This is a genomic window from Acinetobacter sp. KH_038, from assembly GCF_057839405.1.
Genome location: NZ_CM174489.1, coordinates 864934 through 922604 on the forward strand (window position 1 = coordinate 864934; position 57671 = coordinate 922604).

At 44.2% G+C, this 57671-nt stretch carries 52 protein-coding genes and 2 tRNA genes (1 of these 54 running past the window's edge); 34 read left to right on the top strand and 20 right to left on the bottom strand.

Features of this window, described 5'->3' with window-relative positions; all coding sequences use genetic code 11:
• The first annotated feature begins 424 nt into the window (after nucleotides 1-424).
• A complete protein-coding gene (gene ttcA, locus AC3IT7_RS04015; RefSeq protein ID WP_489249475.1) occupies nucleotides 425-1351 on the top strand; it encodes a tRNA 2-thiocytidine(32) synthetase TtcA in 927 nt (308 codons plus the stop codon).
• Nucleotides 1352-1558: 207 nt separating this feature from the next.
• Entirely contained in the window at nucleotides 1559-1945 is a 387-nt protein-coding gene (locus AC3IT7_RS04020; RefSeq protein ID WP_004280536.1) for an SCP2 sterol-binding domain-containing protein, read from the top strand.
• Nucleotides 1946-2044: 99 nt separating this feature from the next.
• On the opposite strand, the gene AC3IT7_RS04025 is transcribed toward AC3IT7_RS04020, so the two are convergent.
• Nucleotides 2045-3160 (bottom strand): MltF family protein, encoded by a 1116-nt coding sequence (locus AC3IT7_RS04025; RefSeq protein ID WP_489249476.1) that lies wholly within the window; start codon nucleotides 3158-3160, stop codon nucleotides 2045-2047.
• Nucleotides 3161-3522: 362 nt separating this feature from the next.
• Between AC3IT7_RS04025 and greB the strand changes: the two genes are divergently transcribed.
• The 5 genes from greB to epmA all read left to right on the top strand — a co-directional run bounded on the left by greB (nucleotide 3523) and on the right by epmA (nucleotide 7047).
• Nucleotides 3523-4017, top strand: coding sequence for a transcription elongation factor GreB (gene greB, locus AC3IT7_RS04030; protein ID WP_489249477.1), 495 nt, complete (start codon nucleotides 3523-3525; stop codon nucleotides 4015-4017).
• 88 nt (nucleotides 4018-4105) lie between these two features.
• Nucleotides 4106-4196 (top strand) — tRNA-Ser (locus AC3IT7_RS04035).
• A gap of 551 nt (nucleotides 4197-4747) precedes the next feature.
• A tRNA-Ser gene (locus tag AC3IT7_RS04040) sits at nucleotides 4748-4838 on the top strand.
• A gap of 170 nt (nucleotides 4839-5008) precedes the next feature.
• Nucleotides 5009-6076: a 4-phosphoerythronate dehydrogenase gene (locus tag AC3IT7_RS04045; RefSeq protein ID WP_475654728.1), complete on the top strand. Its 1068-nt coding sequence runs from the start codon at nucleotides 5009-5011 to the stop codon at nucleotides 6074-6076.
• Nucleotides 6073-7047 carry an EF-P lysine aminoacylase EpmA gene (gene epmA, locus AC3IT7_RS04050; protein ID WP_489249478.1) on the top strand — a complete coding sequence of 325 codons (975 nt, stop codon included), beginning with the start codon at nucleotides 6073-6075 and terminating at the stop codon, nucleotides 7045-7047. Before AC3IT7_RS04045 ends, epmA begins: the two co-directional genes overlap by 4 nt.
• Before the next feature lie 102 nt (nucleotides 7048-7149).
• On the opposite strand, the gene AC3IT7_RS04055 is transcribed toward epmA, so the two are convergent.
• From AC3IT7_RS04055 to ahcY, 6 genes are all read right to left on the bottom strand, one after another.
• On the bottom strand, nucleotides 7150-8385 hold the full coding sequence (locus AC3IT7_RS04055) for a multifunctional CCA addition/repair protein (protein WP_489249479.1): 1236 nt from the start codon (nucleotides 8383-8385) through the stop codon (nucleotides 7150-7152).
• 94 nt (nucleotides 8386-8479) lie between these two features.
• Nucleotides 8480-10759 carry an NADP-dependent malic enzyme gene (locus AC3IT7_RS04060; protein ID WP_475654731.1) on the bottom strand — a complete coding sequence of 760 codons (2280 nt, stop codon included), beginning with the start codon at nucleotides 10757-10759 and terminating at the stop codon, nucleotides 8480-8482.
• Nucleotides 10760-10898: 139 nt separating this feature from the next.
• On the bottom strand, nucleotides 10899-13775 hold the full coding sequence (locus tag AC3IT7_RS04065; RefSeq protein WP_489249480.1) for a putative bifunctional diguanylate cyclase/phosphodiesterase: 2877 nt from the start codon (nucleotides 13773-13775) through the stop codon (nucleotides 10899-10901).
• Between the two features lie 177 nt (nucleotides 13776-13952).
• The gene (locus tag AC3IT7_RS04070; protein ID WP_489249481.1) at nucleotides 13953-14663 is read right to left on the bottom strand and encodes a 16S rRNA (uracil(1498)-N(3))-methyltransferase; all 711 of its coding nucleotides are present in this window, start codon (nucleotides 14661-14663) and stop codon (nucleotides 13953-13955) included.
• Between the two features lie 39 nt (nucleotides 14664-14702).
• Nucleotides 14703-15539: a methylenetetrahydrofolate reductase [NAD(P)H] gene (metF, locus tag AC3IT7_RS04075; RefSeq protein ID WP_489249482.1), complete on the bottom strand. Its 837-nt coding sequence runs from the start codon at nucleotides 15537-15539 to the stop codon at nucleotides 14703-14705.
• Between the two features lie 193 nt (nucleotides 15540-15732).
• Nucleotides 15733-17115, bottom strand: coding sequence for an adenosylhomocysteinase (ahcY, locus tag AC3IT7_RS04080; RefSeq protein WP_489249483.1), 1383 nt, complete (start codon nucleotides 17113-17115; stop codon nucleotides 15733-15735).
• Nucleotides 17116-17344: 229 nt separating this feature from the next.
• Here ahcY and AC3IT7_RS04085 point away from each other — a divergent pair, with 229 nt between their 5' ends.
• Nucleotides 17345-17923 carry a hypothetical protein gene (locus tag AC3IT7_RS04085; protein ID WP_489249484.1) on the top strand — a complete coding sequence of 193 codons (579 nt, stop codon included), beginning with the start codon at nucleotides 17345-17347 and terminating at the stop codon, nucleotides 17921-17923.
• Between the two features lie 36 nt (nucleotides 17924-17959).
• Here the strand turns inward: AC3IT7_RS04085 and AC3IT7_RS04090 are convergent, their stop codons facing one another.
• The 6 genes from AC3IT7_RS04090 to radA form a co-directional block, all read right to left on the bottom strand.
• A complete protein-coding gene (locus tag AC3IT7_RS04090) occupies nucleotides 17960-18478 on the bottom strand; it encodes a tetratricopeptide repeat protein (RefSeq protein WP_443612603.1) in 519 nt (172 codons plus the stop codon).
• Between the two features lie 98 nt (nucleotides 18479-18576).
• Nucleotides 18577-18915, bottom strand: coding sequence for a DUF3325 domain-containing protein (locus tag AC3IT7_RS04095; RefSeq protein WP_489249485.1), 339 nt, complete (start codon nucleotides 18913-18915; stop codon nucleotides 18577-18579).
• Entirely contained in the window at nucleotides 18912-20633 is a 1722-nt protein-coding gene (locus AC3IT7_RS04100; RefSeq protein ID WP_489249486.1) for a PepSY-associated TM helix domain-containing protein, read from the bottom strand. Before AC3IT7_RS04100 ends, AC3IT7_RS04095 begins: the two co-directional genes overlap by 4 nt.
• 1 nt (nucleotide 20634) lies before the next feature.
• Entirely contained in the window at nucleotides 20635-20991 is a 357-nt protein-coding gene (locus tag AC3IT7_RS04105) for a hypothetical protein (RefSeq protein ID WP_489249487.1), read from the bottom strand.
• Between the two features lie 226 nt (nucleotides 20992-21217).
• Nucleotides 21218-22222, bottom strand: a complete 1005-nt coding sequence (locus AC3IT7_RS04110) for a Tim44 domain-containing protein (RefSeq protein WP_489249488.1) — start codon at nucleotides 22220-22222, stop codon at nucleotides 21218-21220.
• 118 nt (nucleotides 22223-22340) lie between these two features.
• Nucleotides 22341-23732, bottom strand: coding sequence for a DNA repair protein RadA (gene radA, locus AC3IT7_RS04115; protein WP_489249489.1), 1392 nt, complete (start codon nucleotides 23730-23732; stop codon nucleotides 22341-22343).
• Between the two features lie 173 nt (nucleotides 23733-23905).
• Between radA and AC3IT7_RS04120 the strand changes: the two genes are divergently transcribed.
• Nucleotides 23906-24310: a hypothetical protein gene (locus AC3IT7_RS04120; protein ID WP_489249490.1), complete on the top strand. Its 405-nt coding sequence runs from the start codon at nucleotides 23906-23908 to the stop codon at nucleotides 24308-24310.
• A gap of 95 nt (nucleotides 24311-24405) precedes the next feature.
• Here the strand turns inward: AC3IT7_RS04120 and AC3IT7_RS04125 are convergent, their stop codons facing one another.
• Entirely contained in the window at nucleotides 24406-25752 is a 1347-nt protein-coding gene (locus AC3IT7_RS04125) for an alanine/glycine:cation symporter family protein (protein ID WP_489249491.1), read from the bottom strand.
• A 320-nt stretch (nucleotides 25753-26072) separates the two neighbouring features.
• On the opposite strand from AC3IT7_RS04125, the gene AC3IT7_RS04130 reads away from it, so the two are divergent.
• The 7 genes from AC3IT7_RS04130 to AC3IT7_RS04160 all read left to right on the top strand — a co-directional run bounded on the left by AC3IT7_RS04130 (nucleotide 26073) and on the right by AC3IT7_RS04160 (nucleotide 32204).
• Entirely contained in the window at nucleotides 26073-27476 is a 1404-nt protein-coding gene (locus AC3IT7_RS04130; protein ID WP_489249492.1) for an amino acid permease, read from the top strand.
• Nucleotides 27477-27609: 133 nt separating this feature from the next.
• A complete protein-coding gene (gene lptM / locus AC3IT7_RS04135; RefSeq protein WP_489249493.1) occupies nucleotides 27610-27843 on the top strand; it encodes an LPS translocon maturation chaperone LptM in 234 nt (77 codons plus the stop codon).
• 24 nt (nucleotides 27844-27867) lie between these two features.
• A complete protein-coding gene (gene lysA / locus AC3IT7_RS04140; protein ID WP_489249494.1) occupies nucleotides 27868-29112 on the top strand; it encodes a diaminopimelate decarboxylase in 1245 nt (414 codons plus the stop codon).
• 13 nt (nucleotides 29113-29125) lie between these two features.
• Nucleotides 29126-29977: a diaminopimelate epimerase gene (dapF, locus tag AC3IT7_RS04145; RefSeq protein WP_489249495.1), complete on the top strand. Its 852-nt coding sequence runs from the start codon at nucleotides 29126-29128 to the stop codon at nucleotides 29975-29977.
• Nucleotides 29978-30048: 71 nt separating this feature from the next.
• A complete protein-coding gene (locus tag AC3IT7_RS04150; protein WP_489249496.1) occupies nucleotides 30049-30654 on the top strand; it encodes an alpha/beta fold hydrolase in 606 nt (201 codons plus the stop codon).
• Nucleotides 30655-31593, top strand: a complete 939-nt coding sequence (gene xerA, locus AC3IT7_RS04155; RefSeq protein WP_489249497.1) for a site-specific tyrosine recombinase/integron integrase — start codon at nucleotides 30655-30657, stop codon at nucleotides 31591-31593. It abuts the gene before it with no gap.
• Between the two features lie 227 nt (nucleotides 31594-31820).
• Entirely contained in the window at nucleotides 31821-32204 is a 384-nt protein-coding gene (locus AC3IT7_RS04160) for a hypothetical protein (RefSeq protein WP_489249498.1), read from the top strand.
• 192 nt (nucleotides 32205-32396) lie between these two features.
• On the opposite strand, the gene AC3IT7_RS04165 is transcribed toward AC3IT7_RS04160, so the two are convergent.
• A complete protein-coding gene (locus AC3IT7_RS04165; RefSeq protein WP_475653770.1) occupies nucleotides 32397-32891 on the bottom strand; it encodes an Lrp/AsnC family transcriptional regulator in 495 nt (164 codons plus the stop codon).
• Nucleotides 32892-33003: 112 nt separating this feature from the next.
• On the opposite strand from AC3IT7_RS04165, the gene AC3IT7_RS04170 reads away from it, so the two are divergent.
• The 8 genes from AC3IT7_RS04170 (at nucleotide 33004) to serC (ending at nucleotide 42359) form a co-directional block, all read left to right on the top strand.
• Complete coding sequence (locus tag AC3IT7_RS04170) at nucleotides 33004-33609, top strand: LysE family translocator (protein WP_489249499.1); 606 nt, start codon at nucleotides 33004-33006, stop codon at nucleotides 33607-33609.
• 522 nt (nucleotides 33610-34131) lie between these two features.
• Nucleotides 34132-34884 carry an electron transfer flavoprotein subunit beta/FixA family protein gene (locus AC3IT7_RS04175; protein ID WP_475653772.1) on the top strand — a complete coding sequence of 251 codons (753 nt, stop codon included), beginning with the start codon at nucleotides 34132-34134 and terminating at the stop codon, nucleotides 34882-34884.
• Between the two features lie 18 nt (nucleotides 34885-34902).
• A complete protein-coding gene (locus AC3IT7_RS04180; RefSeq protein WP_489249500.1) occupies nucleotides 34903-35835 on the top strand; it encodes an FAD-binding protein in 933 nt (310 codons plus the stop codon).
• A 141-nt stretch (nucleotides 35836-35976) separates the two neighbouring features.
• Complete coding sequence (locus AC3IT7_RS04185) at nucleotides 35977-36369, top strand: hypothetical protein (RefSeq protein ID WP_475653774.1); 393 nt, start codon at nucleotides 35977-35979, stop codon at nucleotides 36367-36369.
• Between the two features lie 282 nt (nucleotides 36370-36651).
• Nucleotides 36652-37311: a hypothetical protein gene (locus AC3IT7_RS04190; protein WP_475653775.1), complete on the top strand. Its 660-nt coding sequence runs from the start codon at nucleotides 36652-36654 to the stop codon at nucleotides 37309-37311.
• 321 nt (nucleotides 37312-37632) lie between these two features.
• Entirely contained in the window at nucleotides 37633-40614 is a 2982-nt protein-coding gene (gene gyrA, locus AC3IT7_RS04195; protein ID WP_489249501.1) for a DNA gyrase subunit A, read from the top strand.
• 68 nt (nucleotides 40615-40682) lie between these two features.
• Nucleotides 40683-41105 carry a DUF3887 domain-containing protein gene (locus AC3IT7_RS04200; RefSeq protein ID WP_489249502.1) on the top strand — a complete coding sequence of 141 codons (423 nt, stop codon included), beginning with the start codon at nucleotides 40683-40685 and terminating at the stop codon, nucleotides 41103-41105.
• Nucleotides 41106-41279: 174 nt separating this feature from the next.
• On the top strand, nucleotides 41280-42359 hold the full coding sequence (gene serC / locus AC3IT7_RS04205; protein WP_489249503.1) for a 3-phosphoserine/phosphohydroxythreonine transaminase: 1080 nt from the start codon (nucleotides 41280-41282) through the stop codon (nucleotides 42357-42359).
• Nucleotides 42360-42930: 571 nt separating this feature from the next.
• On the opposite strand, the gene AC3IT7_RS04210 is transcribed toward serC, so the two are convergent.
• Complete coding sequence (locus AC3IT7_RS04210) at nucleotides 42931-43863, bottom strand: hypothetical protein (protein WP_489249504.1); 933 nt, start codon at nucleotides 43861-43863, stop codon at nucleotides 42931-42933.
• A 249-nt stretch (nucleotides 43864-44112) separates the two neighbouring features.
• On the opposite strand from AC3IT7_RS04210, the gene AC3IT7_RS04215 reads away from it, so the two are divergent.
• Together AC3IT7_RS04215 and AC3IT7_RS04220 are read left to right on the top strand one after the other, a co-directional pair.
• On the top strand, nucleotides 44113-44598 hold the full coding sequence (locus tag AC3IT7_RS04215; RefSeq protein ID WP_314136648.1) for a YaiI/YqxD family protein: 486 nt from the start codon (nucleotides 44113-44115) through the stop codon (nucleotides 44596-44598).
• A gap of 21 nt (nucleotides 44599-44619) precedes the next feature.
• A complete protein-coding gene (locus AC3IT7_RS04220; RefSeq protein ID WP_489249505.1) occupies nucleotides 44620-45534 on the top strand; it encodes a DMT family transporter in 915 nt (304 codons plus the stop codon).
• A 9-nt stretch (nucleotides 45535-45543) separates the two neighbouring features.
• Here the strand turns inward: AC3IT7_RS04220 and AC3IT7_RS04225 are convergent, their stop codons facing one another.
• Nucleotides 45544-46107: a PilZ domain-containing protein gene (locus tag AC3IT7_RS04225; RefSeq protein WP_005252467.1), complete on the bottom strand. Its 564-nt coding sequence runs from the start codon at nucleotides 46105-46107 to the stop codon at nucleotides 45544-45546.
• Between the two features lie 26 nt (nucleotides 46108-46133).
• Between AC3IT7_RS04225 and AC3IT7_RS04230 the strand changes: the two genes are divergently transcribed.
• From AC3IT7_RS04230 to AC3IT7_RS04240, 3 genes are all read left to right on the top strand, one after another.
• Nucleotides 46134-47369: a lipoprotein-releasing ABC transporter permease subunit gene (locus tag AC3IT7_RS04230; RefSeq protein WP_005097633.1), complete on the top strand. Its 1236-nt coding sequence runs from the start codon at nucleotides 46134-46136 to the stop codon at nucleotides 47367-47369.
• The gene (lolD, locus tag AC3IT7_RS04235; protein WP_489249506.1) at nucleotides 47362-48045 is read left to right on the top strand and encodes a lipoprotein-releasing ABC transporter ATP-binding protein LolD; all 684 of its coding nucleotides are present in this window, start codon (nucleotides 47362-47364) and stop codon (nucleotides 48043-48045) included. The genes AC3IT7_RS04230 and lolD overlap by 8 nt, the downstream gene beginning before the upstream one ends.
• 86 nt (nucleotides 48046-48131) lie before the next feature.
• Nucleotides 48132-50597 carry a DNA internalization-related competence protein ComEC/Rec2 gene (locus tag AC3IT7_RS04240; RefSeq protein ID WP_489249507.1) on the top strand — a complete coding sequence of 822 codons (2466 nt, stop codon included), beginning with the start codon at nucleotides 48132-48134 and terminating at the stop codon, nucleotides 50595-50597.
• Here the strand turns inward: AC3IT7_RS04240 and AC3IT7_RS04245 are convergent.
• A complete protein-coding gene (locus AC3IT7_RS04245) occupies nucleotides 50586-51560 on the bottom strand; it encodes a lysophospholipid acyltransferase family protein (RefSeq protein WP_489249508.1) in 975 nt (324 codons plus the stop codon). The genes AC3IT7_RS04240 and AC3IT7_RS04245 overlap by 12 nt on opposite strands.
• 125 nt (nucleotides 51561-51685) lie before the next feature.
• Here AC3IT7_RS04245 and sppA point away from each other — a divergent pair, with 125 nt between their 5' ends.
• Both sppA and AC3IT7_RS04255 read left to right on the top strand, forming a co-directional pair.
• A complete protein-coding gene (sppA, locus tag AC3IT7_RS04250; RefSeq protein WP_475653785.1) occupies nucleotides 51686-52708 on the top strand; it encodes a signal peptide peptidase SppA in 1023 nt (340 codons plus the stop codon).
• Nucleotides 52705-53508 carry an alpha/beta fold hydrolase gene (locus AC3IT7_RS04255; protein WP_489249509.1) on the top strand — a complete coding sequence of 268 codons (804 nt, stop codon included), beginning with the start codon at nucleotides 52705-52707 and terminating at the stop codon, nucleotides 53506-53508. The genes sppA and AC3IT7_RS04255 overlap by 4 nt, the downstream gene beginning before the upstream one ends.
• A gap of 62 nt (nucleotides 53509-53570) precedes the next feature.
• Here AC3IT7_RS04255 and purN read toward each other — a convergent pair whose 3' ends face one another.
• Together purN and purM are read right to left on the bottom strand one after the other, a co-directional pair.
• Nucleotides 53571-54200: a phosphoribosylglycinamide formyltransferase gene (gene purN, locus AC3IT7_RS04260; protein ID WP_489249510.1), complete on the bottom strand. Its 630-nt coding sequence runs from the start codon at nucleotides 54198-54200 to the stop codon at nucleotides 53571-53573.
• Between the two features lie 6 nt (nucleotides 54201-54206).
• Nucleotides 54207-55277 carry a phosphoribosylformylglycinamidine cyclo-ligase gene (gene purM / locus AC3IT7_RS04265; protein WP_475653788.1) on the bottom strand — a complete coding sequence of 357 codons (1071 nt, stop codon included), beginning with the start codon at nucleotides 55275-55277 and terminating at the stop codon, nucleotides 54207-54209.
• A 134-nt stretch (nucleotides 55278-55411) separates the two neighbouring features.
• Here purM and cxpE point away from each other — a divergent pair, with 134 nt between their 5' ends.
• The 3 genes from cxpE to rbtA all read left to right on the top strand — a co-directional run.
• Nucleotides 55412-56632 (top strand): chloramphenicol efflux transporter CxpE, encoded by a 1221-nt coding sequence (cxpE, locus tag AC3IT7_RS04270; RefSeq protein WP_475653789.1) that lies wholly within the window; start codon nucleotides 55412-55414, stop codon nucleotides 56630-56632.
• A gap of 14 nt (nucleotides 56633-56646) precedes the next feature.
• Nucleotides 56647-57351, top strand: coding sequence for a DnaA regulatory inactivator Hda (gene hda / locus AC3IT7_RS04275; protein WP_005103862.1), 705 nt, complete (start codon nucleotides 56647-56649; stop codon nucleotides 57349-57351).
• A gap of 120 nt (nucleotides 57352-57471) precedes the next feature.
• Nucleotides 57472-57671, top strand: the beginning of a protein-coding gene (rbtA, locus tag AC3IT7_RS04280; protein ID WP_489249511.1) for a rhombotarget A. Its footprint extends 1600 nt past the window's final position; only the first 200 of its 1800 coding nucleotides appear in the window; the start codon lies at nucleotides 57472-57474; the stop codon falls past the right edge of the window.

The following is a 57671-nucleotide window of genomic DNA, read 5'->3' on the forward strand; positions in this document are numbered from 1 at the left end:
TGCGCTGCATTTATAAACGAGTTTGTAAATGCAAGTCATTTTTTATATTTTAGAGATCGGAAAAAAAATTTGATTTAATTTAAAACCTTAGGGTTGACAGGTTTAACTAGTTGATTTTTATATAAAATTAAATTGGTTAAAAAATGATCAATCTGAAGAAAAGCCTTATCTTTTGAGCCGGAGAAGTTGTCAAGTGCGTTTCAATCCACAAAGTTATCCACAGCTTTTGTGGACAACTGTGGAAAAGTCCAAAAGATAAGCATCTTGCTTATTATTTGAACTGAATCGTTCAATATATCAATCTAAATAAAACATGAAAATGAAAGCAATGTGACATTTGCATGAAAATAAATTCTTTTGATGCGATAGCGGTCCGAATCGGCTAAAATTGCGCGGTATTTTTATTTATGGGTTAATCTCGTCTATGTACTCGCCAGTTGAGTCCGAACAAGGATTTAATTTCAAACCTGAACTGCCAACAAGCTCAGCCTACTACCGTTTGTTGAAGAAGCTTCGCCGCCAGGTCGGACATGCTATTCGTGACTTCAAGATGATTGAAGAAGGCGATAAGGTCATGGTGTGTATTTCAGGTGGTAAAGACAGTTACACCCTGTTAGATATCATGTTGCAGTTCAAGCGTATTGCACCGATCAACTTCGATGTGGTGGCTGTCAATCTGGATCAGAAGCAGCCCGGCTTCCCGGAAGATGTATTACCGCGTTATTTAGAAGAAAATAACATTCCGTATTACATTCTGGAAAAAGACACCTACAGCATCACCAAAAAGTTGACTCCTGAAGGCAAGACCTACTGTGCCGTCTGCTCACGTCTGCGTCGTGGTTCTTTATATGGTTTTGCCCAGGAAATTGGGGCGACCAAAGTTGCTTTAGGCCATCATCGTGATGATATCCTGGCGACCTTCTTCCTGAACCTGTTCCATGGCGGCAGCTTAAAGGCAATGCCACCGAAACTGTTGTCTTCTGACAAAAAGAATATTCTGATTCGTCCACTGGCATATGTGGAAGAAAAAGACATCATCAAATATGCGGAAATGCGTCAATTTCCAATTATTCCATGTAATTTATGCGGCTCTCAGGCAAATCTGCAACGTGCGATTATTAATGACATGTTACGTGATTGGGATAAGGCACATCCAAAACGTCTGCACAGCATTTTTGGCGCATTACAGAATGTTTCACCATCTCAGCTGGTCGATCGTGAATTATTTGACTTTGAAGTGCTGGATAGCCAGCGTGAATTTGATTTCAAAGACAGCTGTTCGACTGAAGAAGCCGTGGAAGGCGAGAACCGCCGCATCAACATGGTCAATCTGGGCTTTGCTGCAGAATAATTTCAGCATGCAGACATCAGCCTTCGGGTTGATGTCTGGCACTATGAAAAACAGATAAAAATAGAACTACAAAAATTGAACGGCGCGTACAAAATTCGTTAGCCTTTGCGCTAATGATCATGATATAACAAAGCACGAGCCTAATAGCTTCAACATGATGTCGTCTGGATAGTCGACACAAATGAACAAATAATTTGAGGAAAGATCATGCCTGCTTTTTTAACTGATGATTGGTTTTCAACTGTAGAAACTCTTACTGCGCAAGCTGGCGATTTGAATTTGCCACCAGCTTTGGCGAACCTGGCGATTAATTTGGTTGTAGCGGACACTACAGGTAATACTGAGCTATCTTTAGATGGTGGAGCAATTAAGAAAGGTTTGTCTTCAAATGCCAAAACCACTTTGAATATGGACGGCGAAACTTTACGTAAAGTTTTCCTGGAGTTTGATATGGCTGCAGCGATGCAGGCGTTTATGACTGGCAAAATCAAAGTACAGGGCGATATGTCTCAATTGATGGCACTTCAGACTGCCAAACCGAGTCAGGAACAAAAAGATCTATTCAAAAAAGTGCTTGAAAACACCACGGCCTGATTCTGCTGAACCTCAGCTGAAATAAGCACAAAAAAAAAAGCTTACCAGAAGGTAAGCTTTTTTTATAGGCGGATAGTATAGAACCCGTCTGATCAGACGCTAGATATTCACCAGTTGTGGTGTGGTTTTGATATGTTCCAGATAAGCACGAATCCGGGTTACATATTGCAATGCCTGACGGTAGCGACCGTTATTGGCTTTGTTCTGTTCCAGATAGGCATAGAGGTTTACCCAGTTGTTCGAATTCTTGCCTTGCGCCTCAATACGTTTTTGCAGCTGATTGACTGCACCCGGGCCCATATTATAAGCCACCAGTGCAAACCAGTTCCGGTCTGGATAAGGAATATGATCGTAGCGATCCAGCATTTGATCATAATACTTGGCACCGCCCTGAATGCTCTGGGTCGGGTCAGTCCGGTTATTAACACCCATGGCTTTGGCGGTGCTGTTGGTCAGCATCATCAGGCCGCGAACACCGGTCGGAGAAACTGAATTCGGTTTCAGATAAGACTCCTGATAGCCAATTGCGGCCAACAGATGCCAGTCCAGATCATACTGCTGCGCTGTCTGTTTAAAGCTCGCCTCATAAATCGGTAAACGGTTACTCAAATCACGTTGAATGGTCGTCCACGATTCCTCTTTCACCACATTCTGGTTATAAAATGAAGCCAGCTGCTTGATGGCGCCACTTTGTTTGCCTTGACAGACAAAAGCACTGGCTGTCTGGCTCAAAGGATCTGTAGCAGATTTAAACACCAGATTTAAATCGGTATTCAGGCCATTATTCGCCAGAATCGACTCATCGCCACAAGTGGCTGAAAATGAGGTCAGACGCTTATTTTCAATGGTACGTATATCGGTGGTGGTCATGGCCAGATTGGCTTTGCCCTGAGCAACCCATTGTAGTGCGGTATTGTTATCAGGAACGATTTTAAAATCCAGTTTCACATTCAGATTATTGGCATAGTTACGTACCAGGTCATAACCAAAGCCATGTAAATGTTGCCCATCCTGAAATACGGTGGTCGGATTTTCGACCGCAACGACGGTCAGCTTATTACTATTGACCACATGATCAAACTGAAGTGTGGTCTTGCTTGCATTGATACTGTGAAAAGGAATAAATGCAGTGCTCAGTACAAGTGCTTTCAAAGGGAGAGAAGAAATTACAGATCGTAGGCAAGGCCTCGATCCAGTGGATGAACTACTGTGCATGTTGTCTCCGCTACAAGTAATTTATGCCCTAAAAATCACAGCCAACACAGCCAGAAATTTTAACAGTTTGATAAATTCAATAAGGGTTGGGCAGTCATGACGTCATTCAAAATGACAAGAGATTTACAGATAATTATGTAGAAAAACTACATAGATTAAAAATTAAGCATTTCCGGAAGTTGCAGGCATATTAATGTCCTGAAAAAAGATTGTCAAATTTTGTACATAAATTATTTCTAAAATTAATTTTAAATTATTGAAATTTAATATGAATTTTTTTATAAATTTGGCATTGTGTTAAAAGGTTAAATAAAATAAGCTGTTTGTAAGTTAAAACACTGAAAATATGATCAGCAAGACATATGAAATCCAACTTAATCACCCGTGCTGGCCACGATAAATTGGTGGCAGAACTTAAGAATCTCTGGCATGAAGAGCGTCCGGAAATTACCAGAAAAGTGAACTGGGCAGCGAGTCTCGGCGATCGTTCGGAGAACGCAGATTACCAATATAACAAGCAGATTCTACGTAAAATTGACCGTCGGGTACGGTACCTGGGTAAACGCCTCGAAGAGCTGAAAATCATTGATTTTTCTCCAGAGCAGGAAGGCAAGGTCTATTTTGGTGCTTGGGTCGAGATTGAAAATGAAGCAGGCGAGCAGAAAACTTTACGTATCGTCGGGGTAGATGAAATTTATGATCATCATCCGCAGCATATTTCGATCAGCTCCCCAATGGCACGGGCCTTATTGGGCAAGCAGGTGGATGATGAGGCCGAAGTGCTGACGCCGTCTGGAAAGAAACTCTGGTTCATCAATTCAATTCTTTATGAAAAGCCAGAAAATTCAGCAAATTAATAGAATTGACTTTATTTTGTGCAGTTGATGCAGCGAAAGCATAAAAATATTTGCCAAGCGTGATTTTTGTTTATATCATGTCGGCCAAGGAAGCGTGGCAGAGCGGTTTAATGCACCGGTCTTGAAAACCGACGAGGGCTTATACCCCTCCGTGAGTTCGAATCTCACCGCTTCCGCCAAATTCGAAAAACCCAGTCATCTGACTGGGTTTTTTTATATCTTGATATTTTTCCCAACAACTGCTCAAGTTAAGATAAATGTTGTTGTTTCGGTATTTTGTCAAATCTGGTATTGGATTTTTTGAGCGTTAGTTCTCTTTTATAAATCAAAAAAATACTCGTTCTATTCATCTTTAAATAGACATTAAATTTTCATTTCGCTCTAGGATGAAAAACACTGCTTTGCAAGGAAATAAGAGGGGTGATCACAAGCTCTCTCTGATAAGCATGCTCAGTAAATTTCCTGCAAGGAAAAGCGATGTGCTGTGTAGTAATGATAAAAAATGATTTATAAAATCATTCTATTGATTGTCCCTATCATCATGATTAAGAGTGTTATTTCTATATCAGGTGCAATTTAGCTCAGGATGATTGGAATATTCAATTCTTTGAATAAAATATGCATTTCAGTGTTTATTTCGGCTGATTTTTAACTGAATAAACAGCTTTTGCGAAAAGTTTTACTAAATTTTATTGCCAAAAATCTGATTTATTTATATGATGGCGGCCAAGGAAGCGTGGCAGAGCGGTTTAATGCACCGGTCTTGAAAACCGACGAGGGCTTATACCCCTCCGTGAGTTCGAATCTCACCGCTTCCGCCAAATTCTAAAAACCCCAGTCGAAAGATTGGGGTTTTTTATTTCAGGGCTAATTTCTTGAAGGCTTGCATTGCCGGTTTATTTGAAAACTTGAAAAATGCACGAATCGGCTAAATATAGAGTCAGAGACCTCAACGCGTTATCATATGCCCAAGCATCATATGGATCTCATTATGAAAATTGTCGCAGATGAAAATCTGGCATTTACCGATTATTTCTTTTCCGAGTTTGCAGACATTCGTCATCATCCAGGGCGTACTTTAAGTGCAGAGGATGTTCGGGATGCAGATGCATTATTGGTTCGCTCTGTCACTCAAGTGAATGAAGCACTGCTACAGAATAGTTCGATCAAGTTTGTTGGCAGTGCTACGATTGGTACCGATCATCTGGATATTGCTGCACTGGAACAGCAGGGGATCCAATGGAGCAATGCAGCGGGCTGTAATGCACAAGCAGTAGCTGAATATGTGATTAGCGCTTTACTGCATGTACGTCCTGAACTGTTACAGGCCAATGCGACATTTACATTAGGTATAGTTGGTTTGGGTAATGTTGGAACCCGTCTGGCTTATATGGCAAAACTACTGGGTTGGCGTGTGATCGGTTGCGATCCTTTTGTACAGCAACAGCAGATTGATCAGGTCGAATTGTCGGAACTGCTTCAGCAGGCCGATGCAATCAGCATTCATGTACCTTTAACCAAAACCGGCTTACATCCGACCTATCATCTATTTAATGCGGCTGTATTGGCTCAAATGAAGCCTGATGCAATATTGATTAATTCTGCCCGTGGGCCAGTGATTGAAGAGGCCGCACTGATTCAGGATATTAAAGCAACACAACGAAGCGTGATTCTGGATGTTTTTGAACATGAGCCGGTGATTTCGGCAGAACTTCTGGATTTACTGACGTTAGTGACGCCGCATATTGCCGGTTATAGTCTGGAAGGCAAGGCACGTGGAACCCAGATGATCTATGATGCCTTTTGTCAAACATTTGGTTTTACTGCCAGTAAACAGTTTGAATCCCAGTTGCCGGTCTGTGAGCAGTTTTTCCAAGATCAGGATTTTAAAATAGCATTGCAGCAGCATTTGGCACAAATCTATGATATTGCCCGTGATGACCAGAATCTGCGAGGCTGTCTTAAAGACGGTAAAGTCGATCAGCAAGCCTTCGATCATTTACGTAAAACCTATCCGCTGCGTCGTGAATGGGCTGCACATGGTGGACCCAAAGCATGAGTATCACTTATCAGCCGACTTGTGATCTGAATGCCATGCGTGCGCGTGCCACTTTATATACACAAATCCGTCAGTTTTTTGCGGAGCGGGAAGTACTGGAAGTTGAAACCCCGATTTTATCTCAAGCCGGTGTGACTGATGTACATCTGGCCTCGGTACAGGCGCAGCGTCATGTGCTGGGCAAGTTGCATACCCATTATTTGCAGACTTCACCCGAATTTGCCATGAAGCGCTTACTGGCCAGTGGTAGTGGGCCTATTTATCAAATCTGTAAAGTTTTCCGTGATGATGAACACGGGCGAAAACACAATAGTGAATTCAGCATGCTGGAATGGTATCGTCCGGGCTTTGGTTTAAAAGATTTGATGTTTGAGGTGTCGGATCTGCTGAATGTGACGCTTAAAGCGCGTTTTGGGGAAATTCGTCCGACCATTCTCAGTTATAAACATGCTTTTATGGATCGTCTGGATCTTAATCCATTGCAAGCAACTTTGCAGGAACTGAAAGACTGCTGCCGCCGGGTAGGTTTGAGTCTGGATTTGGGTGATGATCGACTTGGCTATATCGATCTGTTATTTTCCCATATGGTTGAACCAAGTCTGGGTTTTGATACTGCAGTGTTCCTGACCGATTTTCCGCCAGAAATGGCCTCACTTGCGAAAACCCGCATTGATGAAGATGGTGAACTGATCGCTGCACGTTTTGAGCTGTATATCGAAGGGCTGGAACTCGCCAATGCCTATGATGAACTGATTGATGCCGAAGTATTGCGCTCACGCTTCGAGGCAGATAATTCAGAACGCGCCAGACTTGGGCTGCATGTAATGCCGATCGATGAATATTTACTGGCAGCTTTACCGAATATGCCGGAATGTTCCGGAATTGCTTTGGGAGTTGACCGCTTGCTTATGATTGCGACCCAGCAGATGAAACTGGAGCAGGTCGTGACTTTTCCCGCAGATATTTCTTAAGAAAGATTTAAATGCTTGCTAAGTTCTTTTGAGAAAGCAGGTGGGCAAGTTTTTATATCAGATGACTGAGCTAATAAAAAAGCACCCTCGGGTGCTTTATCTTTATTCGATGGCTACAATTTGCTGGGCTTTCAGTTCAGCCAGTGCCTGTATCCGTCGTTCAATCAGCATTTCGCCAATATCCGGGCCCTGAATATCGGCAGGCAAGTCCTGTGTCTTGATGGCACGTACAGTCTGCATGGCGTCAAGCATATATTGTGCTTGTGGATAGGCACGATCTTCCAGACCCAGACGGCCACGTGAATCACATTCACAAGCCTGTATAAAGGCTTCGACCCGTTCCGGCCGACGTAATACGTCCAGACGCTGTAATAAACGCCATAAGGTTCCCGGTTTCAGATTAAATGCCTGATGGCATTTCAGGTGTTCTTTGCACACTGCCAAAGCCAATTGCTTGGTATAGGTGGGCACTTTTAAACGGTCGCACAGTTCATTGACCGGCTTGACACCCCGTTCTTCATGCATGATGTGTCGTGGTAATTCTTCAACCGGAGTCAAAGCTTTACCCAAATCATGCACTAAAACTGCAAAACGCACATCCAGACTATAGTTTTGTCGACACGCCTGCTGCAAGGACATCATGGTATGAATGCCACAGTCAATTTCTGGATGATATTCAGGACGTTGTGGAATACCATATAAGGCATCAATTTCAGGAAATAAAACCTTTAAGGCACCACAACGACGTAGTACTTCAAAATACACATCAGCATGACGTTCGGCCAATGCACGCGAAGTTTCCTTCCAGACCCGTTCCGGGGTTAATGCATTCAATTCACCGGATGCAGTCAGTTGTTGCATCAATGCTAAGGTTTCATCAGCAATCACAAAACCTGCACCGGTATAGCGGGCCGCAAAACGCGCAATGCGCAGTACCCGTAATGGATCTTCGACAAAGGCATCGGAAACATGACGTAAAATGCGGTTTTCCAGATCTTGCTGACCACCATAAGGATCATAAATCTGGCCTGCATCATCCATGGCCATGGCATTAATGGTCAGGTCACGACGGATCAGATCCTGCTCCAGTGTCACACTAATATCGGTATGAAAGTCAAAACCATGATAACCGGTGCCGGATTTACGCTCAGTACGCGCCAGTGCGTATTCTTCTTTTGTTTGTGGATGTAGAAAAACAGGGAAATCTTTGCCTACGGGCTGATAGCCTAAGTCAAGCATTTGCGCAGGAGTTGCACCTACGACCACATAATCTTTTTCGTGATAGGGGTGTCCGAGCAAATGATCCCGAACTGCACCGCCTACTAAATAAACTTGCATGAAAAAACCTCTATTCTTACAAGCATCATGCTACAGAATAGAGGTTTTCTCAAGTTAAGAAACGAGGCTGATGCGTCGTTATCTTGTCATTGGCTTAAAGTGCATCTTGTTCTGCTTGCTGGATTTCTGCAACAGTCAGGGCAGTCATATTGATTACACGGCGCGTGGTCGCAGTCGGCGTCAAGATGTGTACCGGTTTCGCAGCACCCAGAAGAATTGGACCAATGGTCACGTTGTTGCCTGAAGTTGCCTTTAACAGGTTAAACGAGATATTGGCAGCATCCAGATTCGGCATGATCAGCAGGTTAGCAGAACCTTTGAAGCGTGAATTCGGGAATGCAAACTGACGGATGTTTTCATCCAGCGCTGCATCACCGTGCATTTCACCTTCAACTTCCAGCTCAGGCGCGATTTCAGACAGAATGTCATAGACCTTACGCATTTTTTGCGCGCTGGCATCATGCTGGTCTGAACCGAAGCTTGAGTGAGACAACAGAGCAATACGTGGAGTCATACCAAAACGGCGCACTTCTTCGGCCGCCAGAATGGTCATTTCCGCCAGCTGTTCAGCGGTTGGATTGGTGTTGACATAGGTATCTGCGATGAACAGGTTACGATCTTCAAGCATCAGCGCATTCAGGGTAAAGAAAGTGTTATGACCATCTTTCTTGCCAATAATGTTGCTGACGAAGTCCAAGTGGATGTCGTAGCTTGAATAGGTACCACACAGCATGCCGTCTGCCATGCCATGTTTCACCAGCATTGCCGCGATCAGGGTAGAGCGGCGACGTGTTTCACGCTGTGCATATTCAGGCGTAACACCCTTGCGCTGCATGATATTGTAGTAATCATCCGCGAACATTTCATAGTTCGGGTTCTTTTCCTGATCGACAATCGTGATATTCACACCATCTTCAAGACGTAAGCCCAGTTTTTTGATGTTGGCTTCAATCACGGCAGGACGACCGACCAGAATAGGAATCGCTAAACCGTCATCAACCGCAATTTGTACTGCACGAAGTACACGTAGATCTTCACCTTCCGCATAGGCAATACGTTTAGGATTCGATTTCGCCTGTTCAAAGATCGGCTTCATGACGAATGCCGAGTTATATACAAACTCAGACAAACGTTGACGATAGTGCGAGAAATCCTTGATTGGACGTGTTGCTACACCAGAATCCATGGCGGCTTGTGCTACTGCAGGTGCAATTTCCAGAATCAGGCGCTGATCCAGTGGGCCTGGAATCAGGTATTCACGGCCAAATGATGCAGATTTTTCGCCATAGGTTGCAGCATCCGCTTCAACATGTGCCATACGTGCAATCGCATGAACACAGGCAATTTTCATTTCTTCGTTAATGGTGATTGCACCAACGTCCAGCGCACCACGGAAGATGTACGGGAAACAAAGTGCGTTATTGACCTGGTTTGGATAGTCAGAACGACCAGTTGCCATGATGACATCATCACGAACTTCGTGTGCATGTTCTGGCAGAATTTCTGGATCCGGGTTCGCCAAGGCAAAGATGATAGGATCTTTTGCCATCACCTTCACCATTTCTTTGGTCAGTATGCCCGCAGCAGAAAGGCCGAGGAACATGTCTGCACCAGCAATCACATCACCAAGCTGAGTGGCTTCAATGTCCTGTACATAAGCTTTCTTCGACTCATCCAGACCCTCACGGTGCGTCGTCAGCAGACCACGTGAATCGGCAACGATGATGTTCTCTTTTTTCGCGCCAAGGGCACAAAGCAGATTTAAACAAGATAAGGCTGCAGCACCCGCGCCTGAAGCGACAATCTTGATGTCTTCAATTTTTTTGCCGTTGATTTGCAGTGCGTTAAGTAAAGCAGAACCGACAATAATCGAAGTACCGTGCTGATCATCATGGAACACTGGAATGTTCATGCGTTCACGCAATTTTTGCTCAATATAGAAACATTCTGGCGCCTTGATATCTTCAAGGTTGATCCCGCCAAAAGTCGGTTCTAATGATGCGATAATATCAACAATTTTGTCCGGGTCATTTTCAGCAATTTCAATGTCAAAGACATCTACGCCAGCGAATTTTTTGAATAATACGCCTTTACCTTCCATGACGGGTTTAGAAGCCAGAGGACCAATATTACCCAGGCCCAACACCGCAGTACCGTTGGTCACTACAGCGACCAGGTTGCCACGTGCAGTATACAGTGCAGCAGTTGAAGGATCGCGTTCAATCTCAAGACATGGTGCAGCTACGCCAGGCGAGTAAGCAAGGGCTAAGTCACGTTGGTTGACCAATTGTTTGCTTGGTGTAACGCTGATTTTTCCCGGGGTAGGAAATTCGTGATAGTAAAGGGCCTGTTGCTTTAAAGATTGTTCGTCCATCAGTCTCTCGATCGTTGTAAAGATTACCCGGTCAGCGGGTAAAAAATTTATTTATGTCCCTGAATATACCATTTGTTAGCCTGTTCGCACAGCCAATGGCGGCCGTTTTTCCAACAATCTTGCGGAAGCATGTATAAACTTAGACTTGATAGATATAAGAGTCCTTAATCATATTTTGCTTCAAATAAGTGGTCGCTTCCTGTTCGGGCAGCGGTTTGGAGAAAAGATATCCTTGAGCGATATCACAGTCTAAATCACGCAGATATTCTAACTGTTCGATGGTCTCGATACCTTCTGCCACCACGGTCATCCCCATGGCTTTACCCATCGCCACCATGGCACTGACTATGGCTTCCTGCTTGTTCTCTCCAATCTTGGAAACGAAACTACGGTCAATTTTTAAGGTATCAATCGGAAAATCAGCAAGATAGGACAAAGATGAGTAGCCTGTCCCAAAATCATCCAGGGCGATATGAATCTGTCGCTGTTTAATTTCGTTCAGCAGGTTTTTGACGGTTTCTGAATTTTCAATTAAAGACGATTCGGTAATTTCCAGTTCCAGACTGGCACCTGAAATCTGGTTATCGGCAATGGCCTGATCCAGATCGTCAAGTAATTGGCCGCGCCGCAATTGTTGCGCCACGATGTTGACTGATACACAAATATGATTAAAACCGAGATCATTCCATTGGCGAATCTGTTTGGCAGTTTGCTGTATCACCAGACGGCCAATGTCTGAAATCAGGCTGGTCTGTTCGGCTAAAGGAATAAACAGGCCGGGTGGAATAATGCCTTTTTCTGGATGATTCCAGCGAATCAATGCTTCAAAGCCATAAATGCTCTGATCGCTGAAATTGATTTTTGGCTGATAATAGACAATCAGTTCATTGTTCTGAATGGCTTTACGCAGATCCCGTTCCAGGAAAATTCCCTGTTCCTGTAAACCCTCATTCTGACTGGAATAAAAATGAATGTTATTGCCACCCAGATTTTTGGCTTCATTCAGCGCCTGTTCGGCGCAGTTATTTAAATAATCGAGTTGTCGGCCATGATCCGGATAAAATGCCACTCCCATAGAAAGAGTAATTACATAATCCTGACCATAAATATTAAATGGCGCGCTAAAGGCCTGGGCAATGCGTTCACAGTGATGCTGCACCGAAGGGCGAATGTGTGAAATCTCGTAGATAATTGCAAAATCATCCCCATTCAGGTGTGCTACAAACAGGGCTTCTGCATTGGTCATACGTAGGCGCTGCGCCACCTGACGTAAAAGTTCATCACCGCCATTATTGGACAGATATTCATTTAACGGCCGGAAGCGATCGATGTTCAGCCGGATCACTGCCATCTGCTGGATAGAGTCTTTTTGCGAGACCAGATACTGATGCAGCTGATAGTTATAATAAAAGCGGTTCGGCAAATCGGTCAGGGTGTCATAATTTTCCAGATAAGACAGGCGCTGTTCCTGTAATTTACGTTCGGTCAGATCTGAGACAATTCCGACATAATGGGTAATCCGGCCTTCATCATCGGTGACAGCATTGATATGCAGCCATAAAGTGGATTGCTTGCCGGACAGAAACTTTGCCTGCACTTCTCCATCGTAGGAGCCAATCTTTTGCAACTGTTTGATAATGCTGGCATGGCTGGTGCGTTGTTCGGCCTTATTTTGCGCGGCAATATCAAATAAAAACTTACCGATAATCTGCTCTCGATCATAGCCGCTCAGGTATTCATAGTGCGGATTGACATCAATATAACGTAGCTCGGAGTTGAGGATGAAAATCCCTTCTGCTGCCTGCTCCAGCACACTGGCGACCAGTTTCAAACGTTCCTGAGAAATGCGTTCCTGCTGAATATCCCGACGAATGCCCACCATACGTAACGGCTTATTATTTTTGGGATCACGCTGAATCACACGGCCAATATCATGCACCCAGCTCCAGCTGCCATCACTGAGCTGGATCCGGTAGGTGACATCATAACGTTCAATCCGGCCACGTAGATGCTGCTTCATGTTGCTTTTAAAATAGTTCAGGTCATCCGGATGAATCAGATACTCTAATTGCAGATGATGGTCTTTAGAATCACGCAGAATTTTTTCATCTTTATGATTGGTCAGGGTAATTGTACGATCCTGGATATTCCAGTCCCATGGCCGAATGCCGGCAATTTCATGGGCAAGTTGCAGATTTTGTTGCTGATTTTTTAAATGATGATTAATCTGTTCAATATCATAAGTACGTTCCCGGACTTTCTGTTCCAGCAGTTGATTGTTGAGCTGTAACTGTAATTCGATATCCTTGGATTTATTGACTTCAGTTTGCAGTTGCTGACACAGTTCATCGCTCCAGAGTACTTGCTGTTCGGCATTTTGAACCAACAGATTATTTTCTGCATACAGGCGCGATGTCCGGCGATGAATGCGATAACTACTGTTGGCACACAGCAGGATCACTATGAGTGCAAAGTTTAAGGCCAGACTGAAAAAGGGATTGGAATGACCGACATGATAAAGCTGCGACAATAAAAAAGGGAATAAGGACGGCAAAAAGACCAGACAAAAATAGCTCAGTTTCTGGGTCAGGTAGGTCAGGCCAAAGGCTTGAGTTACAATCAGCAGCAGGGCCGACAAGGTCAGCGCTTCAATATCTTCAAATGCCGGATTGGCCTGTGGTAAATAGTAATAAATCGTATAGATACCGGCCGCGATACAGCTTCCTACTGCAAGACTCTGCATCTGTAACCAGCGATGTGCACTTTTCAGGTCATATTGTTCAGGCTGGAAATAAAGGGTACTCACCAGCCAGCACATGCTGACCAGAAGTTCAGTCAAAATAAACCAGGTATTAAAATAAGTATTCGAGGGGCTATAGTAAAGATGATAAATACAGAAAATATAAAGGCAGATCACCATTATACTGATTAAAAAATAGCGACTATGACGAAGCGTGTTCGCAATCTGAGCATGATGTAAATGCTGCTGGATGTAGTCCTCTTGATGATCAACCATGTAATTCAATGCCTTGTATTCATCCTAAACGGGGGTGTCCCTTGTGCATTGTTGTTATAAAGCCCCAGGAAATGTGTGAAATCAATTAATAAATACTTATTATTCTCTGGTCCAGATTAGATCTCTTGTAAATAAAAATCAACAAAATTAAAGACAAATTTTTACTGATCTGATGAACTAGAGGGCATAGTTCAAAATTGAAAGGGCAACCACGGGGGCTGTTTCGGTACGCAGTACGCGCTCACCAATACACCAGTTTAGAAAACCTTTTGCATTTGCCGCAGTAATTTCAGCCTCACTCAAACCACCTTCGGGACCAATTAGCAGCGCAAGATCCAGGCTTGCATGCGCCAGTACATCTGTTTCATCTTTATTGGGTGCTAAAACCAGTTTGGTCTTCGGCAGCTCGGTTTCCAGCCATTTTTCAAGTGATACTGGTGCTAAAATCTTGGGTATAATATTCAGCCCGCATTGTTCACAAGCGGCAATAGCAATTCCTTGCCAGTGATCCAGTTTTTTCTGGTCACGATCATACTTCAAACGCATTTCACAACGGTCAGACGTCAGTAGCTGAATTTCGGAAACACCCAGTTCTACGGCTTTTTGAATCGCATAATCCATGCGGTCGCTTTTACTCATCACTTGCCCCAGTAAAGTCTTAAACTTGGGAGTGCGATTGGCGGGATTGAATGCATTCACCGAGACTGTGGCTGACTTTTTAGCCACTTCAGTGAGGGTCACGTCATATTCACCGCCCTGTCCATTGAACAGGGTGGCACTTTCACCGACTTGTGCGCGTAAAACCTTTACCCAATGATGAAATACGGTTTCCGTAAGCTCAAGGCTGACATCAACAGTTAAATCAGCATCTATATAAAAACGTGGCATTGACAGTTCTACTCAAAAAAAATCGGTGAAATAAAGGACTTAAGCTAAACCAAGATCATTGACCAGCTGACGGGTAGGGTCAGTGGTGTTCATGGTGTAGAAGTGCAAGCTTGGTGCGCCACCGGCAAGCAGGCGCTCACAGAATTTCACCACGACTTCATGGCCAAAGGCTTTGATGCTGGCAGTATCATCACCATAGGTAGCCAGTTGCTTGCGAATCCAGCGTGGAATCTCAGCACCAGTACCATCAGCAAAACGAATCAGGTTGCTGGCGTTGGTGATAGGCATGATACCCGGTGCCACAGGAATATCGATTCCTGCTTTCTGGATGCGATCTACAAAATAAAAGTAAGCATCTGGATTGAAGAAAAACTGGGTGAGAGCGGCATTGGCGCCAGCCTGAACTTTCTCAACAAAGTGCTGGATATCTTTATCGAAGCTTTCTGCTTGAGGATGCATTTCCGGATAGGCTGCAACTTCAATCTTGAAATGATCGCCTGAATACTCACGGATAAAGCGAACCAGATCGGCAGCATAAGGCAATTCACCTAGACCGACCTGACCTGAAGGCAAGTCACCACGCAGCGCAACAATACGATCAATCCCTTGAGATTTGTACAAATCTAAGAGTTCAGCAATACGTGCTTTGTCATCGCCAATACATGACAGGTGAGGGGCAACAGGTGCGCCTTTGCCATTGAAGTCATTGATGGTAGACAGGGTGCGTTCACGGGTTGAACCACCAGCACCATAGGTTACAGAAAAGAATTCTGGATTTAAGAGTTGTAACTCTTGATGCACAACTTTGAGTTTTTCCGCACCTACATCAGTTTTGGTCGGGAAGAATTCAAATGAAATTGGAATTTGCTTAGACATGTTGAAATCCTTTTTTATAAGTACTTTTTATTCACCCTCTCCCTGACCTCTCCCAAAGGGAGAGGAGTATTCATTACTGAATAGCACAGGGGTTTTGAATCAAATTATTTACATGTCATAAATAAAATCTGAGATGTAAATGACTTGAGAGTTTCACCCTCTCCCTATGGGAGAGGGATGGGGTGAGGGCTAATTAGTATTTATAAGCTTCAGCTTTAAACGGACCTTCAACAGCAACGCCTAAGTAATCTGCTTGTTCTTGAGTCAATTGAGTCAAGACACCACCGAAACCTGCAACCATCGCAGCAGCAACTTCTTCGTCTAATTTCTTAGGAATAAGTTCTACACGGATTTTCGCAGCTTTTTCAGCTTCAGGAAGATCAGCAAATTTTTCAGCGAACAAGTGCATTTGACCCAATACCTGGTTGGCAAATGAACCATCCATGATACGTGACGGGTGACCAGTCGCATTACCAAGATTCACCAAACGACCTTCAGATAAAAGGATGAGGTAATCGTTTTCATTTTCTGAACGGTATACTTGGTGTACTTGTGGCTTCACTTCAACCCACTTGTAACCACGTAAGTAGTTGGTGTCGATTTCAGTATCAAAGTGACCGATGTTACATACCACAGCGCCAGCTTTTAGTGAATCAAGCATTGCTGCATCACAAACGTGGTAGTTACCAGTTGTTGTTACGATGAGGTCAGTATTTTGAAGAAGATCAAGATTTACATCTTCTTTCTTACCTGTTTGCACGCCATTTTTGTATGGAGATACAACTTCATAACCATCCATACATGCTTGCATCGCACAGATTGGATCGACTTCAGTAACACGTACAATCATGCCTTCTTGACGAAGTGATTGAGCAGAACCTTTACCCACGTCACCATAACCGATCACAAGCGCACGACGGCCAGATAAAAGCATATCTGTACCACGTTTGATTGCATCGTTGAGTGAGTGACGGCAACCGTATTTGTTGTCGTTTTTAGATTTAGTAACAGAATCGTTTACGTTGATTGCTGGAACTTTCAACGTGCCATCACGAAGCATTTCGTAAAGACGTTGAACACCTGTTGTGGTTTCTTCAGTTACACCGTGGATTTTTGCAATCACTTCTGGGTATTTTTCATGAACAAGAAGTGTTAAATCACCACCATCGTCCAGAATCATGTTGGCATCCCAAGGTGTGCCATTAACATTGATTTGTTGTTCTAGACACCACATGTATTCTTCTTCAGTTTCGCCTTTCCAAGCAAATACAGGAATACCCGCAGCAGCGATTGCAGCAGCAGCGTGATCTTGAGTAGAGAAGATGTTACAAGATGTCCAGCGAACTTCTGCGCCTAATTCAACTAAAGTTTCAATTAAAACAGCAGTTTGGATTGTCATATGGATACAACCCAAGATTTTAGCACCAGCAAGTGGTTTAGCTGCAGCATAACGCTTACGCAGACCCATCAGGGCTGGCATTTCAGCTTCTGCAAGTTTGATTTCTTTACGGCCGTAATCAGCAAGTGAAATATCAGCAACTTTGTAATCTGTAAATGAAGCAGTAACCGCGTTCATCAGGATCTCCTAGGAAAAAATAGATTGGATCGTTCTGTTCGCGGATGCCGTTGTTGATCAGAACGAATGTCTGACCGATGGTCGAGCCTAGCGATTTTACATTTAGTACCTGTAAAACGTCGCAGCATCCCTCGACTAGCGCAGTATTGTACTTGGATTTAAAGTGATAGCCAAGTTATATAAAATCCGATACAAATACATTGACTTAAAAATATACTAAGGAAGAACAATGGATGACTTAGAAGAAATTACAGAATCTATCGATGTGCTGATTCAAGATAAACCAATGGATTTCCTTGGGCACCATGAGATGAAAACTGGGTGTAAATTATTGATCATAGATTTACTTATAAATTTTAATAGGTTGGAGGTCCATCTCAAGAGACTCGTAACATATGTAGAAATACCTACATATAAGGATGAAGTGAGAACCTTACCTTTATCACAGCTTATAAATCTGAAAGAGTTACATAAGCATTTGAATGGTGAAATAATTTACTTATTGGGGAAAGTTGAGCAGAACTTATTTGTTAGAAATTTAATTGCTCATTCAATTCCTACTCTAATAAAAGATAAGTACATCGTTTTCTTGTCTCATGACATTAGTGAATTAAAAAAAATACGTGCTAATGCGCAGAGAGAGGATTATAAATATGCAGAAGCAGAGAGAACGAAAGCTTTATTAAAATCAAAAGAAAAGATAGCTCATAGTAATTATAGTGTTATGAGGTTTAACGATTTAATTGTATTGAATGAGCTTTTAGATCATTTGATAAGGGAAATAGAATTTATTGTGAATCATATATGAGAATAAAAAGCCCATCATCTGACGGGCTTTTTTTACTTATTTAGCTTCAGCAGCATCTGCTTTTTGAGTCCAGAACTCAGCCTGTTCTTCATTGCCATCTACGCCTAAACCATTGGCATAAATAAATGCAAGATCACGCATCGCTTGAACTTCGCCCCATTCCGCAGCCTGTTTAACCAAAGCAATCGATTTTTCGACGTCCTTTTCAATCACATCACCGCGACGGTAAAAACCTGCCAGCTCTAAAGTCGCAGCAGGGTGCTTCTCGATATTGGCCTTACTTAACCAGTAATAGGCTAACTCAAAGTGAGCTTTAGACTCTTCAGGATCTTCTTCTGCCAGTTCTTTGGCATAAACGGTATAACCTTCACCTAACCAGTACATTGCATCAACCAGCCCGCCGTTGGCAGCTTTCAATGCCCATTCTTCAGCCAGAATGATGTCATCATCATGCTCGCTTTGCATATACAGTTCAGCCAATTCAAATTGCGCTTTAGCATTGCCTGCTAAGGCAAGATTGGTCAGGGCAGCAGAGGGAGAAACACGCTGGGTCATATCAACATCTCAAAAATATTATGCGTAGACTAATGCTTTAAACTAAAAAAGCCAATCCGAAGATCAGCTTTTCAAATGAGGATATATAAATTAGAACTTTAGATTAAACAAATGATGCCTGAAATGACGGCAATCACCGCACAGATTGATACAATCATTTTAATTTCACTTTCCAGATAACTCAGGCTTAAAGCTACGACCAAGGCCGCAAAAGTCAAACTGCCGAGCCAATAACTGATCATGTTGCTGATCGTTCCAGCGAACAGGCACAGCATGAGTGCCAGAATCAATATTACCCAGCCAAGAATGCTGGCCAGTCTGGTTTTGGACGTATCTAATTCTTGAGCAAAGATCTGTTTTTGATGTTTGGCCATGGACGCGGCAAGTGCAAACAAACCGAAAGACGTCAAAGCCCAAATCAATAAGAAGAACATCATGCCTGATCCTCCTTGAGCATTGCTTTGGGTTTTTTTGGTGGCAAACCTTTATGATTTTTCACTTTCTTGAATGCAAACCAGAACAGGATTGCAAGCACCCACATCGCCAGATCAAAAGAAGCAATCATCCATTGAGCATTCAGGACGGTATTCCAGATCGCCTGACCCCCAGTCAGGAAATTAATGATTGGCAACAATGCGAATGCCGCAGTTGCAAGCACGAGTAGCTCTAGCCAGGCTTGTCGATTGCTACGAATCATGGCGTAAACTAAGGTCAGCAACCACACAATAAAAAAGCTACGAATCTCCAAGTTCAGTCGCATGTCCATATCTGCCGGAATAAAACGGTTGGCATAAAAATAGGCGGCACAGGCAATCGGTAAACCAATAATGGCAGCGATATTGGTGACTTCTACAAGACGATAACCAAAGGATTTATAACCTTGCTTTTGTTGTTGCGGTGCACGTTTGACACACCATAGAATTAGACCAGTCGCAATCATCAGTGTACCGACTACACCTGACATAAACAGTAACCAGCGTAGCACCAAGTCCACGCCACGTGCTTCATGCAATGTGGTAAATACATTATAAATACCGTTTGCAACCGAAGGCGTTTTCAATGCGGTTTGATCCGGCTTTAATTCACCTGTCACACCATTGAACGCCAGACTCGGATAAACATTACGATAGGCTAGGCTAACCCCATTTGAGGCACGAAGTTCAATTTCGGCTTTGGCGGTATTTGGCTGGATAACAGTTATCGTGCCCACCGGGTTATTTTTCCATTCTTTCTCGGCTATTGCCAATATCGGAGCCAGATCGGTTAACGGTGCAGGAGGTGCAGCTGGCATTGCATCATGAGAGCGGCGACCTTCACTGCGTGCAGACATTGCGCTGCGCTCAGCACGATTTCGTTCTTCGCCCCGCGGTTGGCGCTGTTCGCCGTCACGGGATTCAGTCTGAATACTATTCTCCTGAATCAGGCTCTTACGCTGATCTTGCAGAAATGCTCCACGATTCTCATAAATCTGGTTCACGCCCCAAGGCATTAATGTGAAGAGCAATAATAACAATCCACTGAATGTGATCATGATGTGAAAGGGCAGGGCAAATACTGCAGTGGCATTATGAGCATCCAGCCAGGAGCGCTGACCTTTACCTGGACGAAAGGTGAAAAAGTCCTTGAAGATTTTCTTATGGGTAATCACGCCACTGATAATCGCTACCAACATCAGCAGGGTTGCAATACCGACAATCCAGCGCGCCCAGATCCGGGGCAGGCCGTACAGTTCAAAATGGAAGCGGTATAAGAATGAACCGCCGCGGGTTTCACGAGCTTGCAAAACTTCCCCCGTTGCACTGTCAATGGTTACGCGAGTACCGCCACGACGTGCACGCGGATCTTCGCCGGCACCGCGAATATTGAGTGTTGTGGTATTTTGGCGCGAGTTAGGAAGCTGGATTGCCCAGCTGCCTGCATCCGGATGATGCTGTTGCAGATAAGCCAATGCGACACGGGTTTGTTCAATCTGGGTTTTTTGTGGGATTGACTGATGCAACTCTGGTTTCATCCAGATGCTGATTTCATTCTGGAAAAAACTTAAGGTTCCAGTCAGGAAAATTGCATATAAAAGCCAGCCTAAAATCAGGCTGGCCCAGGTATGTAACCAGGACATTGACTGGCGTGGCCCTTCCTGTTTTGCATCTACTCTCATTTTAATTTCCTAAGAACTTATAGGCGATATAGAGCAAAACACTGGGAATCACGATCCCGAGCGTTGCCATGAGAGTCTTGTTCACCATAAAGACCCAGATAAAGGCCGCAGTATTCAAGCTAAAACCAATCAGGGTGGCCGACATGGCGGCACTGCTTCCAGCATCCATAAATAACTGGGCAATCACGATCGCGGCCAGCGAAGCAAGGATATAACCGCCGATACCCGCCAGCATAAAGCGATATAAAATCATCCCCCGATAAGCCAGCAGATTTGCTTTAACTTTGTTTTTGCTCGATGGATAGGTTGCAGTCATTGTTTCAGTAGCTATCGCATGCATATTCAGATTATTCATCATCGAAAATTCTGTCTTTAAACTTGTTAAGTGATTTTGATGCGAATGATAACAATTATTGTTTATATTTTAAATACGAAATATAAAAGTATTTATATGAAAAATAAAAAGAACTATTTTTTGACTTTAAACGAGGAGGGCAGTACGAGAAGTGTTGAATAAAATATAGAAGCTTTAAAAATAAAAACAGCGGCTCGAAAGCCGCTGTTTAAAAATAATCGATCAAGAATTAGTCTTGCTGAATACCTGCAACCACCCAGTCCTGATTTGAACCTGCTGGTTTAGTAAAGTGCCAGATTTCCGCAAATGGCTGTGGCAAGCTGTTCAAATCTTCGCTGACCGTACCGGTGAAACGTACGCTGACAATATACTGACCATTGTCTGTAGATGAATCTACCACCATGGCATTCAGATTTGAAAACTCGGCAACATCCTGATCCTGATTGTTCATGATGTCGTTATACATCGATTGATACAGATCAGGCGTCAGGTAACGCTGAATTTCCGAAATATTGCTTGCCGTATTCATTGACTGAATATGGTTAAAACGCTGGCGTGCGACACGCAAGAAGGCTGCCGGTTCAGTACCATCGGGTAACTGGCTGCCACTTTGGGTATAAGCCGTACCAAAAGGCGCGTTATTTACCGGAGCAGAACCAAACGGCGCATTATTGCTTGGTGTTTGACCGCCAACGTTCTGGCCAAAGATATTGGTGCTGTCACCACCGCGAGGTGCAGCCGGTGCCTGACCAAAAGGTGCTGTATTGCCAGCACCGCTATTTGGCGCAAATGGATTAGACGCTACTTTTTTTTTTGCGCCCATCTTACGGAAAATGAAGAAGGCAACAGCAGCAGCAAGAAGAATCCAGATCCAGCCCGGAATTCCACCTTGTTCCTCTTCTGCTTGAGCAGCCTGAGCTTCAGACGCTGCTACACTTTGATCATCTGCCAATGCATTGGCAGCTACGGCACCAATCGCGGCACCCGCTACACCCGCAGCAACCATACCACCTACACCCGGGCCAGATTTTTGCTGGGTTGCAGCACCGGCAGCTGGCGCTTGTTGGGCAGGCGCAGCTTGACGAGGTTGTTGATAAGATTGAGTAGGCTGTGCAGAACGTTGCATACCGTGACTTTTACCGCCACCGGCACGTTTTGCTTCAGCAGCAAAAGGCGCAACCAATAATACTGCTGTCAAGATACCTGTGATCAAACCGCGCTGTCGAACTTCCATTCATTTTTCCTATGAGAATAAAACCTGTTTGTACAGTCTATTTATATAGGCTTTGTGTGGAATTTCAATCAAAAATCTGTATTTTTTTGCGGTTCGGTGCAAATTCATGGCCTTGTACTTAATTTAGCTCGTCACTTAAAGACATGGCTTCGCTCAGGGCTTCATGCAAACGGGCAACAGCAATGATTTGTACACCAGCAATGGTTTTTTGCGGTGCATTGCCACGCGGCACAATAATATATTTAAAGCCATGCTTGATGGCTTCTTTGAGACGTTCCTGCCCATTTGGTACGGGACGAATCTCACCAGACAGCCCGACCTCGCCAAAAACAGCCAGTTGCTGCGGTAAGGCTTTGCCACGAATACTGGAAGCACAGGCCAGCAGCACAGCTAAATCCGACCCGGTTTCGGTAATTTTAAGGCCACCGACAATATTGACATACACATCCTGCCCTGAGGTTTGTACGCCGCCATGCCGATGCATGACTGCAAGTAGCATGTTCAGACGGTTCTGATCCAGACCCAGTGCCACACGTCGTGGCTGACCATGTGCATCATCGACCAGCGCCTGAACTTCGACCAGAAGGGGACGTGTCCCTTCACGGCTGATCATTACGATTGAGCCGGGAATGGCTTCATCATAGCGACTTAAAAATATCGCTGAAGGATTGGACACTTCACGCAGACCTTTGTCGGTCATGCCAAATACCCCGAGTTCATTCACCGCACCAAAACGGTTTTTGACGGCACGGATCATCCGGTAACGTGAATCGGACTGACCTTCAAAATACAGTACGCAGTCGACCATGTGCTCGAGGACACGCGGGCCTGCCAATGCACCTTCTTTGGTGACATGGCCAACCAGAAATAAAGAGGTACCGCTATTTTTGGCAAAACGGGTCAGCAGGGCGGCAGATTCGCGAATTTGCGATACACCACCCGGAGCCGATTGTAAGGTCTCGGTATACAGGGTTTGAATGGAATCCAGAATCGCTATGGCAGGGCGTTGTTGGGCCAATACTTCACAAATACGTTCAACACAGGTTTCGGCCATGACCTTGAGCTGATCGGTCGGCAGATCCAGACGCTGGGCACGTAGCGCGACCTGAGACAAGGATTCTTCGCCGGTGACGTATAAGGCCGAATTTTTGGCAGAAGCCATGTGCGCGGCTGTTTGCAGCAAAATAGTCGATTTACCAATTCCGGGATCACCGCCAATCAGAACCACGGAACCTGTTACCAGTCCACCACCCAGAACCCGGTCAAATTCACTGATACCTGTTGGCAGACGGGTTTCGTGAGAGACTGAGACCTGATTTAAGGTGGTGATTGTTGATGCCTGGCCTGCATATCCACCAGCGATTTTTGGCTGAGCCCGATGTGTAACCGCAGGTGCAATGCTGACCTCAGTCAGGCTGTTCCATTCCCCACATTCCGAACATTGCCCCGACCATTTCGGATGATCCGCACCACATTGTTCACAACGATAGACACTTTTTGCTTTAGCCATATTTTAAGAGGAAGCGATTGAAATTGACTGACAGCATAACGGTGAATGTCATCGAAAACCAAGTCTTTCACCTGAAAATTCATGGTGTTTACGACAAGGCTTATCGTTTTTATTTGCGCTTTTTAGATGTTGTGCAGTAACGCCGTCTATAATGCCCGTCTTGTCATGCTGAAATGGAACAGATCTTGTCACAATTGCTGCAACATATTGATGCGATCGCACGTGAAAAAAACCGTGATGTGCTATTTGTGCATTTTGAACATTATGTCCATCCTGAGCAGGACGCCAATTCGGCTCGGCAACAGTTTATCGACTGGTTAGAACAACAAGATATCCGTTATATGCCATGTTTGGGCATTGAGCCAACCGTGGGTAGCGAGGTGTATTCGGGTGGCCTGTATCTGGATGTGCCTTTTGACCTTCAGCATAAAACCTACCAAAAACTGAGCGAGTATCTGGAAGATGATCAGGGCAATATGAAAATTGACGGGATTATGTTTTTTGTGCTTTCTTTAGGATTGGCACTGGAACTCGAATCGGATGGCAAAGTATCACAATGGGGTGGTTTGCGTTCATAGAATGACAATAGAATTATATTTCAATAATTGATGAAAAAAGCCACGATGAACGTGGCTTTTTAGGATTTGGATTAAGTATTTACCCAACCAGGCGCTTAATAAAGTTCACCAGATTTGCGTCTTGCGATAAAGTCTTTCGATTCCTTGGCAATCACTCCGGACAATAATAACAAGGCAATCAAGTTCGGTACTGCCATGAGACCATTAAAGGTATCGGCAAATAACCAGACCAGATCCAGAGTCGCGATACAGCCAATAAAAACCGATGCAATATACATAATACGATAGGGCAGCACAAACTTCTCACCGAGCAAATAAGTGGCACATTTCTCGCCGTAGTAGCTCCAGCCTAAAATCGTGGAATAAGCAAAGAAAATGATCCCGAAAGTCACCACCCATCCCCCGACACCCGGCAGGAGTTTATCAAATACGCCAATGGTCAGTACTGCACCGGTCTGATCACCGAATGAATTGCCGGCCATGATGTAGCCCATGACCAGAACAATACCGGTAATCGAGCAGACAATAATGGTATCAATAAAGGTACCGGTCATAGAGACCAGGCCCTGACGGGCAGGATGGTCGGTTTTTGCTGCTGCGGCTGCAATCGGTGCAGACCCCATACCGGCTTCATTGGAGAATACCCCACGTGCCACACCATAACGAATTGCTGCACCAATGGCCCCGCCAACAGCGGCTTCACCGGTGAAGGCATAGGTGAAGATCATATTGAGTGCAGGTACAACCAGTTCCAGATTATTGAGAATAATGATCAGACCACCCGCCACATAGCCCACCGCCATGATTGGAACAATGACCGAGGAAGCTTTGGAAATCGATTTAATCCCGCCCAAAATTACCAGTGCTGAAAAGGCAGTAATAATAATGCCAGTCATCCAGGTTTCAATGCCCAGGCTGTTCTCAACCGCCAGTGCGACAGTATTGGACTGCACTGAACTACCGATGCCAAAAGAGGCCAGTGTGCCGAATAAAGCAAAAATCAGTGCCAGCCATTTCCATTTCAGGCCACGTTCGATGTAGTACATCGGACCACCTGACATTTCACCTTTCTCATTTTTAATCCGGTATTTGACTGCCAGCACACCTTCGCCGTATTTGGTTGCCATCCCGAACAGGGCAGTCATCCACATCCAGAACACGGCTCCAGGGCCACCAAGTACGCATGCTGTTGCCACGCCGGCAATATTACCGGTACCAATGGTGGCAGAGAGGGCGGTCATGAGTGAAGCAAATTGTGAAATATCACCTGAATGCTCAGGATGCTTGCCAAAGACCTGTTTGAAAGCCAGTGGCAGCATGCGGAATTGCCAGAACAATAAACGGAAAGTCAGGAATATCCCTGTACCGACAATCAGTACCAGCATATAAGGGCCCCAGACCCAGCCGCTTAAAGTTTCCATTAAACTTTGTAAATTTTGCATAAAATTCTTCTTATTGATCCGTGTTTATATGATTTGAGATATTGATTAAAAAGCAATTGTCATGCCATAGGTATTCATCCTGAATGCCTAAAATGGCGGAATTGTGTTCTAGTTTTTACATGGATTTAAGACTTTGACAAGAAATTTCTGCGCTCATTGTTGCTGAAAATATAAACACCAGGCTGGTGCGGGCAGGATATAAGAAAAATAAATGAACTTTACACTTTAGTCGGAAAATACAGATGATGTCATATTTCTTTTTGTATTCAGGCTTTTTTACGTTAATTTATCGCCAGTAAAACTCGAAGTTGAAATCAATAATGTCAGAAAAATATAACAGTTCATCGGCAGAGCATGGTGAATTACAGCGAAGTTTGTCCAATCGGCACTTACAACTCATTGCCATTGGTGGCGCCATCGGAACCGGCCTGTTTATGGGGTCGGGCAAGACCATCAGTCTTGCAGGCCCTTCTATTCTGGTGATCTATATGATCATCGGTTTTATGGTATTTCTGGTGATGCGTGCACTGGGTGAATTATTGCTTTCAAATTTGCAATATAAATCATTCATTGATTTTGCCACCGACCTGATTGGCCCATGGGCCGGCTATTTCGTCGGCTGGACCTACTGGTTGTGCTGGATCACTATTGGCATTGCCGATTTATCCGCGATTATTTATTACCTGCAGTTCTTTAATAATGGTTTGCCCTTTACTCCTGAAGAGGGGGTGATGATCAGTATTGCCTCGATTGTGTTTATCATGGGTTTGAACCTGGTCACGGTCAAACTGTTTGGTGAAATGGAATTCTGGTTCGCTCTGGTTAAAATTATCGCGATTGTGGTGCTGATTGCAGTCGGTTTCTGGATGATTTTTACCGGATTTACCTCGGATGCCGGCAGCGTGGCTTCATTCAGTCATATCTGGTCACATGGCGGTATCTTCCCTACAGGCGCGATGGGCTTCCTGGCCGGTTTCCAGATTGCGATTTTTGCCTTCGTCGGGGTAGAGTTGGTGGGTACCACCGCAGCTGAAACCAAAGATCCGGAAAAGAACCTGCCGAAAGCAGTGAACTCGATTCCGATTCGTATCATTATTTTCTATGTACTGGCACTCCTGATTGTGATGTCCGTGACACCATGGAACCAGATTGATCCAAATATCTCGCCCTTTGTGAACCTGTTTAGCCAGGCCGGTATTGCTGCTGCAGCGATTATCATGAATCTGGTGGTGCTGTCATCGGTGATGTCATCGATGAACAGTGGAGTATTCTCGACCAGCCGAATGCTGTTCGGTCTGTCACGTGAAGAACAGGCACCGGTGGCTTTTGGTCGCTTGAACCGTCGTGCAGTGCCTGCAAACGCCCTGTATTTCTCTGCAGTATGTTTATTGCTGGGTGCCGCCCTGCAGTATTTTGTACCTGATACCGTCCGCGCTTTCACCTTGGCAACGACTTTATCCACGATTCTGTTTATTTGTGTCTGGATCATCATTATCTGGAGCTATATCGTGTATTACAAAACACGTCCAGAACTGCATGCCAAATCGACTTTCAAGTTGCCGGGTGGTCTGGTGACCTGCTGGGTGGTGATTATATTCTTCCTGAGCATGATTGTGGTCCTGGCCCTGGAAGACGATACCCGTCAAGCACTGATGGTTAGCCCGATCTGGTTTATTCTGCTGATTATTGGCTATTTCGGTTTCTATAAACAGAAACATAAATAAACCTTATCAATAAAAACGTCAGCGATCTGCTGGCGTTTTTTTAGCGCTAAAGATAATCTCTAGGCTTTAGCGCTTTGGTCATCGCGATCATCGCGTTATACTTCATCGAAATACTATTCAATCAGGTGGTCAGATGCGTCAAGTCATTTGCTACATCAGTATCTTAGCGACAGGTCTTGTTGTTGCGGGTTGTGGACAATCGGGTGCATTGCACTTGCCGAATGATCCGAATTACGACAAGCGCGCCAAGTATTTACTTTATAAAAATAGCGAGGCTGAATCCAAAGCAGCCGATGCAGAACGAGATGTACCTGTACAACAGCAGTTTGCTGCACCCGAAGCATCAGATTCAACGACTACACCTTAACGCTTTCAAAGAAAGGATACCTTCATGAGTTTCACCCGCATTAATGGGGTATTGCACGCTGAGCAATGTTCATTACAACAGCTCGCAGAGCAATTTGGCACACCTCTCTATGTTTATTCCAAAGCCACCTTGGAAAAGCATTTTTTAGATATGGACCGTGCTTTTAACTTTATCGATCACCAAATCTGTTTCGCGGTAAAGTCCAACTCTAATCTTGCGGTATTGAATGTATTGGCCAAACAGGGTGCCGGTTTTGATATTGTGACTGGCGGTGAACTGGCACGTGTGCTGAAAGCCGGTGGTGATGCCTCGAAAATTGTGTTCTCGGGTCTGGGTAAAACTGAAGCAGATATCAAAAAAGCCCTGGAAGTTGGCATTGCCTGCTTTAACGTGGAATCTTATGCCGAGCTGGATCGTATCCAGAAAGTGGCAGCTGAACTGAATGTCAAAGCGCCGATTTCATTGCGTGTCAATCCGGATGTCGATGCCAAAACCCATCCTTATATTTCAACCGGCCTAAAAGAAAATAAATTCGGTATTCCGTCAGATAGCGTATTTGAAACCTATCAATATGCAGCGTCATTGGCCAATCTGGATGTGGTCGGGATTGACTGTCATATTGGTTCACAGCTGACCGAAACCCAGCCATTTGTTGATGCACTGGATCGTGTCATCGTGATGATCGAGCAGCTCAAGCAGCTGGGTATCGAGTTAAGACATATCGACATTGGTGGTGGTCTGGGCGTGACCTATAAAGACGAAGTGCCACCTACGGTTGAAGAATATGCCAATGCACTGCGTCCAGCTTTAGAAAAATTGGGCCTGAAAGTCTATATGGAACCGGGCCGTAGTATTTCTGCGAATGCGGGTGTATTACTGACCAAAGTCGATTTGCTTAAACCGACCAATCACCGTAATTTTGCCATCATTGATGCTGCAATGAACGACTTGATTCGTCCGGCTTTGTATGAAGCCTGGATGGATATTCAACCTGTTACCCCTCGTTCGGATGTGGAAACCAAAGAATGGGATGTGGTTGGCGCGATCTGTGAAACCGGGGATTTCCTCGGCAAAGAGCGTGAGCTTGCGATCAAGGAAAATGATGTGCTGGCAGTTCTGGGTGCAGGTGCATACGGTTTTGTGATGAGCTCGAACTACAACAGCCGTGGCCGTGCCGCTGAAGTAATGGTTGATACAGATCAGGCGCATCTGATTCGTGAACGTGAGACGATTGAATCGCTCTGGGAACGTGAGCGTTTATTGCCTTAAGGACTAAATCAAGATGTTATTAGAATTTACCAAGATGCATGGTCTGGGCAATGATTTCATGGTGGTTGATCTGATCAGCCAGCGTGCTTATCTGGATCCGGTCACTATTCAGCGCTTGGCCAACCGTAATTTTGGTATTGGTTTTGACCAGCTGCTGGTGGTCGAGCCACCTGATGTGCCAAGTGCGGATTTTAAATACCGGATTTTTAATGCCGATGGTTCGGAAGTGGAACAATGTGGCAATGGCGTGCGCTGTTTTGCCAAGTTTGTACATGACCGTCAGCTAACCAGCAAAACCAAAATCAAGGTACAGACGAAGTCTGGTATTGTTGAACCGGAATTGGGTGCGAATGGCTGGGTGCGGGTCAATATGGGCTATCCGAAATTCCTGCCGCAGGAGATTCCATTTCTGGCCGATGCGCCAGAAAGCTTGTATGACATTGAGCTTGCTGGTGGTGAAAAGCTGACCATTGATGTGGTAAATATGGGCAATCCGCATGCAGTGACGATTGTCCCGGATGTGATTACTGCCGATGTGGTACGTATTGGTCCGCAAGTAGAAGCGCATGCGCGGTTCCCGGCACGGGTCAATGCTGGCTTTATGCAGATTATTGATGAAAAGCATGCCCGTTTACGTGTCTATGAACGTGGGGTCGGCGAAACTCTGGCCTGTGGTACAGGTGCCTGTGCCGCAGCTATTTCCGGTATGCGCCGTGGTCTGCTGTCGAGCAAGGTGGAAATCGAGCTGGCAGGTGGCAAGTTGCAGATCGAGTGGAAAGAAGGCGATGTGGTCTGGATGACCGGACCCACAGCTACCGTATATGAAGGACGCCTGGATTTACGTTATTTCCAAGGTTCAGCTTGAGAAAAAAGCACTATCGGATTGATGGTGCTTTTTTTATGCTAGGATGGAAAAAACCTTAGAATTTGAACGCGATGAATAGGCTTGTTTTTCTGCCTGGTGCTTCAGGAAGCCAGCATTTTTGGCAGCCATTAAGGGCAGCATTAGCTGAATATACCAATCAGCAGGTCATTGCCTATCCGGGCTTTGATGGGGTAACGCCAGATTCAGCGATGCAAAACCTGGATGATCTGCAAGAATTCGTGAAAGAAAAAATTCAGGATGATTCTATTCTGATTGCCCAGTCGATGGGCGGTGTACTGGCAATCGGCCTTGCCTTGAGTCATCCCCAAAAAGTCAAAGGGCGGGTATTGTTGGCGACATCCGGTGGTTTAAATTTAAGTGGGTTTAACTGTGCCGACTGGCGAACAGATTATCGTGAACAGTTTAAAACAGTACCGGACTGGTTTTTGCAAGATCACACCGAATTTAACCTGGTTCAGCTTAGCCGTCTGGAAATTCCTATTTTGCTGATCTGGGGTGAGTGTGATCCTTTAAGCACTGTTCAAGTCGGACAATACTTGGCCGGCATTTTTAAAAATGCAAAACTGCATATGATCCGCGGTGGAGATCATTTCTTTGCCAACACTCATGCAGATCAGGTGGCAGTGCTGATTCAAGATTATCTGGAGCAATTCTAAATGGAACAGGCCGTGATTGTCCCACCTCAACTCTTGCTCAACATGTGGCTGAAAGAGCGGGAAGTCCAGAACCAGTCTAAACATACCTTGCAAGCCTATGAACGAGATGTGTCTGATTTTTTAGGATTTTGTCAGCGTGAGCAACTAAACTTAAATGATGTGGAAGCGACAGATCTACGACAGTTTCTGGCAGAAAAAGTTGAACAGCATCAGCTGAGTCCCAGTAGTCTGCAACGCATGCTGTCATCCATTCGCCAGTTTATGAAATGGGCCGAGCAGGCCCAGCATCTGGCTTTTAATCCGGCGGATGACTTGCAGTTAAAACGTCAATCGCGTCCGTTGCCGGGCATGATCGATATTGAAACCGTGAATCAGATTATCGATCAGCCTGCGCCTGAAACTGAAGCACAGCAGCAAATGTGGCTCCGGGACAAGGCAATTTTAGAGTTACTGTATTCGAGTGGGCTGCGTCTGGCAGAATTGCAAAGCCTCAGAATCAAAGATATCGATTTTAACCGGCAGTTATTACGTATTACCGGTAAAGGTAATAAAACCCGGATCGTGCCTTTTGGCTCCAAGGCCAAAGCAAGTGTCATGGCATGGTTGCAGGTTTATCCTTTATGGAATGGTGATTTTGTGCCGGAGGCCAATGTATTTATTACCCAGAAGGGCAATCCGCTCGGTGCACGTCAAATTGAAAACCGGGTCAAGTTTCAGGCACAGCGCGCAGGGGTGAATGTGGATTTACATCCACACCTGTTACGTCACTGTTTTGCCAGTCATATGCTGTCGAATAGTCGCGACTTACGCGCGGTACAGGAAATGCTGGGACACAGTAATTTAACCACCACCCAAATCTATACCCATGTCGATTTTGATCATCTGGCCCAGATTTATGATCAGGCACATCCGCGTGCGCAGCATAAGCAAGAATCATAAATTCTGCGGCTACGCATATTAAAGTTTAATGTGGCTATATTTTGGCATAAAACTTTCATATACAAGGCTTAACATGTACTGAGGTTCAGCTTTGGCATCCTTGTGGATATTTCACTATTGTCTTATTCGCCAAAGCCTCAATTTCAGGTATAACAATAAAGAATATTGAATATTTTAAATAACGCGATTGCTGAGCAGTGGCCAGCATTTCGCAGATCGAGGGTGATATGGATACAGTGGTTATTGCGGATATAGAACAAAAATACGCACAGCTCAGCGCAGCGCAAAAAGAAATGTTTGCCGGTTACGGTTTGCGTCAAATCAAGCATTTTGTCGAAATCAATCTGCCTAAAATTGAAGCTGAGCTTCCGGAAGGTGCTGTCGTGCAAGGAATTAACGCAGACGGTAAAGTTCAAGCCTATAATGCCGGCACAGGTCAATACTATTTGTGGATTTCAGATTTACAGTGGCAGTTGTCCAATCGCATGACACAGGCGGTTGACCTTAAAGAAGATGCAATTGCCATTTGGAACGTTTTCAACCTGGCTGACTATGAACTGGTTGATTTAAGTCATGTACATCGCGATTTTTTGGCACAAGAACATGACTGAATTCTGAAGCATCCACCTCATAAAAATAACACTCAGTTCGTATCCTGGCTTTGCGCAAGAGGAAAAGGTGGCCTTCTACAGGTCACCTCAATTTTTTCTTATAGTCGTACTTGCAATTCTTGCGCTTAGATACAGGCTGTCAATTCAGCACTGAAGTCGAGAACTCATCCGAATGGCTTTTTATCGATTTGCCTATAAATCTTCTAATGGCAGCTGGAAGCTCTGTTTAATGATCTGGCTGGGTAAGTCGGTTTTGACACTGGTAATGCCATTTTTCTTGGTCAAATGGGTTGACTGGAATTTACGGTAACTTTCCAGATCCGGCACCACCACTTTAAGCATGGCATCACTTTCTCCCAAAATAATATAGCACTCCATCACCTGAGGCAGTTCTTTCATCGCTTCGATAAAGGTATCAATGGTTTCGGCATCCTGACCGACCAGCCAAATCCGTGAAAACAAAATCAGTTGAAAGCCAATTTTCTGTTGATCGACAATCGTGGTGTAATTTTGAATCACCCCTGCATCTTCCAGTAATTTGACCCGGCGCAAACAGGATGAAGGCGAAAGTCCGATTTCACGTGCCAGATCATTATTCTGAATACGGCCATTGGCCTGTAAATGTCGAATGATATTTTTATCAAGTCGATCAAGTTTTACTCGAACAGACTTAGTGGATATTTTCATAAATTAGAATAATATTCGAAAAATAAGATCTATTATAAAATAAATTGAAAGCCAATTTTGTAAAAATTCGCAGATACTTGTTTCACTTTCTGGAGTTTGAAAGGAAAAGGAAATGTCTGTATTTGTACTCTTTGCACTGACCGTGCTGCCCCTGATTTTTACGCCTGGACCCGATATGCTGTTTATCCTGTCTCAAGTGATGGGTAAAGATGCAAAAGCAGGCATGATGGCAACTATAGGGGTATGTTGCGGTTATCTGGTGCATTCGATCCTGGTCGCACTCGGCATTGCTGCAATCATTGTGTCCTTTCCGGTATTGTTTGAAACCATTCGCTGGCTCGGCATTGCCTATTTGCTGTATCTGGCATTTAGTCTGTTTAAATCGGTATTGAGTAAAAATACCTTAAATATCGAGCAGAAAAGCTCAGCCAATCCGATTCGAAAAGGCTTTTTTACTGCACTGTTGAATCCGAAAGGCATGCTGATTTATTTTGCGATTTTGCCGCAGTTTATTGATAAGTCCGCAAATACAGTCAGTCAGGGGCTGATTCTGTCCTGCATTTTTATTGGTCTTATTTTTGTGGTGTATTGCGGCTTAAGTATTCTGTTTAGCAAGATCAGCCAGAAAACGCAGATTGATGAACGTAAGCAGAAATGGCTAGACGGAACGTCCGGTGGATTATTGGCTCTGGCAGCGAGCTGGCTCATCATCAATTAAACCCGATTCAAAAAAGCATACTTTTCACAGTATGCTTTTTTTATGCTCAAGCACATTTAAAAGCAGCTCATCCTTTGACAGTCTAGCTATAGGCGAGCTGCTCGATTATTCATCCAGTTTGTCCTTTTAGTGAGCCAAATCGATTGCCAACAAGATTTCTGTCTAAAATGACAAAAGTGATTGTCCGGGTGGCTCGGCAGTTTTGCTATAAATGGCCTGCAATTTATTTTGCCTAAAGCGTATCAATCAGAACTACTGATGTGACTAATCAGATAATAAAATAATATAAATCAATGGTTAAATTTTAAGTAAATATTGATACTTTTCATTGTAATAAAAGGATAACAATTAATTGTGAACGCATCGTTCAGCTAAATTTACGCATTTTTACAGCTCTTTGGTGAATTGTGACTTGACCGAAATGCCGTACACATTGCAAGATAGGGCACCTAAAAAAATTTAAGTGAAGAGTTACACTAACTTTTCTCAACATTTACATTTGCTAAAACAGCCGAGGATTACATGAAGGCTCTTGTTGCTGTAAAACGTGTGGTTGATGCCAACGTTAAAGTTCGTGTTAAACCGGACAACAGTGGTGTTGACTTAACCAACGTTAAAATGTCAATTAATCCATTCTGTGAAATCGCAGTGGAAGAAGCGGTTCGTTTAAAAGAAAAAGGAACTGTTTCAGAAATCATTGTTGTTTCTATTGGTCCTAAAGAAGCCCAAGAACAAATCCGTTCTGCAATGGCGCTTGGTGCTGACCGCGGTATTCTGGTTGAAGCTGATGACAGCCAACTCGGTGCGCTGGAAATTGCTAAAATCCTGAAAGGTGTTGTTGAAGCTGAACAACCACAATTAATCCTTCTGGGTAAGCAAGCCATTGATGACGACTCGAACCAGGTTGGTCAGATGCTGGGTGCCCTAATGGGTGCGGGTCAGGGTACATTCGCTTCTGAAGTGAAAGTAGATGGCGACAAAGTACAAGTAACACGTGAAGTAGACGGCGGTTTACAAACTGTTGAGCTTGCACTTCCAGCAATCATTACCACTGACTTGCGTTTGAACGAGCCGCGTTATGCAGCGCTTCCAAACATCATGAAAGCACGTAAAAAGCCGCTTGAGAACAAGTCACCTGCAGATTTTGGTGTAACCACTACAACTAAACTGAAAACAGTGAAAGTTGAATCACCTGCAGAGCGTAAAGCTGGCGTACAAGTGAAGTCTGTAGACGAGCTTGTAGAAAAATTGAAAAACGAAGCGAAAGTGATCTAATACAGAAGGATAAAAATCATGAGTATTTTAGTTATCGCTGAGCACGACAACAAAGCATTAAACGTTGCTACTTTAAACGTTGTTGCTGCGGCGCAAAAAATCGGTGGTGATATCACTGTATTGGTTGCTGGTTCTGGCGCTCAGGCAGTTGCTGATCAGGCAGCTAAAGTTGCTGGCGTAAGCAAAGTCGTACTTGCTGATGATGCTGCTTATGCAAACCAGCTGGCTGAAAACGTAGCGAAACTGGTTGCAGAATTAGGCAAAGGTTATAGCCATATTCTTGCTGCTTCGACTACTACTGGTAAAAACATTTTGCCACGTGCAGCTGCGCTTCTTGATGTCAGCATGATTACTGACATCATCGCAGTTGATGGTCCTAAGACCTTCAAGCGTCCGATCTATGCAGGTAACGCGATTGCAACTGTAGAATCAGGCGAAGATGTCGTACTGGCAACTGTTCGTGGTACAGCATTTGATGCTGTTGCTGCTGAAGGCGGTTCTGCCTCTGTAGAAGCTGCGACTGTTGCTGGCGATGCAGGCGTTTCCAAGTTTATCAACGAAGAAATCGTGAAATCTGAACGTCCTGAACTGACAGCGGCTCGTATTGTAGTTTCTGGTGGTCGTGGTGTGGGTTCAGGTGAGAACTATCACGCGATCCTTGATCCGTTGGCTGACAAGCTGGGTGCTGCGCAAGGTGCATCTCGTGCGGCTGTAGATGCTGGCTTCGTACCAAACGACATGCAGGTTGGTCAAACCGGTAAAATCGTTGCGCCTGACCTGTATATCGCTGTCGGTATTTCTGGTGCGATTCAGCATTTGGCGGGTATGAAAGAATCTAAAGTGATCGTTGCGATCAACAAAGATGAAGAAGCACCAATCAATGCAGTTGCTGACTACTGGTTAGTAGGTGACCTGAATACTGTTATTCCTGAATTGGTTTCTAAAATCTAATTCCTGAATCAGGTTCGAAAAACGTCTCTTGGTCTGAGTACCAAGAGGCGTTTTTTATTGTCTATCTTTTCTAAAATATTATTTATGTTGGTGGATATATGAGATAAACTAAAATAATAAAAACTTTAAATAAGAAAATAAATGTCAGCCTTACAGCAATCTGAAAAAAATATGATTTTTAATGATCCTTTATTTCAGCGTATTTTTATTCTGATTACTGGTTTGATTATCTTTCTTCTAAGTGTGGGGGGCTTGGTCTATTGCATCCAGTCGAGTCTATCTTTGAGTTTAGTCGCTGCTTTTTTAATATGTGGCTGTTTTGCTTATGTCGGGATGCTATTTATGTTGGCAGCATTCGCTGATACTGAAATACTCAATCGAAGGACAGGTTGGCTATTTGAGGGACCTTCAGCTGATCCCATTGGGCTGGTGATGTATATCTTATTCATAATAACTGTTGGATTAGTCATTGGCGTCATTGCGTTGATTTTAACGTTTATGATTAGATTGGTGATGCCGTTTCACAAGTATTAAAGCAGTCAGGGTTAAAATTTATCTATGAAAACCTGAGTTTTTTAAGGTTCACACAGAATACAAGAGGTGGATGTGCCTTAGAGGTTGATTCATCAACAAAGATAAGGAAACATCCATTCACTAAGTTACTGGTTGAGTTATTAAATAAGTATTTTTAATACTACTCATAGAAAACAATAAAAACAGTTTTTTGACTGGAGAATACTGGTCAGTCGAAACTAAAGTGGGTCATTTAGATGAAAAGTGATAAAATCCTGCTTTGCTTTCTCTCCTGTTTGAATCATGTCCTTTTCCAGAACCGCCCATATCCTGTTTATTAGTTTTCTGTTGATTGCGCTCTATGTGAGTATCTGTGTGCATACTGCATTGAATGCACCGCCGTCAGTGACCCAGTATTTATTCAGTGAATCAGGCGCTTTTGAAGTACTTAGCCCGTGGCTCTGGTACTTGCTGGCCGTGCTGTGCTTGCTTAATACTGAAATCAAGCTGAATACCCGGGTGTTTACAGCTTTGGCAGCAGTATTGCTCGGATTGCGGGAAATGGATTTTCATAAGCGACTGTTCGACATGAGCTTCATTAAAACCAATTTCTATCGCAGTGCTGAAATTCCGCTCATGGATAAGCTGCTGGGCTTTGTGTTATTGCTCGGGATTATTGTGGTTTTTCTGGTACTGGCAAAAAAACTGGTTCAAACCATACGAAGCATGAAAGATTCTTTGAATATTGCACATTTTTTTATTTTCTTGACCATTGCCTGTGGCGGGCTGAGCAAGGTGCTGGATCGTACCACTTCAACCTTAAAAGAAGAATTTAGCATTCAGCTGGTTCCACATACTCAGATCATGATCATGACCATTGAGGAAGGGGTAGAGATGCTATTGCCGATTCTATTGATTGTGGCGGTATTGAGCTATCGTAAGGTACTGAATCAAGCCCATTAAAATACAGTTTCTACCTCAGGAAGATGCAGCATTTTTTGCGTGCATCTTTTTTTTGCACTGCTGTTTTTGTTCATATTTGAGGCATTGAAAAATGCGGGTGTGATGCACTGGTTTTTAGATCTGAAAGAACAGGAAAATGCTCACTAAAATGAAGATAATTAACAAGGTTAAGCTGATTTTTTAGACACAAAAATACAAGTGTTTATGCTATAATTTAGGGCTGTATTTTAGTTTTTAACTCAGTCCTTTGAGTTAATGATTTTGCTAGTTTTACGACATATAAATACAAGCCAAAACTGGTTTGTAGAATAAGGAGTATGCATGAGCGTATCGGAAATTAGACCGATTGCCATTGAGGATGAACTTAAAAGCTCATATCTCGATTATGCGATGAGCGTGATTGTGTCACGTGCATTGCCCGATGTACGAGATGGTTTAAAACCTGTTCATCGTCGTGTGCTTTTCGCAATGCACGAATTAGGCAATGACTATAACAAAGCTTATAAAAAGTCTGCACGTGTCGTCGGTGACGTGATCGGTAAATATCACCCGCATGGTGACTCTGCCGTATACGAAACCATTGTACGTATGGCGCAAGATTTCAGCTTGCGTTACCAGTTGGTCGATGGCCAAGGTAACTTTGGTTCGGTCGATGGCGACAGCGCAGCAGCAATGCGTTATACCGAAGTACGTATGCGTAAACTGACCCACGAACTGCTGGCCGATCTTGAAAAAGATACCGTGGAGTGGGAAGACAACTACGATGGCTCTGAGCGAATTCCTCAGGTTATGCCAACCCGCGTGCCGAACTTGTTGATTAACGGTGTGACCGGTATTGCTGTCGGTATGGCGACCAATATGGCACCGCATAACATGACTGAAGTCGTGAATGCCTGTCTGGCCTATGCCAATGATCCCCAGATCAGTATTGAAGGATTGATGGAACATATTTCTGGTCCGGATTTCCCGACAGGCGGTATCATTTACGGTAAGTCGGGCATTGTTGATGCCTACCGTACCGGTAAAGGCCGTTTGCATATCCGGGGCAAGTATCACTTCGAAGAAGACCCGAAAAATGGTCGTACTACGATCGTGTTTACCGAAATTCCGTATCAGGTCAATAAAGCAAAAACCATTGAGCGAATTGCTGAACTGGTCAAAGAGAAAAAGCTGGAAGGTATTTCAGAGCTGCGTGACGAGTCGGATAAAGACGGTATGCGTATCGCGATTGACCTGAAGCGTGGTGAAAACGCCGAAGTTATCGTCAACAACCTGTTCCAGAACACGCAACTTGAAAACTCTTTCAGCATCAACATGGTTTGTCTGGACAATGGCCAGCCGAAGCTGATGAACCTGAAAGACATCATTGCAGCGTTCATCCGTCACCGTCAGGAAGTGGTAACACGTCGTACCATGTTCGAATTACGCAAGGCGCGTGAACGTGGTCATATCCTGGAAGGTTTAACCGTTGCTCTGGCCAATATTGATGCCATCATCGAAACCATCAAGAGTTCTGCAAACCCGGCTGAAGCGCGTGAACGTTTACAGGCAGGCGAGTGGGCCGGTGGCGGTGTATTGGCATTGCTGGAAAAAGCCGGTTCGGTGTCTGTGCGTCCGGATGAGATTGAAGGTGAAGACCCAAGTCGTCCATTTGGTCTGGATGGTGATATTTATCGTTTATCACCGACTCAGGTCAATGCAATTATGGAATTGCGTCTGCATCGCTTAACCGGTCTTGAACAAGACAAGTTACATGCTGAATATAGTGAAATTCTGGCACAAATTGCTGAACTGACTGCAATTTTGAATGACTTCAATCTGTTGATGAACGTGATTCGTGAAGAACTTGCGTTAATTCTTCAGCAATATGGCGACGCGCGTAAGACTTCGATTGTTGAATCACGTATCGATTTCTCTCGTGAAGACCTGATTCCTGAAGAACAAATGGTTCTGACGGTATCGAAGTCAGGTTATGCGAAAACCCAGCCACTGTCTGACTACGCTGCACAGCGTCGTGGTGGTCGCGGCAAATCTGCAACCAGCATGAAAGAAGATGATTACATTCAACATCTGATTGTGACCTCAAGTCATGCGACTGTACTGTGCTTTACCAATGTCGGTAAGGTTTATCGTCTGAAAGTGTATGAAGTGCCACAGGCATCACGTGGTGCCAAAGGTCGTCCAATGGTGAACTTGTTGCCATTAGATGAAAACGAAACAATTACAGCGATCTTGCCTGTGATTGATGCACCGAAGAAATTCAAAGAGCGTCTGGCTACTTTCAAGGCCTTTGTAAAAGCCAATGCAGCACAGTTGCAAAGCAATGAAGTGATTAATACTCACTTTGCGGCACTTGAAGCGGCACTTGCTGAATTTGAAGATGGTGCAGATGATATTTCTGATGCGCTTCGTGTTCAATTGAAAGAGCTTGGTCTAGCACTTTCAACGACCGATCTTGATGATGACATCATCAATGATTTTGCCCAGCAGGCTGAAGCGGTTCGTAAAAACTTCTATGTGTTTATGGCGACCGAGTACGGTACGATTAAACGGGTAGAACTTGAACAGTTCTCGAATGTGCGTTCAAATGGTTTACGCGCGATTGAGCTGAATGGCGACGATACCCTGATTGGTGTGGCGATTACTGACGGCGAACAGCAAATCATGCTGTTCTCGAACGAAGGTAAAGCAATTCGTTTCGCAGAAACTGACGTGCGCTCAATGGGCCGTTCTGCCAAAGGTGTGCGTGGTATGCGCGTGACCATTGGTGCAGCAGCCGCACTTGAAGACCAGGACGAAAACGACATTGATTCTGATGATGAAGATGGTTCAGATTCAGCATTGATCAGCCGTATTGTGTCATTGGTGGTGGTTCCTGAAACTGGCGAAGTGCTGTGTGCATCTGAAAACGGTTATGGTAAACGTACCCCAGTTGATGACTTCCCGACCAAGAAACGTGGCGGTAAGGGCGTAATTGCGATCAAGACTTCTGAGCGTAACGGTCAGTTAGTTGGTGCAGTGGCGATTGATGCCTCTAAGGAACTCATGCTGATTTCTGATGGCGGTACACTGGTTCGTACCCGTGCTTCTGAAGTGGCGCAAACGGGCCGTAATGCACAAGGTGTTCGCCTGATCCGCCTTGGTAATGAAGAATTACTGGTGGGTGTGGTTTCAATTGAAGCGGTCGAAGAAGATGAGTTTGTTGAAGCGATTGAAGGTGAGGAATCTTTAGTGGCAGAAACAGATGCAGTAGTTGACGCTGAATCAATTGAAAAAGACGGTGAAAATTCAGTAGAAGAATAAGTTTTTTACTGATCAAAAGGGCGCTTCGGCGTCCTTTTTTATAAACCTTGACTGAATAAAGGTAAATTATGAAAACCAAATTCATGTTGCTCGCTGCAACAGTTGCATTGAGTGGTTGTAATTCAACGGACAATATTCCGAATCCGAGTCCTGAACAAGAAAAGGCGGCACAGCTTGCCTATGACGATTTACGTGACGGAAAGTACGAAGAATTTCTGGATCAGCTAGAACCCCAATTGCAAACCCAGTTTAAGGACAATGAAAAGCTGATGAAGCGCTTTTCACGTTCCATCCCGCAAGGTGAATACAAGTCTAAGACTTTAATGACCAAGCAGATTGAGGAAGCCAGTGCTACCCAGCCGGGCCAATATAAGATCAGCTATGAAATTGCCTATCCCAATAATCTGGTGCAGTATGATGTCAGTTTCGACCAGCCGAATGGTAGTAACAAGATTCGTAATTTCAACATTCAGGTTTTTGGAGAATCTTGATAGACAGGTTTAAATTCTGGCCGGATTTAGGCGTCTATTAAAATTATCCCTCGAATCTACATTGATTTTTTGACTGTACCTTGGGCTCTAGATTGAAATAATTTTGTGCAAGACCTTGCCAGATATGGTTAAATGCCATCATTTTATTGTGTTTCACATAGATGAGGAAAACTCATGCGCGCGTACAACTTCTGTGCTGGTCCTGCTGCATTACCGACTGCCGTTCTTGAAAAAGCTCAAGCTGAAATGCTTGACTGGCAAGGTAAAGGTCTTTCGATCATGGAAATGAGTCACCGTAGTGCCGACTATGTTGCCGTGGCTGAAAAAGCGGAAGCAGACCTGCGTAAGCTCATGAATATTCCTGAGAATTACAAAGTTTTATTCTTGCAGGGTGGGGCATCCTTACAATTCTCGGCAATTCCATTGAACTTGCTGGGCAAAAATAACAAAGCAGATTATATCCATACCGGGATCTGGTCTGAAAAAGCCTTGAAAGAAGCGCAACGTTATGGCGATATCAATGTCGTAAATGCCGGCATTAAAATTGATGGTAAACATGCGATTAGTGCGCAAAGTGAATGGAATCTGTCAGCAGATGCAGCCTATGTGCATTATGCCGATAACGAAACCATTGGCGGTCTGCAATTTGCATCTATTCCAGAAACAGATAAGCCATTGGTATGTGACTATTCATCAAGTATTTTGTCTGCACCACTTGATGTATCAAAGTTCGGCCTGATCTATGCCGGTGCACAAAAGAATATCGGCCCTGCAGGCTTGACCTTGGTGATTATTCGCGACGATTTGCTTGATCAGGCCAAAGCTGAAATTCCAAGTATCCTGAAATATTCAGACCAAGCCAAAAACGGTTCAATGGTGAATACGCCATCAACTTATGCATGGTACTTGTCTGGTCTGGTATTCGAGTGGTTACTGGAAAAGGGCGGTGTAGAGGCCATGCATAAAGTCAACCTTGAGAAAGCCAATCTGCTGTATGGTTATATCGATCAAAGCGATTTCTATGCCAATCCAATCGTAAAAGAAAACCGTTCAATCATGAATGTGCCATTTACCTTGGCCAATGCCGATCTGGAAAAACAGTTCCTGAAAGAAGCTGAAGCACAGCATTTATTGAACCTTGCGGGTCACCGTTCTGTGGGCGGTATGCGTGCCAGCATTTATAACGCTGTGCCACTTGCAGGGGTACAGGCATTGGTGAACTTCATGGATGACTTTGCTCAACGCAATGGTTAATTCCTGAAATGAAAAAACCCGGCTTAGGCTGGGTTTTTTTATAGATTCGGTATTTTTAAAAAATAAAAGTATGCAGGATGAATGCGCAGATCAGCATCCCCAGCATGAAAAAAAAGCACGACATCATATCAATATTATAGCGAGAGCTAAGATGATGTTCGACCTGTTGTAAAGTTTCTTCTTGCACGATTTTCATAGATATTCATTGTCCGATCTATTTATCGTTAATACTATTTGTTGTGAGTATTTTTATCATAAAAAATTGATTAAATAAAGTACATTCTTGATTAAAGGACATAAAATTGCATTTTATTTAAATATCCGCTTTTAATCGATTGAAATTATTTATATAGGAAATCAAATGCTTATTTTTACAAGATTTTTGAATTTAGTGCGAGTATTTAAACTGGCATAGTTTGAATTTAAAGGTGTGGATAAAACGATTTTTAAATCATTTAAATAGATTATTAAGCAAGAAAAACTGGATAAAAAATAATCAAAATTAAAAACAGAAAATCCAGATTAAAAAAGAAGATCCCTGGTGAGAGGGTATCTTCTTTTTTAGTTTAAATTAAGCCGACTTTCTATAAATATTGGCCTGAATCCACAGATTTCCACGAATATACTGGCCAATCTGGAAATTTTTATGCTGCTCATTTCGCGTTGCAATACGGATCAAGGTGGCGGGCTGACCTTCATCATGAATCAGGGTAACATCATATAGGGTGTAGTCCTGATCCATAAACTGCATTGCAGTTTTACCGACAATATTGCCCTGGAACCAGGCTTCATCTTCCTGCCCCATGGTTTCGCCATACAGGTAGGCCACCATTTTAGAGAAATCTACAGTAACAGGTTCTTTATCTTCTTCTGACTGTGGCTGCCAGGCATCAATCTGTTCCTGTAAATTATCAGGAGCCACACCATTATTAGCGGCCAGAATGTCATTCAAGGCACGGTGATGCTTGATCGAAGCCGGGTCATCCACCACCAAATGTTCATGCTCGGCAACGGCTTCAAGCTCATAGGCCCAGGCATTCAGGTTCACCACATAAGGCTGGTCTTTTTCATAATGCGCATGATTGACGCTATACAGGCTGTCGAAAGCATAAATGATATTATTGGCACCCAAATTCAAACGTAATACCGCCTGAGTATTGGATTTACAGGAAATGATCCGGTCAATCGTGGCTTTTACCTGATACGGACTTTCAAAGCAGGGGAAGGCAGTTTTTACGGCCTGTGGCTTATTATTTGCCACGGCAATTACCTGACTTAACTGCACTGCAGCTTTGTTCGGCCCCTGAATCAGCCAGGTATTTCCATCCATATCACATTCTTGTGTACAAAGACCCATCGGCATCACAGGTGCATCGAGTGCTTTGCCTAACCACTGTGGAACATCGCTACCGGGGTTTTCCGTGAGCAGGGTCCAGTGTTCGACATGACTACCGAAATTTTGATCATCAATGGTGATGATCTCTGGGCTATTCTGATTTTTCATATGCACAATTGATCTTGGATGACTTATTTATAGTTAATCGAGGGTCATTGCGATTTTTCAAGTCAATCGAATGAATTTAAAAATTAAAATGCAAATCATGTGAAGTCAATTTTTTTCTGGCTTGAGTTATTCTAACTGGGCAGAGCAAGTATATTTTCAAGTATACAGGGCAGATCTGCTACAAATGAAGTGATTTAACCATCAACCTGATCCTGCCAATTTGCTAGAATAAGCAGGATTAATACCTTAATGGGAAGCCCTGTGTTGCCATTCAAACTTTGGGTCGATGCCGATGCATTACCCCGTATTCTGAGAGATGTGATTATCCGTGCCTCGGATCGCTATCAGCTGGAAGTGACTTTTGTGGCCAATCAGCCGGTTGGTATCACACCTTCGATCAGAATTAATTCAATTCAGGTAATGAGTGGGGCGGATGCTGCAGATAAAGAGATTATTCTGCGCATGAAAGAGCATGATATTGTCATGACCCAAGATATTCCCCTGGCCGCAGAAGTGATTGAAAAGGGCGGGATTGCGATTCATCCACGCGGTGAGGTGTATACCACGGCCAATGTCAAAGCGCGTTTGCATCTGCGTGACTTTATGGATAGCTTACGTGGTGCCGGTGTGCAAACTGGTGGCCCGCCACCCATTTCAGAGCGGGATAAACGTGAATTCTCTAGCGCACTCGATCAAACTATTCAAAAACAAAAACGCAAGACTTCCGCGCTTTAAGCATTATTCAGAGTAACTCGCATGCCCACACAAACCAATATGATCGCCACCTATATTTTATTGGTTTTTATCTGGGCGACGACACCGCTTGCCATTGTCTGGAGCGTGACCGATCTGCATCCGCTCTGGGCACTGGCACTACGCTTCTTTCTGGCTTTGCCTTTTGCATTTGCCTTATTGTGGCTGTTTAAAACCCGATTTCCTGTCGATTCACTCTCAATGCACAGCTATCTGGCTGGTGCTTGCAGCTTTATTGGCTCGCAGATTTTTACCTATCTGGCCACGGGTTATCTCAGTTCGGGCATTATTGCGCTGATGTTTGGTCTGGCCCCGATTATTACCGGCCTGATTGGCCGTTTCGTTTTTCAGCTCAAACTCTATCCTTCACAGTGGTGCGGCATGGCAATTGCATTGCTGGGTCTGGGGATTATTTGTGTGGGTGGACAAGACCAGCATATTCAGCCGGTGGGCATCGGCCTGATGTTACTCAGCGTGTTTATTTACTGTGTTTCGATGTTCTGGGTGAAAAAGGTCAATGCGCCTTTGCAGCCCATGGCACAAGCGGCTGGTTCGATCGCGGTTTCAGCCCTCATGGCCTGTGTCATGCTGCCTTTTATCTGGCAATTTGCGCCTACCCAGATGCCACAGGCGAAATCACTGATCGGACTGGGATATGCTGTGGTGATGGCTTCGTTGATTGCCATGTTCTGTTATTTTAAACTGGTGCAGAAAATCAAAGCGACGACCTTGTCTTTGACCACAGTGCTGACACCGATGCTGGCTTTATTTGTCGGCGTACTTCTCAATGATGAAAAATTATCCGGTGCAGCAGTTGTTGGTGTCGGCATTTTGCTGGCAGGTTTATTGTTATACTTTTCCAGAGAAATTAAAGCCAGCTATGCTGCCCGCCTGCCATCAACAAACCAGCACCACTAAGTCAGCGATTTAAGCAAAGTCGGCTTTGACACATTCACCCAGTTTGACCCGGTCCTGTGGATGCATGGTAATAAAATAGGCACCGGTTCGGAATTTACCATTTTCTTCTTCACGGCTGTAGGCAACCTGAGCGGTTGCGGCAATATGGAAGAAATTTTCCGGGTGGCTTAAAGTCACGTGCAGATAGGTGCCTTCCGTGATCGGGCGATCACTAAAGAAGCTAAAACCGGTTTCTGAAAAGTTGACCTGCTCCGGTACAGGTAACATGCTTTGTACAATTGCGTCATACAAAGAACCGGTAATAAGGTTTAATTTTTGGTTGAATAAGGATAAGATTCGAGCAATTTGTTGATCTTTTTCAGATAATTGTTCTAATTCGTAGTTAACCGCGTGATCAAATTGATCTAGTTCTGCAAGTAGTAGAAAATAGCGGGGCAAGACAAAGTTAGAGTCATAAGGATCATTTAAGGCAACATCATCGGAAATAATCTGATAATTAATTCGTAAGGCAGCATCGATTCGAGACATAACGCGTCTTTCCGTGAATCCGTTTGGATGCTGTACATTTTCCATAATTTATTACCTCGGACTAGATGGTTATGTTTAAACCAATCTCGCTGTATATAGGGTTGAAATATACTCGCGCACGGCGTAGTAACCACTTCATTTCTTTTATCGCGTTGGTCTCAATGATCGGCCTCACGCTCGGTGTGGCTGTCCTCATTACAGTTTTGTCTGTGATGAACGGGTTTGACCGAGAGTTGAAAAATCGTGTCTTGGGAATGATACCTCAAGCGACTGTTTCTTCAACGCAAATTTTAACAAATTGGCCTGAACTTGCAAAGCAGATTGAGCAGCATGAACATGTCCAGGGGGTTGCACCTTTTACCCAGTTACAGGGCATGCTAACCGCACAGGGACAGGTTGCCGGTATTATGGTGAGCGGGATTGAGCCCGAGTACGAGAAAAAAGTATCAATTATCCAAAACCATATGGTCGAAGGCAGTATCGATAGCCTGAAAAAAGGTGAATTCGGTATTGTTTTGGGTAAGCAGATGACTGATGCCATGGGCGTGGGTCTAAACGATAACATTACCCTGGTATTGCCAGAAGCGACTCCTTCACCAGCCGGCGTGGTACCTCGCTTTAAACGTTTTAAAGTCGTGGGGATTTTCAGTATTGGTGCTGAAGTCGACTCGATGATGGGCTATATCGCGTTAAATGATGCTTCAACTCTGTTACGCCTACCTGATGGTGCCCAAGGCGTCCGTTTGAAACTGGACGATATTTTTGTCGCACCACAAGTCTCTCAGGAAATTGTCCGGGATTTGCCGGCCAACTTCTATGCATCTGACTGGACCTATACCCATGGTAATCTGTTCAGCGCGATCCAGATGGAAAAAGCCATGGTCAGCCTGTTGTTATTCCTGATCGTTCTGGTGGCGGCATTTAATATTGTGTCATCATTGGTGATGGTAGTAACAGATAAGAAATCGGATATTGCCATTTTGCGGACTTTGGGTGCTTCGCCTGCCACTATTACCAAAATCTTTATGGTACAAGGCACCGTGATTGGGGTGATTGGAACCTGTGCCGGCGCAATTCTCGGAATTATTGCAGCGACCAGTATCAGTAGCTTTATTGGCTGGCTCAACAATACCTTGGGTCTAAATATGTTTGATGCCTATTTTATCAATTATTTACCTTCTTATCTGCGCTGGCAGGATGTCTTGGTGATCGTTGGCCTGTCACTGGCACTCAGTTTTGTCGCGACCATTTATCCGGCTTTACGTGCCGCTAAAATCCAACCGGCAGAGGCATTGCGTTATGAGTAAGTTGATTCTAGATGCCCAGAATATTCACAAATCCTTTACCGATGGCAAAGCCACTGTGGATGTAATCCGTGGCTTGTCATTGCAGGTAAATGCGGGTGAATTTGTCTCGATTGTCGGTTCGAGTGGTTCAGGTAAAAGTACTTTATTGCATGTTTTGGGTGGCTTAGACCGTCCAACGTCGGGTCAGGTGATTGTAAACGGTCAGCGTTTTGATACCTTGTCGGAAGCAGAACGCGGTTATGTCCGCAATGAACATCTGGGCTTTGTTTATCAATTCCATCACCTGTTGCCAGAATTTACGGCACTGGAAAATGTAGCAATGCCACTGATGTTACGCGATAACATGAAGTTCAAGCAGGCCAAACAGCAGGCAGAATACCTGCTGGAACGCGTGGGGCTTTCCCATCGTTTGACCCATAAACCGGGCGAATTGTCTGGCGGTGAACGCCAGCGTGTCGCTTTGGCGCGTGCCGTGGTGGGTAAACCTAAACTGATGATGGCGGATGAACCGACCGGTAATCTGGATCGTAAGACTGCAGAGAAAATTTTTGAACTGCTGACTGAATTGCGTCGTGAGTTCAATATGGCAATGCTGATTGTGACTCATGATGAACAATTGGCTCATGCAGCAGACCGGATTTTGCATATGCAGGACGGTCTCTGGATCACACCCTAAATTAAGAGAATAATCGTATTTGATTGAAGCTCACTCCGGTGGGCTTTATTATTGAGCAAAATAATAACAAGACAGAATAAGATTCAATGCTGCAGTGGCTGTGTATCGGCTGGATTTTAGGCCTTGCCTGTATGGGGAAAAGTTTCCTGTCTATTCAATTGAGCGCTACGGCAGTTCTGATCTGTGTGCTGCTATGCTATCTGATTGTTCATAAATTCAGTCCAGTGATTCACTCACCGCTGCGACGTTTTATCCTGACTGGTGTAAGCCTGCTTCTAGGACTGTGTCTGGGGAATGGCTATGCCAATCTGCAACTGACTGAACGTTTGGCTACACGTGAACATGACGTCTCTGAAAAAGAGATTGTGGTATACATCAAGGATCTGAACAAGCTTGGTACTCAGACTATTCAGCAAGCCCTGCATGTACTCAATCCTGATGGCAGTAGCGTTAAATGGATGGGCGTCGTACCTGTCCCGGCAGCAGTGACTCAATCCAGTTTCATCAATCGGGAAACACAGCAGCAGACTCTTGAACTGGGACGATATTACCTACTTCAAGGCCAGATCCGACCTCATCACAGCTATGCTACGCCTGGTTCTTTTGATGCAGAAAAGTGGGCATTACAGCAAAACCTCATGGCCGGGTTTAGGATTAAGCATATTCAAGAGCTGCAACCGCAACAACTCTATGCATCAGGCTATGGCAAATATTTAGGTCAGCAGCAAAAGCTAAAATCAAGATTTTTACTTTGGGTGGAGCGGCAGCGTCTGCTGTTCAGAGAATTTATAGCCAGGCAACCCGTGCAGCATAAAGGTTTAATATTGGCTTTATTAACTGGGGATGAAAGCCTGTTAGATCCGGCAACGGAGCAACAATTTCAGCGTTTTGGCATGAGCCATTTGCTGGCGATTTCCGGACCGCATGTGCTGATCTTTGCCTTTATGTTCTGTGGCATCTTGCAATACCTGATTTCAAGATGTATACCGCATATTTATCTGAAATGGCCAAGGCAGTATTTTTTAAGCCTGCCTTTTTTACTCTGTGTGCTGTTGTACTGTGCCTTTGTCGGATTTGAAATCCCGGCACTACGAACCTTACTGATCTGTGTGATCGTGACTTTGACTTTATTCATCAGGCAAAATGTACAACCCTTAAAATTGCTGATTCTAAGTGCTGCCTTATTATTGCTCTTCGATCCTTTTAGCATTTTATCGGCTGCATTCTGGCTGTCTTATGGAGCCTGTTTTGTTTTATTAAGAATTTATCAAACCATACAGCAACAACCGCGTCAGACAGAACAGACAGTATTACAACGGCTATATTTTGCAGTAAAAGTGTTGGTGGAGTCACAATGGAAAATCTTTCTGGCACTATTTCCATTGATGATGCTGTTTTTTAAGCAGATTGCCTGGATTACGCCATTCAGTAATCTGGTCGCCATTCCATGGATTGGGCTGCTCATCGTTCCAGTCGATATTCTGGCGGCTTTACTGTTTTTTATTTCAGAGCCGCTTTCCAGTGTGGTATTTCAGTTCAATAACATTCTCGTCCACATGCTACTGGTATTTCTGGATTTACTTGATCAGCTGTTTCATCCACAACTGATTCCAGTGGCGATGAATGTCTGGATGATTATGCTGTGTATTTTGGCCTTGATGATTGCATTTTTACCACGCGGCCTGTTACCCAAAAGCTGGACGGCCCTGGCCTGTGTACCGCTATGCATGCCCCAGTTCAATCAGCATGCATTTCAATTGTCTATTCTGGATGTGGGGCAGGGACAGGCGATATTTATCCGTGATGGGCCACGCAGCATGATGATCGACATGGGTGGCTATTATGATGAAGATAAATTTAGTATTGGCCGGCAGGTGATACTGCCATTTCTGTCAGTACAAGGTGTGGGTGAGTTGGATCAATTGATCTTGACCCATCTGGATCAGGATCATAGTGCTGCTTATCACAGTATTAAACATCAATTGAAAATTAAGGAAGTATTCTCCAACCAGATTCCTGAAATTGCCAGCTCCTCACGTTTTCAGTTCTGTCATCAGGGTCAGCAGTGGCAATGGTCTGAAGATATTCAGTTTAAAATTCTGGCACCTCAACCGCATCAGCTGAATACAGCCAATTTCAATAAAAATGACCGTTCTTGTATCGTCTACTTACAAGTTAAAAATACAGGGCCTTATCAGAATTTCTTGCTGATGGGGGATGCGGGCTGGGAGGCAGAATATCAACTACTCCAAGATTATCCTGAGCTTAAAGTCGATATACTGGTGCTTGGACATCATGGGAGCCAGCACAGTTCTGCTTATCAGTTCTTAGAAGCTTTACAGCCTAAACTGGCAATTGCTTCGGCAGGAAAATTTAACCGTTATGGTCATCCGAGCCAACTGACGCAGCAACGGCTCAAAGCACTCAATATTCCATTACTGACTACAGCGGAACAGGGCAGTTTGCGCTTTCAGCAACAAGATTCAAAACTGATACTTTCTGCCGAACGGCATCAATGGCAATGGTTATATCGACAGCCTTTAAATCACTGATTCTAGTACAGGCTGATCTTTAGGCAGAGCTTGAATTCTTAAGGCGTTCACCTTGGCCAAAGCCTGTTCATGCTCAAGTTTATAAAGATTACCCAAATCTTGATGTGCATTGAAGCGTTTATAGCTCCAGTGATAATGTTCAGGATGGCGGCGGATTAAGTCTTCAATACTGTTGATAATGACTTGCGTACCTTGATTGGCATTGCCACTATAAATTTTTTCATCAACTGCCTCGATAAAGATATCAAAACCATCTTCAGTATTCCGCAGGGCATATAGAAACAGGGCGCGGGCTTTGGTCTTTTGAATCAGCTTGGCACTTAAATTGCTGGTGGCCAAAGGCACTCCAAAATACGGAATATATTCACCACCGACATTTGGGGTATGGTCTGGCAAGATCACGGTGGTGCCACCTTGTTTTAAGGCCTTAAAAATCTGACGGACGCCAGATTCATCGGTCGGCACCAGATGTGCCTGTTCGCGGCTACGCGCAGCCCGTACAAACTGATCCGCTGCCTGATTTTTTACAGGTTTATACATAATGGTCATGGAAGTAAACTGGGCGACATAGGCATTCATAATTTCCCAGGTACCAAAATGTGGCACGATTAATACCACGCCTTTATTTTGTGCCAGTGCATCATGCAGTAAATCTTCGCCAATGACGCGATGCACCCGTTTGATATTTTTCTGATTACTTGAACCCCAAATGGTAAAAAACTCGAAATATGACATTAATTCATTGCGAACTGCAGCACGGTTAATACGTTCACGTTCGTCATTGGACAGTTCAGAAAGGCTGATCTCGAGATTGAGGCGAATAATTTCCGAAGTTTTGGTGACTTTGAAACTGTTCACAATAAAGGCCAGAAGACGGGCCATCCATCGAGAAACCGGAAGCGGTTGGCGGCTAATGTATTTGAGTAAACCGTAAGCTGAATTCCGTGAGTCCTGTTTGGTCATTGATTTAATATAAGTACAAAAAAAGAGAACAAAATTTATTATAGGCGAAAACGTTTTGTTTAGACAGAATTACCCGATTCAGTGTATATAATGGGCTCAATATAAATCAATTTATTGGATTATTTATGTCCGATTGGCCACCAAAACCTGAAAATCAAATACAAAATACGCAACAGCCAGTTCAACCGACTGGCCCGGAATGGAAACTGCTGGAAAAAGCAGTTTTAGCTTCGGTTGAGGAGCAGCGCCGTGCGCGCCGTTGGGGAATTTTCTTTAAATTCCTGACTTTTGCTTATCTGCTTGTGGTTATTCTGGCATTGGGCAAGAGCTGTAGTTCAGTTTCTTCAGATGCCAGCGCTGGTGCCGGTGCTCATATTGCCGTCGTGGATATTGTGGGTACGATTGCCGCTGACAAGCAAAGTGTGAATAGTAACAATACGATTAAATCACTGAAAAAAGCCTTTGAAAATAAACAAAGTAAAGCGGTGGTACTGAATATTAACTCACCGGGTGGTTCACCGGTGCAGTCTGATGAGATCTGGCAGGAAATCCAGTATCTGAAAAAGCAGCATCCTCAGAAAAAACTCTATGCGGTAATTGGTGATACCGGTGCTTCAGGGGCCTATTATATTGCCTCGGCTGCGGATGAAATTATTGTCAATCCTTCCAGTTTAGTCGGTTCTATCGGTGTGATCATGCCGAATTATGGTGTGAGTAATTTGCTGCAAAAGCTTGGTGTTGAAGACCGCACCATGACTTCAGGCGAAAATAAAGCCCTGTTGTCGATGACTCAACCAGTCGATCCTGCACAAAAAGCCCATGTACAAGGTGTGCTAGATAATGTGCATAGTCACTTTATTAATGCCGTAAAGCAGGGGCGTGGTAATAAGCTGAAATCAACGGATCCTGCAATTTTCTCTGGTTTATTCTGGACCGGTGATCAGGCAGTGAAACTGGGAATTGCAGATCGTATCGGCAATTTAAATACCTTGAAACGTGAACTGAAAACTGAAAGATCCCTGAATTACACCATTGAATATAGTCCATTTGAGTCTGTTTTGGGGCGTATGGGTTCATCGATTGGTGAAGGAATTGCCACTTCTGTTGCACAGAAACTTCAGTCAGAAAACAGTACTACACTGCAATGAAAGCATTGATTCATTTCGCGCACGCCAATGGCGTGCCATCGAAAGTCTATCAAAAGCTGTTTGATGGACTGCAAGATGATTACGATATTATCTATGTGCCACTATTGGGGCCTGATAAGCGTTATCCAGTTGATAACCATTGGAAAAGTCTGACTCAGCAAGTGATTGACAGTATTGTGCGTCAGTCACATGGAAGATCGGTCATTGGTTTGGGGCATTCCTTGGGATCGGTATTAACTTTTCAGGCCGCTTTACAGCGTCCCGAACTGTTTTCACAGATGATCATGCTGGACCCGCCAATGATTATGGGCAAGGAAGCGTTGGCCTTGCATATTGCAAAGACTTTTCGCTTAAAAGCGTTGGATAAAATGTCTCCGGCAGGTCTGTCCAAACGCCGTCGTGATCATTGGGATTCACGTGAACAGGCGGCGGAATTGTTGCGTCCCAAGGGCTTTTATCAGGACTTTGATGCTGATTGTTTCCAGGCCTATATTGACCATGCTTTGCAGGATGATCCGGTACGCGGCGGGGTAGAACTCACGATCCCTAAAAATGATGAAGTCGAAGTCTTTAGAACCAATCCATCATTGTGGTGGTTGCCTCAGGCAAAACCAAAAGTTCCGGTACATCTGGTCGTGGCGGAGAAAGGCCCATTTCTGGCGCGCAAGTTCCCGCAGCAAGTACAGAAGAAGTTTGGTATTCCTTTTACCGTGATGGATGGCGGTCATATGTTTCCACTGGAACAACCGCTTCAAGTGGCAGACTTGGTCAAGCAGTTGATTCTGCAGCAATCTGTTTGAATTATTTAAAAAGAAAATAAAAAAACGCATCCGAGGATGCGTTTTTTTCTATGTACATCATATTAAAACTTGCAGAATTGAACAGGTTGTTGCATTTTCTGGTTTCGATATAGCACGCCATCTTGGGTATATTGGATCGTACCGTTACAAATCCATTCAACCACTTGTGGATAGATCAGATGCTCGAGGCCATGCACACGCGTTGCCAGACTTTCTACCGTATCGTGGTGAGAAACCTTGAGAACGCCTTGAGCAAGTGCTTGTCCTGCATCCAGCTCAGCCGTGACATAATGCACCGTACAGCCGTGCAGAACATCACCGGTATTGAGTACACGCTGATGGGTATGCATGCCTTTGTAATAAGGCAATAGAGAAGGGTGAATGTTCAACATTTTCCCTTCCCAGGCTTTCACAAATTTTTCACTCAAAATTCGCATAAAACCGGCAAGCACCACCAGATCCACATCCCAGCCCAGCAGTTGCTGATGCATCACATCATCAAAAGCTTCACGGTTCGGATATTGCTTGTGTTCAATAACTGCAGTTTGAATCTTGGCAGTTTGTGCGCGTGTCAGCGCATATGCTTCAGGTTTGTTGGAAATCACGCCGACAATTTGCCCTGAAAGATTGGCATCCATCAAGGCTTGTAGATTCGATCCGCTACCTGAAACAAGTACAGCAATTTTAATCATGCGAAATTATGCGAAGATCACACGAATTTTTTCGTCTGCGCCTGCAACCGATTCAGCATTGTCTTGAATCTGGCCCATTGCCCATGCTTTTTCGCCGAGGCTATTAAGCAGTTCAACCGTTTTGTCTGCTTCTGCTGCATCAACAACAAGTACCATGCCGACGCCACAGTTAAAGGTGCGGTACATTTCAAACTGTTCCACGCCACCTTCGCGTTGTAAAAGTTTGAACAGTTCTGGCCATTCCCAAGAAGACTCATTCACAACTGCTTGAGCACCGTTCGGAAGGACACGAGGCAGGTTACCTGGCAAACCACCACCAGTGATGTGTGCCATGGCATGTACATCTACGTGTTTTAACAGTTCAAGAATCGATTTCACATAAATACGGGTAGGTTCCATTGCAACGTCTGCAAGTGGGCGACCATCGATGATTTGAGTTAAATCAACATTTTTCACATCTAAAATTTTACGAAGCAGTGAGTAACCGTTCGAGTGTGCACCTGAAGAGGCCACACCAATCAGAACATCACCGGCTTTGACTTTAGAGCCATCAATAATTTTGCTTTGCTCAACCACACCGACACAGAAACCTGCAAGATCGTAATCGTCGCCTTCATACATGCCTGGCATTTCAGCAGTTTCACCGCCAACAAGCGCACAGCCTGCAAGCTCGCAACCCGCGCCGATACCTGTTACTACATTGGCAGCAACATCAACATTCAAATGGCCAGTTGCATAGTAGTCGAGGAAGAACAGTGGCTCAGCACCACACACCAGAAGGTCATTTACGCACATTGCAACCAGATCTTGACCAATTGTGTCATGACGGTTCAAATTCAGTGCCAGACGTAATTTTGTACCAACACCATCTGTGCCAGATACGAGAACAGGTTCTTCATAACCTTTAGGAATTTTACAAAGTGCGCCAAAGCCACCTAGACCGCCCATCACTTCAGGACGTGAGGTACGCTTAGCAACAGATTTGATACGATCGACTAACGCGTCGCCCGCCTCAATGTCGACACCTGCATCTTTGTAGCTTAAACCAGTATTTGGGGTAGAAGTTGAGTTGCTCATAATGAAGTCTCCGCATTCGCGCGGGGATTATAACCTGAATATGCAAAACTCTTATGGTATTTGTGGCCTAAAATGCTATCTTTATTAAAATATTTTAATTTTTATAATGATTAATAGAGAAAAGGCGAAACTTTATGGTGGATCGCACATTGCGTCGCGTGTTTATCCTGGCTGGGATAGGTTTATTGCTATGGGTTTTATATCTGCTAAAACCTGTTGTAATTCCATTTGTTGCAGCATTTTTAATGGCTTATCTGTTCAGTCCGCTGGTCGATAAACTGCATGATGTGGGACTGCCGCGCTGGCTCTCTATTAGTATTGTTTTTATCGGGATTGGAGTTGTCCTGACCCTGGCGACCTGGTATCTGGTTCCCCTGATCTGGCAGCAGCTGGTATACGCACGTGACAATATACCGGCAGTAATTGGATGGATTAATTCAACTTTCTTACCCTGGTTATCCAGTACCTTTAACATTGTCGAAATGGAAATTGATACCAATCAGATTTCTGACGTAGTCATGGACTATGTACAGACCAATTATAGTGCAGATAGCATTCAGGCATTCTTGCTACGTCTTGCCCAATCTGGCATCAACTTTCTCCAGATCGGCGGTACTATTGTCTTGATTCCCATCATTGCCTTCTATTTTCTGCTGGATTGGGATCGTATGCTGGACAGCTTGCGTCGCATGATTCCGCGTCCTTATGAGAAAAGTACCTTAAGAATTGTAGGTGAATGTCACAGTGTGCTGGGCGCTTTTGTTAAAGGCCAGTTTCTGGTGATGATTTTACTGGGCATTGTCTATGCAGTCGGCTTGCAACTGATCGGTCTTGAAGTCGGTTTGATCATTGGCATGGTCGCCGGTCTGGCCAGTATCATTCCTTATCTGGGCTTTGCGGTCGGTATGATTGCCGCAGTGATAGCAACCCTTCTGCAGTTTGGGATTGACTGGTGGCAACTGGTACTGGTGGGCGTGGTGTTCATGGTTGGTCAGGCTGTAGAGGGTTATGTGCTGCAGCCATTTCTGCTTGGAGACAAAATTGGCTTATCGCCAGTAGCTGTTGTATTTGCGGTACTGGCAGGTGCACAACTGGCAGGTTTCCTAGGAATGCTGATTGCATTGCCGGTTGCAGCCGTGATTGTGGTTCTATTAAGACACGCGCGTGAATATTATGAGCACACGCCATTTTATGGTGATCGGGCCATTGTGATGCACGATACTTCTACCGGTTCAATCAATATTGAAACAGCAGACTTAGATGTTGATATTGAAATGAAAAAGCCGGAGAAAAAATCACTGCAAGCAGATGAGAACTCAAGTAAAATTCATGATCCCCATGGTAAAGACTCATAAGGCTCAAACATCATATGCGTCAATTGCAATTAGATATAGAACCTCAGCTCGATGCCCGAATCAGTGATTTTTCAGGGCCGGGTTGGGGGCATGTGATTGATGCCGTGCGTCAATTACATGCAGGGCTCATTAACCGGTTCTATGTCTATGGTGGGGCGGGAACAGGCAAAAGTCATCTATTGTCGGCCATTTGTGATTCCTATCTGGAAGTAGGGAAATCTGCCATTCAGGTTTCCTTGCTTGAGCTTTTAGATGCGCCGACAGAAGCGATTACCTCTCTAGACCGTTTTGATCTGGTTGCACTGGATGATATTGAAGCCATTAGTGGTGTGCCACATTGGCAGCGCGCGGTCTTTCATCTGATTAATTATAATAATGAAGGGGGTGGCCAACTGGTATTTTCTTCACGCTTTGCGCCAATTGAGCTGAAGCTTGAGCTGCCAGATTTACAGTCACGTTTAACCCAAGCGGTCAGTACCCGTGTTCCGAGTGGCAGCCTGTATGCAGATCGTTATGCCTTGGTTTCTTCAGTACTGGATCGCCGTGGAATTCATTTAGACCCTCAAATTTTCGACTACTTGCTGAGTCATGGACCTCATCAGACTTCGGTGCTTCTTCAACGATTAGAGCAGATTATTCAACTGCTTAAAGGAGAAAAATTGAAGGTCAGCAATGCCAATCTACGCCAGATTTATGCCCTGATTGACGAATATCGGTAAATCATAAAAAATCTTGAGTAATTACTCAGTGTATGCCAAAGTAAGGCAAAATAATTCGCTGTTGCAAGGATTCTGCAACTTTAGAAGAAAAAGAAAGAAATAAAAATTAAGGAGAAGGTTATGCTCAAGAAGAGCATAGGCATGGCTTTGCTATGTATGGCAGGGCAGGCGTATAGTGCAGATGTTATTGTAACCACGACAGAAGATATTGAAAAAGATGACAAGGAATGTTCACTTCGAGAAGCTGTTGAATATATTAACCGGGGTTTAGCTAAAGAAGGTTTTATGGGCTGTGGTGGTGAGAATTCATCCAGTACCAT

Coding starts and splice junctions, on each gene's coding strand:
- ttcA (WP_489249475.1), top strand. CDS start 425: ATGTACTCGCCAGTTGAGTCCGAACAAGGATTTAATTTCAAACCTGAA.
- AC3IT7_RS04020 (WP_004280536.1), top strand. CDS start 1,559: ATGCCTGCTTTTTTAACTGATGATTGGTTTTCAACTGTAGAAACTCTT.
- AC3IT7_RS04025 (WP_489249476.1), bottom strand. CDS start 3,160: ATGCACAGTAGTTCATCCACTGGATCGAGGCCTTGCCTACGATCTGTA.
- greB (WP_489249477.1), top strand. CDS start 3,523: ATGAAATCCAACTTAATCACCCGTGCTGGCCACGATAAATTGGTGGCA.
- AC3IT7_RS04045 (WP_475654728.1), top strand. CDS start 5,009: ATGAAAATTGTCGCAGATGAAAATCTGGCATTTACCGATTATTTCTTT.
- epmA (WP_489249478.1), top strand. CDS start 6,073: ATGAGTATCACTTATCAGCCGACTTGTGATCTGAATGCCATGCGTGCG.
- AC3IT7_RS04055 (WP_489249479.1), bottom strand. CDS start 8,385: ATGCAAGTTTATTTAGTAGGCGGTGCAGTTCGGGATCATTTGCTCGGA.
- AC3IT7_RS04060 (WP_475654731.1), bottom strand. CDS start 10,759: ATGGACGAACAATCTTTAAAGCAACAGGCCCTTTACTATCACGAATTT.
- AC3IT7_RS04065 (WP_489249480.1), bottom strand. CDS start 13,775: ATGGTTGATCATCAAGAGGACTACATCCAGCAGCATTTACATCATGCT.
- AC3IT7_RS04070 (WP_489249481.1), bottom strand. CDS start 14,663: ATGCCACGTTTTTATATAGATGCTGATTTAACTGTTGATGTCAGCCTT.
- metF (WP_489249482.1), bottom strand. CDS start 15,539: ATGTCTAAGCAAATTCCAATTTCATTTGAATTCTTCCCGACCAAAACT.
- ahcY (WP_489249483.1), bottom strand. CDS start 17,115: ATGAACGCGGTTACTGCTTCATTTACAGATTACAAAGTTGCTGATATT.
- AC3IT7_RS04085 (WP_489249484.1), top strand. CDS start 17,345: ATGGATGACTTAGAAGAAATTACAGAATCTATCGATGTGCTGATTCAA.
- AC3IT7_RS04090 (WP_443612603.1), bottom strand. CDS start 18,478: ATGACCCAGCGTGTTTCTCCCTCTGCTGCCCTGACCAATCTTGCCTTA.
- AC3IT7_RS04095 (WP_489249485.1), bottom strand. CDS start 18,915: ATGATGTTCTTCTTATTGATTTGGGCTTTGACGTCTTTCGGTTTGTTT.
- AC3IT7_RS04100 (WP_489249486.1), bottom strand. CDS start 20,633: ATGAGAGTAGATGCAAAACAGGAAGGGCCACGCCAGTCAATGTCCTGG.
- AC3IT7_RS04105 (WP_489249487.1), bottom strand. CDS start 20,991: ATGATGAATAATCTGAATATGCATGCGATAGCTACTGAAACAATGACT.
- AC3IT7_RS04110 (WP_489249488.1), bottom strand. CDS start 22,222: ATGGAAGTTCGACAGCGCGGTTTGATCACAGGTATCTTGACAGCAGTA.
- radA (WP_489249489.1), bottom strand. CDS start 23,732: ATGGCTAAAGCAAAAAGTGTCTATCGTTGTGAACAATGTGGTGCGGAT.
- AC3IT7_RS04120 (WP_489249490.1), top strand. CDS start 23,906: ATGGAACAGATCTTGTCACAATTGCTGCAACATATTGATGCGATCGCA.
- AC3IT7_RS04125 (WP_489249491.1), bottom strand. CDS start 25,752: ATGCAAAATTTACAAAGTTTAATGGAAACTTTAAGCGGCTGGGTCTGG.
- AC3IT7_RS04130 (WP_489249492.1), top strand. CDS start 26,073: ATGTCAGAAAAATATAACAGTTCATCGGCAGAGCATGGTGAATTACAG.
- lptM (WP_489249493.1), top strand. CDS start 27,610: ATGCGTCAAGTCATTTGCTACATCAGTATCTTAGCGACAGGTCTTGTT.
- lysA (WP_489249494.1), top strand. CDS start 27,868: ATGAGTTTCACCCGCATTAATGGGGTATTGCACGCTGAGCAATGTTCA.
- dapF (WP_489249495.1), top strand. CDS start 29,126: ATGTTATTAGAATTTACCAAGATGCATGGTCTGGGCAATGATTTCATG.
- AC3IT7_RS04150 (WP_489249496.1), top strand. CDS start 30,049: ATGAATAGGCTTGTTTTTCTGCCTGGTGCTTCAGGAAGCCAGCATTTT.
- xerA (WP_489249497.1), top strand. CDS start 30,655: ATGGAACAGGCCGTGATTGTCCCACCTCAACTCTTGCTCAACATGTGG.
- AC3IT7_RS04160 (WP_489249498.1), top strand. CDS start 31,821: ATGGATACAGTGGTTATTGCGGATATAGAACAAAAATACGCACAGCTC.
- AC3IT7_RS04165 (WP_475653770.1), bottom strand. CDS start 32,891: ATGAAAATATCCACTAAGTCTGTTCGAGTAAAACTTGATCGACTTGAT.
- AC3IT7_RS04170 (WP_489249499.1), top strand. CDS start 33,004: ATGTCTGTATTTGTACTCTTTGCACTGACCGTGCTGCCCCTGATTTTT.
- AC3IT7_RS04175 (WP_475653772.1), top strand. CDS start 34,132: ATGAAGGCTCTTGTTGCTGTAAAACGTGTGGTTGATGCCAACGTTAAA.
- AC3IT7_RS04180 (WP_489249500.1), top strand. CDS start 34,903: ATGAGTATTTTAGTTATCGCTGAGCACGACAACAAAGCATTAAACGTT.
- AC3IT7_RS04185 (WP_475653774.1), top strand. CDS start 35,977: ATGTCAGCCTTACAGCAATCTGAAAAAAATATGATTTTTAATGATCCT.
- AC3IT7_RS04190 (WP_475653775.1), top strand. CDS start 36,652: ATGTCCTTTTCCAGAACCGCCCATATCCTGTTTATTAGTTTTCTGTTG.
- gyrA (WP_489249501.1), top strand. CDS start 37,633: ATGAGCGTATCGGAAATTAGACCGATTGCCATTGAGGATGAACTTAAA.
- AC3IT7_RS04200 (WP_489249502.1), top strand. CDS start 40,683: ATGAAAACCAAATTCATGTTGCTCGCTGCAACAGTTGCATTGAGTGGT.
- serC (WP_489249503.1), top strand. CDS start 41,280: ATGCGCGCGTACAACTTCTGTGCTGGTCCTGCTGCATTACCGACTGCC.
- AC3IT7_RS04210 (WP_489249504.1), bottom strand. CDS start 43,863: ATGAAAAATCAGAATAGCCCAGAGATCATCACCATTGATGATCAAAAT.
- AC3IT7_RS04215 (WP_314136648.1), top strand. CDS start 44,113: ATGGGAAGCCCTGTGTTGCCATTCAAACTTTGGGTCGATGCCGATGCA.
- AC3IT7_RS04220 (WP_489249505.1), top strand. CDS start 44,620: ATGCCCACACAAACCAATATGATCGCCACCTATATTTTATTGGTTTTT.
- AC3IT7_RS04225 (WP_005252467.1), bottom strand. CDS start 46,107: ATGGAAAATGTACAGCATCCAAACGGATTCACGGAAAGACGCGTTATG.
- AC3IT7_RS04230 (WP_005097633.1), top strand. CDS start 46,134: ATGTTTAAACCAATCTCGCTGTATATAGGGTTGAAATATACTCGCGCA.
- lolD (WP_489249506.1), top strand. CDS start 47,362: ATGAGTAAGTTGATTCTAGATGCCCAGAATATTCACAAATCCTTTACC.
- AC3IT7_RS04240 (WP_489249507.1), top strand. CDS start 48,132: ATGCTGCAGTGGCTGTGTATCGGCTGGATTTTAGGCCTTGCCTGTATG.
- AC3IT7_RS04245 (WP_489249508.1), bottom strand. CDS start 51,560: ATGACCAAACAGGACTCACGGAATTCAGCTTACGGTTTACTCAAATAC.
- sppA (WP_475653785.1), top strand. CDS start 51,686: ATGTCCGATTGGCCACCAAAACCTGAAAATCAAATACAAAATACGCAA.
- AC3IT7_RS04255 (WP_489249509.1), top strand. CDS start 52,705: ATGAAAGCATTGATTCATTTCGCGCACGCCAATGGCGTGCCATCGAAA.
- purN (WP_489249510.1), bottom strand. CDS start 54,200: ATGATTAAAATTGCTGTACTTGTTTCAGGTAGCGGATCGAATCTACAA.
- purM (WP_475653788.1), bottom strand. CDS start 55,277: ATGAGCAACTCAACTTCTACCCCAAATACTGGTTTAAGCTACAAAGAT.
- cxpE (WP_475653789.1), top strand. CDS start 55,412: ATGGTGGATCGCACATTGCGTCGCGTGTTTATCCTGGCTGGGATAGGT.
- hda (WP_005103862.1), top strand. CDS start 56,647: ATGCGTCAATTGCAATTAGATATAGAACCTCAGCTCGATGCCCGAATC.